Below are 56,886 nucleotides of genomic sequence, written 5' to 3'. Positions count from 1 at the left end.
CTCGCCGAAGACGTGCACCGGCTCACCGTCACCGGGTCGTGCGTCGTCGTCGTCGACGTGCCGGTGGCCCACTCCGGCATCCACGACGTGCTCAGCGTCGGCGGAGAGGGGGTGGGCGCGGACGGCACCTGGCTGTCGGGTCCGAGCGAGCGACGCCTGCTGCGGCTCGCCACCGAACCGATCGCCCGGCCGATGCCGTACCTGCCGGTCTCCCGTGTGCTGGCCGGGATGTCCGGGGTGCACGAGGCGCGCACGGCCGGGGACGGGGGCGAGTTCCTCGAGATCCGGCCGTTCGTCGCCGGCGACCGGCTCCGGCGCATCGACTGGAAGACGACCGCGCGCGTGGCGCGGCGGCCCGGCGAACTCTACGTGCGGCGGACGTTCGCGACCTCCGACGCGGACATCGCGATCGTGATCGACGACGGCGACGACCTCGCGGGCGTCACCGGCGACTGGTTCCACGCCGATCCGCGACTGGACGTCCCCCGGTCGCTCGACATCGCCCGAGAGGCGGCGTGGAGCCTGGCGAGCGCGTCGCTGGACGTCGGCGACCAGGTATCCCTGCACCTGCTCTCCCGGGCCGGGGGAGCGGTCCCGCGGGGCTCGGGCATCCGTCAGCGCGAGCGCCTGCGGGCGGCGATCGTCGCCGTCGAGGCCGGTCGGCGCCTCACCCGGGAGCGCGCACCCCGAGTGGTGCCGGGCGCGCTCGTCGCCGTGCTGTCCACCTTCCTGGACGACGACATGGTGCGCCTCGTGGAGTTCTGGCGGGCCGCCGGACACCGCGTGCTCGCGGTCGACACGCTGCCGCGCCTGCGCAGTGAACGGCTCACGCCGGAGACGGCGACCGCGGCGCGGATCATCCTCGCCGAGCGGGCGGACCGGCTTCGGGATGTCACCGCGGCCGGGGCGGACGTGCTGACCTGGGACGCGGATGCCGGCGTGCGCACGGCCGCCCTGCGCACGATCACCCGGGCGCGGAGGCGGCGATGAACGGTCCGCTGCGCGCGCGGGTCGCCGCCGGCCCGCTGGTGCCCGGCGTTCTCCCGGCGCTGCTGGTGGTCGCGGTGTCGTGCGCCGCCTTCGCGCTCATCCCGCTCGTGCCGGCGCTGATCGCGGTCGCGCTCGCCGTGGTGGGCGCCGTCATCCCGTCGAGCCTCGCCGCCTGGGGGGCGGCGCTGATGATCGGATTCGGACAGCTCGCCCATCCGCCCGCGGTCGACGACTGGCGCTCGTACGCCGCTCTGGCGGTCGTGCACCTGATCCACGTGCTCGGCGGACTCGCGATGGTCGTCGACCCGCGCGGCACGATGCAGGCGCGGGTGCTCCGGCGCCCGCTGCTGCGCTGGCTGTGGATCCAGCTGCCGGCCCAGGCGGTCCTGGCCGCCGTCCTCCTCCTGCCCCGCGTCCCCGTGAACGACGGCGGGGGGTTCGCCGTGGCCGCGGCGCTGTGCCTGTGCGCGGCGGCGGTCGTCGTGGTTCGGCTGGCGTCCCCGCGGCGCTGAGCGACCGGGCCGGCCTGAACGGTCCATCGGAGCCGATGTCGGAGGCCCCTCCTAGACTTGACGGGTGCCCATCGTCCCCGTCTCCTCCGCCTCGAATCCCAGTGGAAAGCTCAGCGTCCGCGGCGCGCGCGTCCACAATCTGAAGAACGTCGACCTCGACATCCCGCGCGACTCGCTGGTCGTCTTCACCGGGCTGTCCGGGTCCGGCAAGTCCAGCCTCGCGTTCGACACCATCTTCGCCGAGGGGCAGCGCCGGTACGTCGAGTCGCTCAGCGCCTACGCGCGGCAGTTCCTCGGCCAGGTCGACCGACCGGACGTCGATTTCATCGAGGGCCTCAGCCCCGCGGTCTCGATCGACCAGAAGTCGACCAACCGCAACCCGCGGTCGACGGTCGGCACGATCACCGAGATCCACGACTACATGCGTCTGCTGTGGGCGCGCATCGGCATCCCGCACTGTCCCGACTGCGGGGCCGTGATCCAGCGGCAGACGGTGCAGCAGATCGCCGACCAGCTCGTGGAGCTCCCCGAGCGCACGCGGTACCAGATCGTGGCACCCGTCGTCTCGCAGAAGAAGGGCGAGTTCGTCGACCTCTTCAAGGAGCTCAGCGCCAAGGGCTTCGCGCGCGCGGTCGTCGACGGCGATCTCATCCAGCTCTCCGAGCCTCCCACGCTGAAGAAGAGCTACAAGCACGACATCGCCGTGGTGGTCGACCGCCTGGTCGCGGCGCCGGGCATCCTCGACCGCATCACCGACTCGGTCGAGACGGCGCTGAGCCTCGCGGGCGGGGTCGTTCAGGTCAACTACGTCGACGTAGAGGGGGATGCCGCCTGGCAGTCCTTCTCCGAGAAGCTGGCGTGCCCGAACGGGCATCCGCTGCAGCTCACCGAGATCGAGCCCCGCACGTTCTCCTTCAACGCGCCCTTCGGCGCGTGCCCGGCGTGCTCCGGGCTCGGCACGCGGATGTCGGTCGACGTCGACCTGATGCTGGCCGACGAAGACCTCTCGATCAACGAGGGCGTCGTGATCCCGTGGACGACGCAGGGCAAGGGGCTCTTCCAGTACTACGAGCGCCTGCTGCAGGGCCTGGCGGACGACCTCGGCTTCTCGCTCGACACGCCGTGGCGAAAGCTGCCGGCCGCCGTCCGCGAGGCGGTGCTCCACGGGGAGAACTTCAAGGTGAACGTGCGGTGGAAGAACCGCTACGGGCGCGAGATGCGCTACACGTCGGGGTTCGAGGGCGTCGTGCCGTACATCGAGCGGCAGTACCTGCAGGCCGAGTCCGACACGCAGCGGCAGCGGTGGGCGGAGTACCTGCGCGAGGTGCCGTGCCCGGTGTGCGACGGCGCCCGCCTGAAGCCCGAGGTGCTCGCCGTGCAGGTGCACGGGCATTCCATCGCGGATGCCTCCCGCCTCAGCCTCGCCGACGCGCAGGCCTACTTCGCGCGCCTGGAACTCACCGAGCGCGAGGCCAAGATCGCGGCGCAGGTGCTGCGCGAGATCCGCCTGCGCCTCGACTTCCTCACCCAGGTCGGCCTGAGCTACCTGTCGCTCGGCCGCTCGGCCGGCTCGCTCTCGGGCGGCGAGGCGCAGCGCATCCGGCTGGCGACCCAGATCGGGTCGGGCCTGACCGGCGTGCTGTACGTCCTCGACGAACCGTCGATCGGGCTCCACCAGCGCGACAACCGCCGCCTCATCGAGACCCTCGTCGCGCTGCGCGACCTGGGCAACACCCTCATCGTCGTCGAGCACGACGAAGAGACCATCCACGCGGCCGACTGGATCGTCGACATCGGACCCCGAGCGGGCGTCGACGGGGGCAACGTGGTGCACTCCGGGCCGCTGCGCGAACTGCTCGAAGACCGCGGTTCGCTCACCGGTGACTACCTCTCCGGACGCCGGGCCATCGTGACGCCGTCCAAGCGCCGGCGCATCGACCGGAGCCGCAAGCTGACCGTGGTCGGCGCGCGTGAGAACAACCTCAAGAACGTCACGGTCGACTTCCCGCTCGGCGTGATGACCGCCGTCACCGGCGTCAGCGGCTCGGGCAAGTCGACCCTCGTGAACGACATCCTGTACCAGGTGCTCGCGTCCCGCCTGAACGGGGCGCGCACGGTGCCCGGCAAGCACACGAGGGTGACGGGCCTCGACAGCCTCGACAAGGTCGTGCACGTCGACCAGGCCCCCATCGGACGCACGCCGCGGTCGAACCCGGCCACGTACACGGGAGTGTTCGACCGCATCCGCACGCTGTTCAGCGAGACGCCCGAGGCGAAGGCGCGCGGCTACATGCCGGGGCGGTTCAGCTTCAACGTCAAGGGCGGTCGCTGCGAGGCGTGCTCGGGCGACGGCACCATCAAGATCGAGATGAACTTCCTGCCCGACGTCTACGTCGACTGCGAGGTCTGCCACGGCAAGCGCTACAACCGCGACACGCTCGCGGTGCACTACAAGGGCAAGAACATCGCCGAGGTGCTCGAGATGCCCATCGCCGAGGCGGCGGACTTCTTCGAGCCGATCCAGGCGATCCACCGGTACCTGCGCACGCTCGTCGACGTCGGACTCGGCTACGTCCGGCTCGGACAGTCGGCCACGACGCTCTCCGGCGGCGAGGCGCAGCGCGTCAAGCTCGCCACCGAGCTGCAGCGACGCTCCAACGGGCGGTCGGTGTACGTTCTGGACGAGCCCACCACGGGCCTCCACTTCGAGGACGTCGCGCGGCTGCTCGAAGTGCTGAACGGACTCGTCGACAAGGGCAACACGGTGATCGTCATCGAGCACAACCTCGACGTCATCAAATCCTCCGACTGGATCGTCGACCTCGGCCCCGAGGGCGGCGCCGGCGGAGGAACCGTGATCGCCACCGGAACCCCCGAGAAGGTCGCGCAGGTCGAGGCCTCGCACACGGGTGCGTTCCTGGCCGAGATGTTCGAGGCCTCCGAGCGCAAGGCCGGGTGAGGCCGGTGGCCGATCAACTGCCGTACAAGCCGCGGCAGGGTGAGATCCCCACGCAGCCCGGCGTGTACCGGTTCCGTGACGCGGCCGGGCGCATCCTCTACGTCGGCAAGGCGAAGAACCTGCGCCAGCGCCTGTCGAACTACTTCGCGCCGCTGTACACGCTGCACGAGCGGACCCGGCGCATGGTCACCACGGCGGCGTCCGTCGAGTGGACGGTGGTCGGCAGCGACGTCGAGGCCCTTCAGCTCGAGTACATGTGGATCCAGGAGTACTCGCCGCCGTTCAACGTTCGCTACAAGGACGACAAGTCCTACCCGTACCTCGCCGTGACTCTCGCCGACGAGGCGCCCCGGGTCATGGTGACGCGCAACCGCAAGATCCCGGGGGCGAAGTACTTCGGTCCGTACCCCAAGGTGTGGGCGGTGCACGACACGATCGACCTCATGATCAAGGTGTTCCCGATCCGCACCTGCAGCGACGCGTCGTACAAGAAGGCCATGGCGACCGGACGCCCGTGCTTCCCGGGCCAGATCGGGCGCTGCGGCGGGCCGTGCTCGATGAAGGTGACGATCGAGGAGCACCGGGCGATCGTCGACGACTTCGTCGCGTTCCTCGCGGGCGGCGACGAACGGTTCACCCGGGAGCTGACGCGCCGGATGCGGGAGGCGTCCGCGGCGATGGACTACGAGGCCGCGGCGGTCTACCGCGACAAGCTGCAGTCGATCGACGCCGTGCTCAGCCGCAGCGCCCTCGTGCTCGCGGAGGACACCGACGCCGACCTCTTCGGCATCGCCGAAGACGAGCTGGCCGCGACCGTTCAGCAGTTCGTGGTCCGCGGCGGCCGCGTGCGCGGTGTGCGGGCGACGACGATCGAGAAGGAGATCGACATCGTCGGACCCGACCTGGTCGACCAGGTGCTGCAGCGCACGTACGGTGACGCGGCCGCCGCCGACATCCCGCGCCAGGTGCTCGTGCCGGTGCTGCCGGACGACGCGGGGGAGCTCGAGGTGTGGCTGCGCGAACGGCGCGGCCGCAACGTCTCGATCCAGGTCGCGCAGCGCGGGCGCAAGGCGGAGCTGATGCGCACGGCCACCCTGAACGCCCAGCAGGCGCTGGTGCTGCACAAGACCCGGCGCTCGAGCGACTACGTCACCCGCACCCAGGCGCTCAACGACCTGCAGGACGCCCTCGGGCTGACCGAGGCCCCGCTGCGGATCGAGTGCTACGACGCCTCGCACCTGTCGGGCACGAACGTCGTCACCTCGATGGTGGTGTTCGAAGACGGCCTGCCGCGCAAAGACCAGTACCGCACGTTCAACGTCGCCGAGACGACGGATGACACCGACACCCTCTACCAGGTGCTCATGCGCCGCCTGGCCCACCTCGATCGTCCCGAGCGCGAAGAGGAGCCGGTGCCCGAGGCCACCGATGACGGCGAGGTCGTGACGACGCGCCGCAAGCCGCGCTTCGCCTACCCGCCGCAGCTGCTGATCGTCGACGGCGGGCAGCCCCAGGTGGCGGCGGCGGCCCGGGCGCTGCGCGACAGCGGGCACGAGGAGATCGCCCTGTGCGGCATCGCCAAGAGGCTGGAGGAGATCTGGCTGCCCGGCGACGACTTCCCGGTGATCCTGCCGCGCACCTCGGAGGCGCTGTACCTCGTGCAGCGGCTCCGCGACGAGGCGCACCGGTTCGCGATCACGCATCAGCGCCGGCGCCGGCGGCGCGACATCTCGACGGTGCTCGCCGAGGTCCCCGGTCTCGGCGAGGCGCGAATCAAGACGCTGCTGCGCCACTTCGGGTCGGTCGCGAAGCTGCGCGGCGCGGCCGAGAGCGAGATCGCCGAGCTGCCCGGCTTCGGTCCTAAGCTCGCGGCGTCCGTTCATGCCCACGTCTCCGATCACTAGGCTGAGAGCGACGACGTGTGGGGGGACGCATGACCGACGAAATGCCGAGCGAGACCGGCGAAGTGCTCATCGTGACGGGCATGTCCGGCGCCGGTCGCTCGACGGTCGCCGATGCGCTCGAAGACATGGGCTGGTACGTGGTCGACAACCTGCCCCCGCAGATGCTGCGGCCGCTGCTGGAGGTGTCCGGCCTCGCCGGAAGCGCGCTGCCGCGGGTGGCGGCCGTCGTCGACGTGCGCGGCCGCGACATGTTCACCCAGCTGCCGGATGTGACCCGCACGCTGCGGGATGCCCGGCCGCAGCTGCGCGTGGTGTTCCTCGACGCCTCCGACGACGTGCTCGTGCGCCGCTACGAGGCCGTGCGCCGGCCGCACCCGCTGCAGGAGGACGGCACGATCCTCGACGGCATCCGGCGGGAGCGCGAGCGCTCGCGGGCGATCCGCGAAGCGGCGGACGTCATCATCGACACGTCTGGCTTCAACATCCACCAGCTCGCCACCAAGGTCGTGGAGATGTTCTCCGCCGAGGGCTCGGCGCAGCACACCCTGACGATCATGAGCTTCGGGTTCAAGTACGGGCTCCCGCCGGATGCCGACGTGGTCGCCGACATGCGGTTCCTGCCGAATCCGTACTGGCAGGACGACCTGCGCGGACTCACCGGCAAGGACGAGGCGGTGCGCGATTTCGTGCTCGCCCAGCAGGGGGCCGTCGAGTTCCTGGACGCCTACGAGAACGCGATGATCCCGGTGATCGCCGGGTATCAGCGGGAGAACAAGCGCCACAGCGTCATCGCGATCGGCTGCACCGGCGGCAAGCACCGGTCGGTCGTGATGACGGAGGAACTGGCCGATCGGCTGGGGCGGCTGCCCGGCGTCGCGGTGCGCGTGAAGCACCGCGATCTCGGACGGGAGTGAGGTCCGGGTAAGCTGGACGATCGTCCCGCAATCCGATCCCACGAGGAGTCCCGTGTCGCTGACCGCCAATGTGAAGGCCGAGCTGATCGCTCTGCGCGACCCGCGTCCGACGGCGCGCGTCGCTGAACTGACGGCAATGCTCCGGTTCTCCGGTGGTCTGCATTCGATCGCGGGGCGCGTCGCGGTCGAGGCCGAGGTCGACTCCGACCGTCTGGCCCGGCGGATCGCCCGCGAGATCGTCGAACTCTACGGCGTGCGTCCCGAGCTGGTGCAGCTGCAGGCGGCATCCGTCCGCGGCGCCGGCCGGTACGCCGTCCGGGTGATCGAGAACGGCGAGACGCTCGCCCGTCAGACCGGCCTGCTCGACCAGCGCCGCCGGCCCGTGCGCGGTCTGCCGAACAAGCTCACCACGGGTTCGCGTCCCGACCTGGCCGCGACGTGGCGCGGGGCGTTCCTCGCCGCCGGCTCGCTGTCCGACCCGGGCCGCTCTGCAGCGCTGGAGATCTCCTGCCCGACCTCGGAGGCCGCCATGGCCCTCGTCGGCGCCGGCCACCGCGTCGGCATTCCGGCGAAGGCCCGCGAAGTGCGCGGCGTCCCGCGCGTGGTGGTGCGCGACGCCGAGGGCATCCGGGCCACTCTCGCGGTGATGGGCGCCGCCCGCGCCGCCGCCGACTGGGACGAAGTGCGTCAGCAGCGCGAGGTGCGCGCCGGCGTGAATCGCCTGGTGAACTTCGACGACGCCAACCTGCGCCGCTCGGCCCGCGCCGCCGTGGCCGCGTGCGCCCGCGTCGAGCGCGCCCTGGAGATCCTCGGCGACGACGTCCCCGACCACCTGCGGGAGGCGGGCGAGCTGCGCCTGGCGCACCGCGACGCGAGCCTGGACGAGCTCGGCCACCACGCCGACCCGCCCCTGACCAAGGATGCCGTCGCGGGCCGCATCCGGCGCCTGCTGGCGATGGCCGACAAGCAGGCCGAGGAGACGGGCGTCCCCGCGACCGAGGCCGCCGTGCCCGCCGCCGTCGAGGACTGAGCCGACCCCGACCTTCCCGTCACAGAGGGAATCATCCGGCCCGGCCGCTTCGTTGCCGTCAGTAGGATGAACTCGTCACCCTCGCTAGCTCGCGTGATCGTGCGCGCGCAGCGCCGACAGGAAGAAGAGAACATGGCGAAGTACACGCTGCCCGACCTGCCGTACGATTACGCGGCACTCGAACCGCACATCAGCGGCAAGATCATGCAGCTCCACCACGACAAGCACCACGCCGCCTACGTGGCCGGTGCGAACACCGCGCTCGAGCAGCTCGAAGAGGCCCGCGAGACCGGCAACTTCGCGAACGTGAACCGCCTGGAGAAGGACCTCGCGTTCCACCTCGGCGGTCACGTCAACCACTCGATCTTCTGGACCAACCTGTCGCCGAACGGCGGCGGTCAGCCCGAGGGCGAGCTGAAGGCGGCCATCGAGGAGTTCTTCGGGTCGTTCGAGAAGTTCCAGGCGCACTTCACCGCCGCCGCCATGGGCATCCAGGGCTCCGGCTGGGCGGTGCTGAGCTGGGACCCGATCGGGGCGCGCCTGATCATCCAGCAGCTGTTCGACCAGCAGGGCAACACCGCCCAGGGCACGATTCCGCTGTTCCAGCTGGACATGTGGGAGCACGCGTTCTACCTCGACTACCTCAACGTCAAGGCGGACTACGTCAAGGCGGCGTGGAACATCGCCAACTGGGAGAACGTCGCGTCACGCTTGGACGCAGCGCGAGAGAAGACCTCGGGCCTGCTGGTACTGTCATAGCCAGTGCGGTGTCCCGGTCGGTTCACCGCCCGGGACACCGGCGTCCTAGTCGTCTGAACCGCGCGCAAGCGCACGACACCCATTCAGGAGCATCTTCGTGACTGTGAAGATCGGAATCAACGGCTTCGGCCGAATCGGACGTAACTTCCTGCGTGCTGCGCTTGCGCAGAACGCGGACCTCGAGATCGTGGCGGTGAACGACCTCACCGACAACAAGACTCTCGCGCACCTGCTGAAGTACGACTCGGTCGGCGGCCGTCTCGACGCGGATGTCTCGTTCGACGAGGACTCGATCACCGTCAACGGCACCTCGATCAAGGTCTTCGAAGAGCGCGACCCCGCGAACCTCCCCTGGGGCGAGCTCGGCGTCGACATCGTCATCGAGTCGACCGGTCGCTTCACGAAGGCGTCCGACGCCGGCAAGCACATCCAGGGCGGCGCCAAGAAGGTCATCATCTCGGCCCCCGGCACCGACGTGGACGGCACGTTCGTCATGGGCGTGAACGAAGACACCTACGACGCGGCGACGATGAACATCATCTCGAACGCGTCGTGCACCACGAACTGCCTCGCGCCGCTGGCCAAGGTCTTCAACGACGCGTTCGGCATCGAGCGCGGCTTCATGATGACCGCGCACGCCTACACGGCCGACCAGAACCTCCAGGACGGCCCGCACAGCGACCTGCACCGCGCCCGCGCCGCGGCGATCAACATCGTCCCGGCCTCGACCGGTGCAGCCAAGGCCATCGGCCTCGTCCTGCCCGAGCTCAACGGCAAGCTGAGCGGCTCGTCGTACCGCGTTCCGGTTCCGACCGGCTCGATCGTCGACCTCACGATCGTCACGAACACCGAGGGCCTCACCAAGGAAGCCGTCAACGCGGCGTACGAGGCCGCAGCAGCGGACGGACGCCTGGTCGGGTACCTGAAGTACAACGCCGACGCGATCGTCTCGAGCGACATCCAGCTCGACCCGCACTCGTCGATCTTCGACGCCGGCCTCACCAACGTGAGCGGCAACCTGGTCAAGGTGTCGTCGTGGTACGACAACGAGTGGGGCTACTCGAACCGCCTCGTCGACCTGACCGAGTACGTCGCCGAGCGTCTCTGACGAATAAGGAATTCCGTGGCTCTTCGCACCCTTGACACCCTTGTTCAGAGTGCGGGGCCGCTCGCAGGAAAGCGCGTCGTCGTCCGTTGTGACCTCAATGTTCCTCTTCAGGACGGGGTCATCACGGACGACGGTCGCGTGCGGGCGTCCCTGCCGACGCTTCAGGCGCTGACCGGGCAGGGAGCCCGCGTCGTCGTCGTCTCGCACCTGGGGCGCCCTGCCGGCGCCCCGGACCCCAAGTACAGCCTCGCGCCGGTGGCACAGCGCCTGTCCGAGCTGCTCGGGCAGCCGGTCGCCTTCGCGTCCGACACCGTGGGCGAGTCCGCGCAGAAGACCGTCGCCGCACTGGAGGACGGCCAGGTCGCCGTCCTGGAGAACCTGCGGTTCAACGCGGGGGAGACCGCGAAGGACGACGCCGAGCGCGGCGCGTTCGCGGAGCAGCTCGCCGCTCTCGGGGACGCCCTGGTCTCCGACGGCTTCGGCGTGGTGCATCGCAAGCAGGCGTCGGTGTACGACCTCGCCCAGCTGCTGCCCTCCGCCGCAGGACTCCTGATCGCCGCCGAGCTGGACGTGCTCGACCGCCTCACCGAGAACCCCGAGCGCCCCTACACGGTGGTGCTCGGCGGGTCGAAGGTGAGCGACAAGCTCGGCGTCATCTCGCACCTGCTGCCGCGGGTCGATCGCCTGTGCATCGGCGGCGGGATGATGTTCACGTTCCTCGCCGCCCTCGGTCACCCGGTCGGCAAGAGCCTGCTCGAGCAGGACCAGCTCGACACGGTGCGCGGCTACATCGCCGAGGCGAAGGAGCGTGGCGTCGAGCTGCTGCTCCCCGTCGACGCGGTCGTGGCGGCATCCTTCTCGGCCGACGCCGACCACGTGGTCGCCGACGCTGAGAAACTCGAAGACACCCCGTTCGGCGCCGACGGCCTGGGCCTCGACATCGGCCCGCGCACGGCGGAGGCCTTCGCCGCCGCGGTGCGCTCGTCGACGACCGTGTTCTGGAACGGGCCCATGGGCGTGTTCGAGATGGCCGCGTTCGCGGCGGGCACCAAGGCCGTCGCCCAGGCCCTCACCGAGGTGCCCGGGCTCAGCGTCGTCGGCGGCGGCGACTCCGCGGCGGCCGTGCGCCAGCTGGGCTTCGCGGACGACGATTTCGGTCACATCTCGACCGGCGGGGGCGCGAGCCTCGAATTCCTTGAAGGCAAGACGCTTCCCGGCCTGGAGGTCCTCGGATGGCAGTGAATGAGACCGTGGCGCAGCGCAAGCCGCTGATCGCCGGCAACTGGAAGATGAACCTCGACCACCTGCAGACGGTGGCGTTCGTGCAGAAGCTGGACTGGACGCTGCGCGACGCCAAGCACGACGGTGCGGTGGAGATCGCGATCTTCCCGCCGTTCACCGACCTGCGCACCGCGCAGACCCTGATCGACGCCGACAAGATCCCGTTCGCCCTGGGCGCGCAGGACCTCTCGGCGCACGACTCCGGCGCGTACACGGGCGAAGTGTCCGGTGCCTTCCTCGCCAAGCTCGCCTGCCGCTACGTGATCATCGGGCACTCCGAGCGTCGCGAGTACCACGCCGAGTCCGACGAGGTCGTGGCCGGCAAGGTGCAGGCGGCGCTCAAGCACGGCCTCGTCCCGGTGATCTGCGTCGGCGAGACGGCGGAGGACCTGGAGAAGTTCGGTGCGAGCGCGGTGCCGGTCAGCCAGCTGCGCGCGGCGCTCGCGGACGTCAAGCCGGACGCCGACATCGTCGTGGCCTACGAGCCCGTGTGGGCGATCGGCTCCGGACAGGCGGCGACGCCCCAGCAGGCGCAGGACGTCTGCGCGGCGCTTCGTGCGGTGATCGCCGAGACGCTGGGGGATGCCGCGGCATCCCGCACGCGCATCCTGTACGGCGGCTCCGTGAAGTCGGGCAACATCGCCGGCTTCATGCGCGAGCCCGACGTCGACGGGGCGCTCGTGGGCGGTGCGTCGCTCGTGGTCGACGAATTCGCCGCGATCGCGCGCTACCAGAAGCACGTCGGCGTCTGATCGGGACACCTCCGTATACTTGAGGTTTGTGCGGCCCGCCGAGGCCGCCGCGAAAGGCTACTTCACGTGGAAATTCTCCAGTTCATTCTGCAGGTGATCCTCGGCATCACGAGTCTGCTGCTGACTCTGCTGATCCTCCTGCACAAGGGGCGCGGCGGCGGCCTGTCCGACATGTTCGGCGGCGGCATGTCGTCCGCGCTCGGTTCGTCCGGGCTGGCAGAGCGCAACCTCAACCGATTCACCGTCATCCTGGCCCTCGCGTGGTTCGTCTCGATCGTCGCGCTGGGTCTCATCACCAAGTTCCAGGGGATCTGACATGGCAGCAGGCGGCAACGCAATCCGGGGCACGCGCGTCGGCGCGGGCCCGATGGGCGAACAGGACCACGGGCACCACGCCGACCGCATCGCGGTCTCGTACTGGGACGCCCTCGGCAACGAGACCGTCCGCTATTTCGCGGCCGGTGTCGACGAGGCGGAGATCCCCGAGACCATCGACTCGCCGCACTCCGGTCTTCCGGCCGGGCGCGACAAGGAGAACCCGCCGGCCCTGGCCAAGACCGAGCCGTACAAGACGCACCTCGCGTACGTGAAGGAGCGTCGCACCGACGAGGAGGCCGACCAGCTCCTCGACGACGCGCTGCAGCAGCTGCGCGACCGGCGCGGGCAGGCCTGAGCCGCCGCCCCGCGAACGTGAGAAGACCCGATGGCCGAGGCCATCGGGTCTTCTTCGTGCAGCGGGGAGAGCTGCGCGTCAGTCGTCGTCGCCGTCGATGAGGTCCGGAGGAACCTGGGCGGCCGCTGCCGCATCCACGAAGAACGTGGTGCGCTTGGTGCCTTTGGCTCCGGCGGCCGGGACGCTGCGGTAGCTGGCACCGGCGAGGGCGAGGCCCAGCGCGGAGGCCTTCTCGGCTCCGGTCATGACCAGCCACACCCGCTTGGACGAGTTGATGACGGGGCGGGTCAGGGTGAGGCGCTCCGGCGGCGGCTTGGGGGAGTCGCGCACCGGCAGCACCACCTCGTCGGTGACGGTGATCTCCGGTCGGTCGGGGAACAGCGACGCGATGTGCCCGTCGGGCCCCACTCCGAGCAGGGAGATGTCGAACTCCGGCCACGTCGCGCCGTCGGTCGCGAAGCGCGCCAGCTCGGCGGCGTACGCCGCCGCAGCGGCATCCAGATCGAGCCCGCCGTCGGCGGCCGGCATCCGGTGGACGTTGGCCGCCGGGAGGTCGACGGCGTCCAGGAATGCCGCCGCGGGCACGTCGTTGCGCTCCTCGGAGGATGCCGCGACGAACCTCTCATCGCTCCACCAGACGTGCACGAGCGACCAGTCGACCGCGGAGCGCTGCGGGTGGCGCCCCGCGGCGCGCAGCACCTCGATTCCCATCGTGCCGCCGGTCAGGGAGACGTGCACCGTCTTGCCGTCCGCGGTGCGCTTGGCGATCCGGCCGAGGAGCCGGGCGGCGACCACCCCGGCGAGCTCACCGGGAGTCTGGCGGAGCACCACGCGCTTGGTCATGCGGTCGCCTCCGCCGGCTCGTCGGTCAGCTTCGCCCAGCCCTCGGAGATCACGCGGCCGTAGAGGAGGTCGGCGTCCAGGCTCCGCAGCTCCTCGGCGATGCACTCGCGCAGCGTGCGCCGCGCGAACGCGAGCTCGTGCGTGGGCTGCCCGGGCTGGCTGAGGATCGCGAACCCCTGCTCCGGCCGCTCCAGGAGGGTGTCGCCGGACGCGCGGACGAGGCGCACCGACTTGATGCCGTGCGACCACGCGGACGGGTCGGCGTAGGTCCACTCCACCGGCGCGTCGAGCGTCAGCCGAAGCCACGCCGCGAGCAGGGCCGTGGAGGGGGAGTCGCCGGCCCCGTGCACCTCGACGCGGTCCACCGGCTCGAACGGAGGCTGATCGAGCACGGCCGCGAGCTGCTCGCGCCACCGGGTGAGGCGCGTCCAGGCGAGGTCGGTGTCGCCGGGGGCGTAGTGCTTGCTGAGGTCGGCGACCCACTCGGCCGGGTTCGGCTGGGCGGCGGCATCGGTGATGCGGCGCTGTGCGATCCGGCCGATGGAGGAGCGCGAGGGGGCCAGGGGCGTCTCGTGCGGCCACCAGGCCACCACGGGGGCATCCGGCAGCAGCAGGCCCGTCACGAGGCTCTCGGAGTTGTTGCCGGCCGCTCCCACCGCGCGCAGCACGATCACCTCGCTGGCGCCGGCGTCGCCGCCGACGCGGATCTCGGCATCCAGCCGCGGCGTGGCGTGGGTGCTGTCCTTGGCGTCGTAGGTGAGCACGATGACACGCATGGGATGCTCGCGCGAGGCGTCGTTGGCGGCCTCGATGACCTCGTCCTCGGCACCGTGCTTGGTGACGATGATGAGGGTCAGGACGCGTCCGAGGGCGGTGACGCCGCCCTCTTCGCGGACCTCGATCAGGGCCTTCGCGATCTTGCTGACGGTGGTGTCGGGAAGTTCGATGATCACGGACGCCTCCAGGTGCGGCCATCGCGGGCGAGCAGGGCGTTGGCGGACGCGGGTCCCCATCCGCCGGGGGTGTACTGCTCGAGGGGGCCGCCCTGCTCGCGCCAGTACTCCTCGACCGGGTCGAGGATCTTCCAGCTCAGTTCGACCTCTTCGTGCCGCGGGAAGAGCGGCGGGTCGCCGAGCAGCACGTCGAGGATGAGGCGCTCGTACGCCTCCGGGCTGGCCTCGGTGAACGCGTGCCCGTATCCGAAGTCCATCGTGACGTCGCGCACCTGGGTGCCGGCGCCGGGGACCTTCGAGCCGAAGCGGATCGTGACGCCCTCGTCGGGCTGCACGCGGATGACGAGCGCGTTCTGTCCGAGGCCCGCGGTCTGGTTGCGCCGGAAGAGATGCTCCGGGGTGCGGTTGAAGACCACGGCGATCTCGGTCACGCGCCGACCGAGGCGCTTGCCGGTGCGGAGGTAGAACGGGACGCCCGCCCAGCGCCGGGTGTTGATCCCGAGCTTCAGCGCCGCATAGGTCTCGGTCGTGGACTGCGGGTCCATGCCGTCCTCTTCGAGGAACGCCCGCACCTGCTCGCCGCCCTGCCAGCCGCCGCCGTATTGCCCGCGCGCCGTGGCCAGGCGCAGGTCGCTCGGGAGCGACACCGCGGCGAGCACCTTCTCCTTCTCGCCGCGGAGGTCTGCGGCCCCCAGCGAGATCGGCTCCTCCATCGCGGTGAGGGCGAGCAGCTGCAGCAGGTGGTTCTGGATGACGTCGCGCGCCGCGCCGATGCCGTCGTAGTAGCCCGCCCGGCCTCCGACGCCGATGTCCTCGGCCATGGTGATCTGCACGTGGTCGACGTAGTTGCGGTTCCAGATCGGTTCGAACAGCTCGTTGGCGAAGCGCAGCGCCAGGATGTTCTGCACCGTCTCCTTGCCGAGGTAGTGGTCGATCCGGAAGATCGAGTCGGCGGGGAAGGTGGTGCGCAGCGCCGCGTTGAGCTCGTGCGCGGACTTCAGGTCGTGCCCGAACGGCTTCTCGATGACGACGCGTCGCCAGCCGTCCGGATTGTCGGCCGTGTCCTTGACGAGGCCCGAACTGCGCAGCTGCTCGGCCACGATCCCGAACTGGTTCGGCGGGATGGACAGGTAGTAGGCGTGGTTTCCCATCGTGCCGCGTTCGACGTCGAGCTTCTCGACGGTCTCGCGCAGGCGCCGGAACGAGGCCGCGTCGCTGAAGTCTCCGCTGACGAACCGGATGCCCTGCAGCAGCTGCTGCCAGGTGTCCTCACGGAACTCGGTGCGCGCGTGGGCGCGCACCGCGTCGTGGACGACCTGGGCGAAGTCCTGGTCGGCCCAGTCGCGCCGGGCGAAGCCGACCAGCGCGAAGCCCGGGGGCAGCAGCCCCCGGTTGGCGAGGTCGTACACGGCGGGCATGAGCTTCTTGCGCGACAGGTCGCCGGTGACGCCGAAGATGACGAGGGCGCTCGGCCCCGCGATCCGGTTCAGCCGGCGGTCGTCCGGGTCCCGGAGCGGGTTGAAGTCACGAGTGATGTCGACGGTCATGCTGGGGGCATCCTCCTATGCGGCGTCGAACAGCGCGAGCAGATCGGTCTGCGGATCGGTGAGGGTGAGGGTGACGACGGGCCTTCCGCGCGCCGCGAGCACGGCCGCGTCACCGGCGGCCTGCGCCGCGATGAGCTGCCCGAGCGTGTAGGGGCGTCCGGGGACGGCGAGGTCCTCCTCGCCGGCGACGGTGATCTGCAGGAACACGCCGTTGGCGGGCCCGCCCTTGTGGTACTGGCCGGTGGAGTGCAGGAAGCGCGGGCCCCAGCCGAACGTGGTGGGCCGGCCGGCATCCGCGGCGACGAGCTCGCGCAGGCCCTGCAGCTCGCTGAGAGCTGCGCGGTCCGCGTAGGCCTGCACCGCGACGTATCCGTCGGCGGGCGTGCGCGACCACAGCTCCGACAGGACGCCGGAGACGGTGCCCGGGGCGAGGAGGCCCGGGTCGCTCGCGCGGACCTCGATGCCGTCCTCGACGAAGGCGGGCGCCGCGGCCGTCGGCGGAGTGTCCAGCAGGGCGCGGGCGGCCTGCTTGGCGGCCTCCACGTCGGGCTGGTCGAACGGGTTGACGCCGAGCATCCGTCCTGCGATCGCGGTCGCGTACTCCCAGACGATGAAGTGCGCCGCCAGCGACGCGCTGACGAGCACCTCGCCGGGGTGGTGCTCGAACACGTGGAACCGCTCGGCCTCGTCGACGAAGCGCACGACCTGCAGGTCGTCCGGTCGCGCGTCCAGCTCGGGCGACACCGGAAGCATGACCACCGGCAGGATGCCGGAGCCGTCCTTGCCGGTGGACTCCGCGATCAGCTGCTCGACCCAGTCCGGGAGCCCGACGAGCTGCGTGTCGTCGGCGACGAGCGCGAGCTTGTCCCGCCGGGGCGTCCCGCCGGCGATCGCCGCGGCGAGCACGAGCGCGGGGTTGTGCGGGCTGTCGATCGCCACCTCGAGCAGCGTCGCCTCGGCCTCTTCGAGCAGTTCCTCGACGTCGGCGCCGGCGAGACCGGCCGGGACGATCCCGAAGGCGGTGAGGGCGGAGAAGCGTCCGCCGACCGTCGGGTCCCCGTGGAAGACGCGGTAGCCGGCCGCCTGCGCGGAAACGTCGAGCGGCGAGCCGGGATCGGTGACGACCACGATGCGCTCGGCGGGGTCGATGCCGGCATCCTGGAACGCCGCCTCGAACAGGCGCCGCGCAGCATCCGTCTCGACCGTCGATCCCGACTTCGACGACACGACGAGGACGGTCTCGGCGAGACCGCCCTCCTCGTCTCCGTCGATCGCGGCGCGCACCTGCCGGGGGTCGGTGGAATCCAGGATCACCAGCGGAGCGCCCGCGCTCTGCGCGATGACCTCCGGGGCGAGCGAGGACCCGCCCATGCCGGCGAGCACCACGCGATCGACCCCCTTCTCGAGCAGGTCGTCGCGCAGCAGGTAGATGTCCGGCAGCAGGTCGCGGGATGCCGTGACGCATTGCACCCAGCCCAGGCGCTGTGCGGCCTCGGCTTCAGCCTCCGGCCCCCACAGTGTCGGGTCGCACGCCGTGATGCCGGTGGCGACCAGGTCGGCGACGAGAACGGGAACGGTGTCGTCGACGACCTTCTTGACGTGGCCCGACAGGTGGATGTGGAAGCTCAACGGGCCGCCTTACTTCGCGTTGCTGAGGGCGTCGGCGACGGTCTTCTTGACGTCCTGCCACGAGGTGATGAACTTCTCCACGCCCTCGTCCTCGAGCTGCTGGGTGACGTCGGCGAAGTCGATGCCGACGTTCGCGAGACGCTCGAACACGCCGTGCGCGGCGGTGTAGGTGCCGCGCACCGTGTCGCCGGTGATGACGCCGTGGTCGAAGGTGGCCTGCAGCGTCTTCTCCGGCATGGTGTTGACCGTGTGCGGTGCGACGAGCTCCGTGACGTAGAGGGTGTCGGGCAGCGACGGGTCCTTCACGCCGGTGGAGGCCCACAGCGGACGCTGCACGTTCGCGCCGGCGGCCAGGAGCTTCTTGGCGCGGTCCTCGGCGAAGGTGGTCTCGAACAGCTCGTAGGCGAGGCGGGCGTTGGCGATGCCGGCCTTGGAGCGCAGCGCCTCCGCGTCGGGGTCGCTCATCGAGTCCAGGCGCTTGTCGACTTCGGTGTCCACGCGGGACACGAAGAACGACGCGACGGAGTGGATGGTGGACAGGTCGATGCCGGCGGCCTTGGCCTGCTCGAGCCCGGTCAGGTATGCGTCGATGACGGCCTCGTAACGGTCGAGGCTGAAGATCAGGGTGACGTTGACCGAGATGCCCGCTGCGATCGCGTGGGTGATCGCGGGCAGGCCGGCCTTGGTCGCGGGGATCTTGATGTAGGCGTTCGGGCGGCCGACGGTCTCCCACAGCTGCTTGGCCTGGGCGACCGTCGCGGTGGTGTTGTGCGCCAGGTCGGGGGACACCTCGATCGACACGCGTCCGTCGAACCCGTTCGTGGACTCGTAGACGGGGCGCAGCAGGTCGCACGCGTCGCGCACGTCGTCGGTGGTCGCCGCGAAGATCGCATCCTCGACGGTGGCTCCGGCGATCGCGAGCAGGTGCAGCTGCGACGCGTAGTCCTCGCCGCCGCTCTGGATCGCGCCCTGGAAGATGGTCGGGTTGGTGGTGACGCCGACGACGTTGCGGGTGTCGATCAGCTCCTGCAGGTTGCCGCTGGTCAGCCGGGCCCGGGACAGGTCGTCCAGCCAGATGCTGACGCCGGCGGCCGAGAGGTCTTCGGTGGGGGTGCTCATGCGTTGTCCTTCAGGGTCTCGTGGGCGGCCTGGACGACGTGCTCCGTCGTGATGCCGAACTTCTCGAACAGGGTCTTGTAGTCGGCCGAGGCGCCGAAGTGCTCGATGGACACCGAGCGGCCGCGGTCTCCGACGATGCCGCGCCAGGGCAGGGCGAGCCCGGCCTCGACCGACACGCGGGCGGTGACCGATGCCGGGAGGACTGACTCCCGGTAGGCGGCGTCCTGCTCGGCGAACCACTCCAGCGACGGCGCCGACACGACGCGGGCGCCGATGCCCTCGGCCGCCAGGCGCTCGCGGGCGGCGACGGCCAGCTGCACCTCGGAGCCGGTGGCGATGAGGATGACGTCGACGGTGCCGGTGGGGGAGTCGATGAGCACGTAGGCGCCCTTGGCGGTGTTCGCCGCCGAGGCGAACGCGTCGCCGGTCGCGTCGCCGGTGCCGCGTTCGAACACGGGGATGTTCTGACGGGTCAGCGCGAGACCGCCGGGGCCCTCCTGCCGGCGCAGCAGCTCGAGCCACGCGTGCGCGGTCTCGTTCGCGTCGGCGGGGCGCACGATCGTGAGGTTCGGGATCGCGCGCAGCGCGGCGAGCTGCTCGATGGGCTGGTGGGTGGGGCCGTCTTCGCCGAGCGCGACGGAGTCGTGGGTCCAGACGAACAGCGAGGGGATGTTCATGAGGGCGGCCAGACGCACCGGGGGGCGCATGTAGTCGCTGAAGATCAGGAACGTGCCGCCGAACGCGCGGGTCGGGCCGTGCAGCACGATGCCGTTGACGATCGCGCCCATCGCGTGCTCGCGGATGCCGAAGTGCAGCACCCGGCCGTACGGGTTGCCCGACCACTCGTGGGTGGACCACTCCTCCGGGATGAACGAGGGGGCGTCCTTGATGGTGGTCAGGTTCGACTCGGCAAGATCCGCCGACCCGCCCCACAGCTCCGGCAGCTGGGCGGCGAGGGCGTTGATGACCTGGCCGGACGCGGCACGCGTGGAGACGTCCTTGCCTGCCGGGAAGACCGGCAGGGCGTCCGCGATGTCCGCGGGCAGGGTTCCTGCCTCGAGGCGGTCCAGCAGCGCCTTGCGCGCAGGATTCGCCGCGGCCCACGCGTCGAACGCGGTCTGCCACTCGGCGTGCGCGGCCGCGCCCCGGTCGACGAGCTGACGGGTGTGCGCGATCACGTCGTCGGCGACGGCGAAGTGCTGCTCGGGGTCGAAGCCGAGGGCGCGCTTGGTCGCGGCCAGCTCGTCGGCGCCGAGGGCGGAGCCGTGCACCTTGCCGGTGTTCTGCTTGCCCGGCGACGGCCAGCCGATGATGGTGCGCAGGATGATCAGCGACGGCTTGGCGGTCTCGCCCTGCGCCGCCTCGATGGCGCGGTGCAGCTCGGCGACGTCCTCGACGTACTGGCCGGTCTTCTTCCAGTCCACGACCTGCACGTGCCAGCCGTACGCCTCGTAGCGCTTGTGGACGTCCTCGGTGAACGCGACGTTGGTGTCGTCCTCGATCGAGATCTGGTTCGAGTCGTAGATCGCGATCAGGTTGCCCAGCTGCTGGTGACCGGCCAGCGACGACGCCTCGGAGGTGACGCCCTCCTGCAGGTCGCCGTCACCGGCGATCACGTAGATGAAGTGGTCGAACGGGCTCTGCCCAGCGGGGGCCTCGGGGTCGAACAGGCCGCGCTCGTAGCGGGCCGCGTACGCGAAGCCGACCGCGGACGACAGACCCTGACCGAGCGGGCCGGTGGTGATCTCCACGCCCTTGGTGTGCCCGTACTCGGGGTGGCCCGGGGTCAGCGACCCCCACGTGCGCAGCGACTCCAGGTCGGAAAGCTCCAGGCCGAATCCGCCGTAGTACAGCTGGATGTACTGCGTGAGGGACGAGTGGCCCGCGGACAGGATGAACCGGTCCCGGCCCAGCCAGTGGGTGTCGGACGGATCGTGCCGCATCACCCGCTGATACAGCAGGTACGCCGCCGGAGCCAGGCTCATCGCGGTGCCGGGGTGGCCGTTGCCGACCTTCTCCACAGCATCCGCCGCGAGCACGCGAGCCGTGTCCACGGCGCGCCCATCGATCTCATCCCATTGCAGTTCCGCCACCGGACCGCCCTTTCGAGTGCGGGGAGGCGCCCGCCGTAACGCGGTCGCCGCGGGGGCGACCCGGCAAGGGGCGCGCGTATGCAGTCAGCATAGCGAAGCGGGGGAGGGGGCCAGGCCGCGGGGACATGGGAGGACATCGGTCGGGATGCCGTAGAATCTCAGTGACTTCTTGACTGAGCGATAAGCGGAGGCGATCGACATTTCCACGACGTCGCATCCGGTGACCGAGGCGGTCCGGCACAGTTTCGGCACCAAGGTCCGCGGTTACGTCGCGCTGACCAAGCCGCGCGTGCTCGAACTGCTGCTGGTCACCACCATCCCGGTGATGTTCCTCGCCGCCGGCGGACTCCCGAACATGCTGCTGGTGGTGGCGACCGTCATCGGCGGCTCCCTCTCGGCGGGCTCGGCGGCCGCGTTCAACATGTACATCGACCGCGACATCGACGCGCACATGAAGCGCACCGAGAACCGGCCGATCGTGACCGGCGAGGTGTCGGCCCGCGGCGCGCTGGTGTTCGCGTGGACGCTCGCCGTGCTGTCGACGGTGTGGCTCTGGCTCACGACCAACTGGCTCGCCGCCGTGCTGTCGGCGGTCGCGATCTTCTTCTACGTCGTGATCTACACGATCATCCTCAAGCGCCGCACCGAGCAGAACATCGTGTGGGGCGGGATCGCGGGATGCTTCCCGGTGCTGATCGGGTGGAGCGCGGTGACCGGGTCGCTGTCGCTGACGCCGTTCATCCTGTTCCTGCTCGTGTTCCTGTGGACGCCGCCGCACTACTGGCCGCTGTCGATGAAGTACCGCGACGACTACGACGACGTCGACGTGCCCATGCTCGGCGCCACGCGCAGCAGCTCGCAGGTCGGTCTGCAGGTGATCCTGTACGCCTGGGCGACGGTGGCGTGCTCGCTGCTGCTCATCCCGGTCGCCGGCATGGGTCTGGTCTACACGGTGTCGGCCCTGGTCTTCGGCGGCTGGTTCATCTATGAGTCGCACGTGCTGTACAGCCGCGCGGTGCGGGGGACCACCCCCAAGCCCATGCGCGTGTTCCACGCCTCGATCACGTACCTGACGCTGCTGTTCGTCGCCATCGCGATCGATCCGCTGCTCCCGTTCTGATCGCCCCCTCCGCTTCGGCCCCGTCCTCGCAGACGGGGCCGTCCTCGTTTCCGCGGTCATATACTTAGTACTCGTCAAGTAAGTAGACGACGGCCAGAGGAGCGACGTGACACAGACCAGGGAAGCGGCATCCGGCTCGAGGTTCTCGAAGGACCACCCGCACTACAAGTGGGTGGCGCTGTCCAACACCACGCTGGGCATGCTGATGGCGACGATCAACGCGTCGATCGTGATGATCTCGCTGCCGGCGATCTTCCAGGGGATCCGGCTCGACCCGCTCGAAGCCGGCAACGTGGGCTACCTGCTCTGGATCATGATGGGCTACATGCTCGTCACGGCCGTGCTGGTCGTGACGTTCGGGCGCCTGGGCGACATGTTCGGTCGCGTGCGCATCTACAACCTCGGGTTCGTCGTGTTCACCGTGGGCTCGGTCGCCCTCGCGTTCGACCCCGCGCTCGGAGGAGCCGGCGCCCTGTGGCTGATCGCGTGGCGGCTCGTGCAGGGCGTGGGCGGGGCGATGCTGTTCGCGAACTCCACCGCGATCCTCACCGACGCCTTCCCGGCCGACCGGCGCGGCATGGCGCTGGGCATCAACCAGGTGGCGGCCATCGCCGGGAGCTTCATCGGCCTCATCGTCGGCGGCATCCTCGCGGTCATCGACTGGCGCGCGGTGTTCTTCGTGAGCGTCCCGATCGGGATCATCGGCACGGTCTGGTCGTACATCTCCCTGAAGGAGGTGGGCACCCGCACCCCCGGCAAGCTCGACTGGCCGGGCAACATCACCTTCGCGGTGGGCCTCACCGCCCTCCTCACCGCGATCACCTACGGCATCCAGCCCTACGGCGGCCGCCCGACGGGGTGGACCAATCCGTGGGTGCTCGGCGGCATCATCGGCGGCATCCTGCTGCTGGTCGTCTTCGTCGTGATCGAGCGGCGCGTCCGGCAGCCCATGTTCAACATGCGCCTGTTCAAGATCCGCGCCTTCGCGATGGCGAACCTCGCGGGGCTCCTGGCCTCCATCGGCCGCGGCGGCCTGCAGTTCATGCTGATCATCTGGCTGCAGGGGATCTGGCTCCCGCTGCACGGCTTCGATTACGTGGACACCCCGCTGTGGGCCGGGATCTACATGCTCCCGATCACCGTCGGGTTCCTCATCGCCGGGCCGATCTCGGGCACGCTGTCCGACCGGTACGGCGCACGGCTGTTCGCCACCACCGGACTGGTGATCGTCGCCCTCGCATTCGTCGGCCTGATGCTCATCCCCGTCGACTTCCAGTACTGGCAGTTCGCGATCCTCACCGGCCTCTCCGGCATCGGGTCGGGCATGTTCGGCGCCCCGAACCGCACGGCGATCATGAACAGCGTCCCGGCGCACGAACGCGGATCCGCGTCGGGGATGGCCGGCACCGTGCAGAACGCCGGCACGTCTCTGTCGATCGGCCTGTTCTTCTCGCTGCTCATCGCGGGCCTGGCCGCATCCCTGCCCAAGGACCTGTACGCCGGGCTGGTCGCGCACGGCGTCCCGGACGCGGCCGCGCAGAAGATCGCCGATCTGCCCCCGGTGGGAAGCGTGTTCGCCTCGTTCCTCGGCTACAACCCGATCCAGAGCCTGCTCGGGCAGGCCGGGATCCTCGCGAAGCTTCCGGCGGCGGATGCCGCGGAGCTGACGGGCAAGAGCTTCTTCCCCCAGCTCATCCAGAACGCGTTCCACGACGGACTCGTCGTCGTGTTCACCGCGGCGGCGATCATGACGCTCGTGGCGGCGGTCGCCTCCTTCGTGCGGGGGAGCAGGTTCGTGCACGCCGAGGCGCACCACACCGGCGGGCACCGGCCGCGCACCGGCGCGATCCCGGTGCGATCGACCGCCGCCGTGCCGGTGACGACGGCGGGTGTACGAGTTCCGGCCCGGACCGACGACAATTGAGGGATGCCGGACACCTCTGACCCCGACTCGCCCCTCGGCGACCCCGCGGTGCGGCTCGCCGTCGCGGTGGGCCGCATCAACCGGCGCATCCGCCCCACGGGGGACGGACTCTCGCACGGCCTGATGTCGGCGCTGTCGACGATCGTGCGGCAGGGACCGATCCGGCCGTCCGAGCTGGCGCGGATCGAAGCCGTGGCCGCCCCGACCGCGACCCGGGCGGTCGCCGACCTCGAGGCCCGCGGGCTCATCGAGCGGACACCGGACCCGGAGGACGGACGCTCCTCCCTGCTGACGGCGACCCAGGACGGCGTGACCGCCGTCATGCATGCGCGCATGGAGCGCGCCGAGCGCGTGGCACGGCTCCTGGAGTCCCTCACCGATGACCAGCGCTCCCGCGTGTGGGATGCGCTGGACGCCCTGGAGGCGGCGGCCGGCATCCGGCACTGAATCGGCGTCCCCCTCGCCGATACTGGAGGGATGACGACACATCTGCTCACAGGGGCCACCTCGGGAATCGGAGCGGCTCTCGCGGCCGCCCTGCACGCACGCGGAGACGACCTGGTGCTGATCGCCCGCAGCGACGCCACGGCGCGCCGGCTCGGGCGGGCCTTCCCGGACGCCACGGTGCTCGTCGCCGACCTGGAACGGCCCGAGTCGCTCGAGGCATCCCTCGCCGGGCGGATGCCGCCGGCCCTGGACAGCGTTCTGCACGTCGCCGGGGTGTGCGACCTCGGCCCCGTCGCGCAGCTGGGAGCGGGGGAGTGGCAGCGCACCCTCGCGGTGAATCTCGCCGCGCCGGCCGAGCTCACCCGGCTCGCGCTTCCGGCCCTGCGGGCCGCGGCGGGGCGCGTCGTGTTCGTCAACTCCGGTGCGGGACTTGCGGCATCGCCGGACTGGAGCGCCTACGCGGCGAGCAAGTTCGGGCTGCGCGCGCTGGCCGATGCGCTGCGCGCGGAGGAGCGCGCGAACGGGGTGCGGGTGACCTCCGTGTACCCCGGGCGCACCGCCACGCCGATGCAGCAGCGGGTCCATGAGCAGGAGGGCGCCGACTACGATGCGGATGCCTGGATCCAGCCCGGATCCGTGGTCACGGCGATCCTCACCGCGCTCGATCTGCCCCGCGACGCCGACCTGACCGATCTGCGCGTGCGGCCTGGTCTCTGACGCCTCCTCGGACGCATTAGCATCAGGGGTGCTGAACCCCGCTGATGCGGCACGAAGGAGTGTCATGACATCCATCCGAAGGCCCCTGGTGGCCGTCGTCGCCCTGCTGGTGCTGGTCGTGATCGAAATGATCGTCGACCCCACCGGCCTGCTCGCCCTCGTCGGGTGGCCGGGCGGCCACCTGCAGGTGCAGCTGTGGTGGCCGCTGGCGCCGTACGTGGTGTTCACTCCCGTGGTGGTTCTGGTCACCTGGTGGGCGGCGGTGCGCGCGGGCGGGCGCTTCTGGACGATGACGGCCGGGGTGGTGCTGGCCGTGCTGCTGGCCCAGGCGGTCACCCTGGGCGCGATGGGTGCGAATCTGCCGACGGCCGCCTGGGGCGCGGGATACGTCACCGCGAAGGCGGTGCCGGCGGCGCTCCTCGTCGCCGCCGCGACCCGCCTGTTCGCGCGGCGACCGAAGGCGGAGCTGCGGCTGTGGACCGGATCGGTGTGGCCCGCGGCGATCCTCGTCGGAGGCGTCGCGCCGCTGGTGTGCGGCCTCTGGTGGACGGGCGCCGCCACCGCGCCGGGGCTTCCCGTGCCGCGTCTCGACCAGGGCTGGTGGCCGATGGTCGGGGGCGCCGTGCTGCTGATGCTCAGCACCTGGCTCGGGCTGCGCTTCTTCCGCCGCCGCGTGCCCGGCATCCTCGGGGGCTGGCTGGGCGCCGTCGTGGGCGGAGGCCTCTTCGGGCTCGTCCTGGCCGTCATCGGACTGTTCGTCGACGACGGCTTCGCCGGCGATCTGTGGCCGCTCATGGCCGCCTACGTGCACGTCGCCGACGGCCTGTCGTTCGGGGCGGTCCTCGGCTGGGCGCCGGCTGTCGTCTGCGTGCTCGTGGACCGGCTGGCGGTGCGCCGGGAGGCGGCGCCGGCCTGGGTGATGCCGTCGGCGGCCGGCGTCGCGGTCCTCGCCCTCGTCGTGTCGGGCCTGGTCGCCCTGTACCTGCCGACCGGCGCCGCCGCGGCGGCCGCGCCGCCGGGCATCCTGCGGGCCGACGGCGGCCGCATCGCCGACGGGAACGGCAACACCGTGCTGCTGCGCGGCGTCAACGTCAACCAGCTCGTCGACTTCTATCAGCCGCGCCCCGGCGTCCCGGCGACCGAGCCCCTCACCGAGGAGGACTTCGCGCAGATCGCGTCGTACGGCTTCGACGTGGTGCGGCTCGGGATCTCGTGGTCGGCCCTCGAGCCGCAGCGCGGCGTGCTCGACCCGGCCTACCTGCAGCGGATCGACGAGGCCGTGCGGTGGGCCGGCGCTCACCGCATCTACGTCGTGCTGGACATGCACCAGGACGCGTGGTCGAAGGAGCCGACGCCCCCGGGCACGAACTGCCGGCCCGGCACCGACCCGATGTGGGGCTACGACGGCGCGCCGGCCTGGGCGACCATCGCCGACGGGACGCCGCGCTGCCAGTTCACCGGCCGGGACATCTCTCCGGCCGGCGACCGTGCCTTCCAGCACTTCTTCCAGAACACCGACGGGGTGCGCGACGCGCTCGTGCGCACGTGGGGCGAGCTGGCGGGGCACTTCGCGGGCGACCCGGTGATCGCCGGGTACGACCTGCTCAACGAGCCGGGGTTCGGCGAGCAGGCACCCCTCACCACCTCGCAGCGCCTCGGCGAGTATCAGGCGCACGCGATCCGGGCGATCCGCGACGCGGGTGCGCAGCAGATCGTGTTCGTCGAGCCGAGCATCCTGTGGTCGGGACTGGGCTTCGACACCGGGCCGTACCCCGGATTCACCGACGACCTCAACATCGTGTTCTCCCCGCACCTGTACGCCGAATCGATCACGATGGACGCGTCTCTGGGCCTGCCCACGATCGTGAGCACCGAGCGCCAGTTCGTCCTCGCGCAGCGGATCGCGGCCGCGTACCGGGCGCCGCTCTGGTCGGGGGAGTACGGCTACTGGGGTTCGCCCGAGCAGATCCAGCATCACATCGAGCGGTACGCCGCCGCCGAGGACGCGCACGCGCTGGGCAGCGCGTACTGGGTGTGGAAGCAGGCGTGCGGCGACCCCCAGAACGGGATCTCCGACGTCTCGTACGCCCTGGTGCCGCAGGACTGCGCGACCGGCGGGGAGGCGCCGCGCAACACCGCCCTGCTCGACGTGCTCAGCCGCGCCTACCCGCGTTCGGCTCCCGGGCGGATCGAACACCTGCAGGCGACGGGCGCGACGATGTCGCTGACGGCATCGGGCACCGGATGCGGCCTGGACGTGTGGGTGCCGGGCGACGCCCGGCCCTCGATCACCGGCCACGGCATCCGGCAGCTCGACACCGTCAAGGTCGCGGGCGGCTGGCGGATCGTCGGGTGCACCACGGGGGAGTACAGCCTGCGCACCTCGTGACCGGCGATCCCGGCGGTCGAACGGCGAAGAGGCGGGCCCCCGATCGGGGACCCGCCTCTTCGGCGCGATGCGGCTCAGACCGAGGGGGTCTGCGGCGGGGTCTGCGCGGTGGCCGACTCGTCGGCGGGGGCGAAGGGGAGCTCCGCGGCGGGCTCGGGGGCGGCCGCCGGCTCGTCCTCGGCCACGACGGGCACGAACGAGCGCAGGGTCGCGACGGCCAGTGCGATGAACAGGCCGATGAGTCCGGCGGTGGCCAGCGCCGCGCCGAACACGATCCACGATCCGCCCGCGTACACGTCGAGGGCTCCGGTGGCCTTCTGCGTCGTGGCGGTGAGGGTCGCCGTCATCGTGGACAGCTTGCTCAGCGCGATCCACGCGCCGAGGGCCGTGGAGGCGACGGACGCGATCAGCAGGATGATGAACGGGGTGCTGCGAGCCAGGCTCGGGCGCGAGGTCATGGGGTGGGTCTCCTTGGGGTTCCGCGGCGGGTGCCGCTCGGTCAGCCTGCGGGCGGGACCGATGCAGACTATCGGCGCAGGTTATGCGTTCTGTGTGACGGCGGGTGCCGCCGCCGCGGCCTCTTCGGTCTTCAGCCGGGTCACGACGGCCACCATCGTAGCGACCAGCAGCGCCGCGATCACCATGTGCACGCCGACGGACAGCGGAGGCAGGTCGGTGCGGGACTGGTACAGGCCGATGGCGATCTGCACCAGTTCGATGCCGAGGAGGGTCATCAGCCAGCGGCGGATCGGCAGGTGCTGCACCATGCTGACGATCGTCAGGAGCAGGGTGAGGGCGAACAGCACGTAGGCGGGCGTGGCGTGCAGGTGCTCGAGGATCGTCACGTCGAACCCCTGGCGGACGACGTTCGGGTCACCCGAGTGCGGGCCGTTGGCGGTCGTCGTGACCCCGAGGATCAGCACGACGACCAGCACGAGCGAGGTCACGTGGGTGGTGATCGCGAACCAGCGCGGCACGGCGAGGGCGCGCGGGGCGCCGGTGAAATCCATGCGCGCCAGGAACGCGGCCGCGACCGCGACGAGCGTGATCGACGCGAGGTAGTGGAACGCGACGAGGCCCCCGTTCAGCTCGAGGCGCACCGAGAGACCGCCGACGATCGCCTGGGCGAGGACGCCGAGCACGACGATGAACGCCAGCCACCAGAGGTCTCGGCGCGTCTTGCGCATCCGCCACACCAGGATCAGCAGGACGAGGGCCAGGATGCCGACGACACCGCTCATCATGCGGTTGCCGAACTCGATGAACGAGTGGATGCCCATCGCCGGCGTGGGGGCGAGGGAGTCGGGGGTGCACAGCGGCCAGCCGCAGCCGAGGCCCGAGTCCGTGAGGCGCACGGCGCCGCCGGTGCCGACGATCATCACCTCGGCGATGAACGACAGCCAGGCGAACACGCGCACGGCGGTCGTGACCCGATCGGGGAGGATCCGGCGCTTCTCGGGCGTCGTGGCGGGAGCTTCGGCAGACATGGGTCGCGCCTCCAGGGCTGTGTCGGCAGGGCCGACCAAGGTCACACAGGCCCGGATGCCGGAGGTGACCCTGTAGAATCGAGGGGTTCGGGATGCAGTGCAGAAACTGCTTCCCGCATCAATGACAGTGTAGGCGCGCGTTCCTGTGCGCCGAGATCGGGCCCCAGAAGCGGCATCCCCCCTCGGAACTCCTCCGTCGGAATCTCGCATGCCGGAACGGATGAACCGTGGGGCCCAGAGGAGAGTGTGGCGTCATGTCCGATGTGCTCATCGACCGTCCCGAGCTTGAAGGGCTGGGGGTGTACGAGTTCGGCTGGCACGATGCGGATGCTGCCGGTGCCAGCGCCAAGCGGGGCCTCAACGATGCCGTCGTCAAGGACATCTCGGCTCTGAAGGCCGAGCCCGAGTGGATGCTGAAGAACCGTCTCAAGGGTCTCCAGCTGTTCCAGCGCAAGCCGATGCCGACGTGGGGCGCCGACCTCTCGGAGATCGACTTCGACAACATCAAGTACTTCGTCCGCTCCACCGAGAAGCAGGCGCAGAGCTGGGAAGACCTCCCCGAAGACATCCGCAACACGTACGAGCGCCTGGGCATCCCCGAGGCCGAGCGTCAGCGCCTGGTCGCCGGCGTCGCCGCGCAGTACGAGTCCGAGGTCGTGTACCACCAGATCCGCGAGGACCTCGAGGCGCAGGGTGTCATCTTCATGGACACCGACACGGCGCTGCGCGAGCACCCCGAGTTCTTCGAGGAGTACTTCGGCACCGTGATCCCGGCCGGCGACAACAAGTTCGCCGCGCTCAACACCGCCGTGTGGTCGGGCGGCTCGTTCGTGTACGTGCCCAAGGGCGTGCACGTCGAGATCCCGCTGCAGGCCTACTTCCGGATCAACACCGAGAACATGGGCCAGTTCGAGCGCACGCTCATCATCGCCGACGAAGACAGCTACGTGCACTACATCGAGGGCTGCACCGCGCCGATCTACAAGTCGGACTCGCTGCACTCCGCAGTGGTCGAGATCATCGTGAAGAAGAACGCCCGCGTGCGCTACACGACGATCCAGAACTGGTCGAACAACGTCTACAACCTGGTCACCAAGCGTGCGATCGCGCACGAGGGCGCCACCATGGAGTGGATCGACGGCAACATCGGATCCAAGGTCACGATGAAGTACCCGTCCATCTACCTCATGGGCGAGCACGCCAAGGGCGAGACGCTCTCGGTCGCCTTCGCGGGCCCCGGGCAGCACCAGGACGCCGGCGCCAAGATGATCCACATGGCCCCGTACACGCAGTCCTCGATCGTCTCGAAGTCGATCGCCCGCGGCGGCGGCCGCGCCGGCTACCGCGGCGAGGTGCGGGTGGACGCGAACGCGCACCACGCGGCCAACACCGTGCGCTGCGACGCGCTGCTGGTGGACACCCAGTCGCGGTCCGACACCTACCCGGCCATCGACATCCGCGTCGACGACGTGCAGCTCGGCCACGAGGCCACGGTCTCGAAGGTGAGCGAGGAGCAGCTGTTCTACCTCATGAGCCGCGGCCTGCCCGAAGACGAGGCGATGGCGATGATCGTGCGCGGCTTCATCGAGCCGATCGCCCGAGAACTGCCCATGGAGTACGCCCTCGAGCTGAACAAGCTCATCGAGATGGGCATGGAAGGATCCGTCGGCTGAGATGACGACCACCTACGTAGAGACCGAGCCGACCTTCGTTCCGGTCCAGACCCGGTCCGAGCGCAAGACTTCGTACGACCCCGCTGACTTCGCCGCGCCCACCGGGCGCGAGGTCAACTGGCGGCACACGCCCCTCGCCCGCATCGCGGCCCTCCTCGACGGGAACGCCGGCGACGCATCCGCCTTCGGCGTGTCGGTGAGCGGGGCCGAGGCGGCATCCCTCGCCGTCGGCGAGTCGCCGCGCGGCGAGGTCTTCACCCCCGAGGACCGCCCGGCGGCGATCGCCTGGACCAAGACCGCGGCGGCGCGCCACATCGTGGTCGACGGCGAGCCCGAGGCTCCCGTCGTCATCGACGTGACCGGCCAGGGCGGCACCGGCCACGACCACATCGTGATCGAGGCGCTTCCCAACGCCCACGGCACCGTGCTGCTGCGGCACACCGGCACCGTGCAGCTCGCGCAGAACGTCGAGATCATCGTGCGCGACGGCGCCCACCTCGAGGTGGTCACCGTCCAGCAGTGGGCCGACGACGCCGTGCACGCGGCGGCCCACCAGGCCGTCGTCGGCCGCGACGCCACCCTGCGCCACATCGTGGCCAGCTTCGGGGGCGGGGTCGTGCGCGTCAACCCGAGCGTGCGCCTTGCCGGTCGGGGCTCGCGCGCGGAGCTGTACGGCATCGCGTACAGCGACGCCGGCCAGCACCTCGAGAGCCAGGTGTACCTGTTCCACGAGGGTCCGGACACCACCGGCGACGTGCTCTACAAGGGCGCCCTGCAGGGTGCGTCCGCGCACACCGTGTGGATCGGCGACGTGCTCATCGGCCCGGACGCCGTCGGAACCGACTCGTACGAGGCGAACCGCAACCTGGTGCTCACCGAGGGTGCGCGCGCCGAGTCGATCCCGAACCTCGAGATCGAGACGGGCGACATCCGCGGCGCCGGCCACGCCAGCGCCACGGGCCGCTTCGACGACGAGCAGCTGTTCTACCTGCAGGCCCGCGGCATCCCCGAGCCCGAGGCGCGACGCCTGGTCGTGCTCGGCTTCCTCAGCGAGATCGTGCAGCGCATCGGCCTGCCCGAGCTCGAGGCTGAGCTGATCGAGACCATCGAGGTCGAGCTGGCCCGGGGAGCGGCGGCATGACCGCGTCCCGTGTCTGCGCCCTGAGCGAGCTCGAGCAGGACGCCGCGCTGCGCGTCGAGGTGGATGGCGTGGCCATCTGCGTCGTGCGCGACTCGAACGACGAGGTGCACGCCATCGGCGATGTGTGCACGCACGGCGACATCTCGCTCGCCGAAGGCTTCGTCGAAGGGGAGACGATCGAATGCTGGGCGCACGGCTCGGCGTTCTCGCTCACCACCGGCAAGCCCCTCAACCTCCCCGCGTATGAGCCCGTCCCGGTCTTCGCCGTCACGATCGACGGCGACGACGTGCTCATCGATCCTGCTGTGAAGAAAGAAATCTGAATGTCTGTTCTCGAGATCCGCGACCTGCACGTCACCGTTGAGACGGATGCGGGCACCACCCCGATCCTCAACGGGCTGAGCCTGGTGATCCGCACCGGCGAGACCCACGCCATCATGGGCCCCAACGGCTCGGGCAAGTCGACGCTGGCCTACACGATCGCCGGACACCCCAAGTACACGGTGCAGAGCGGCAGCATCACCCTCGACGGCGAAGACGTGCTCGCGATGACCGTCGACGAGCGCGCCCGGGCCGGTCTGTTCCTGGCGATGCAGTACCCGGTGGAGATCCCCGGCGTCACCGTCACCAACTTCCTGCGCACCGCCAAGACCGCCGTGGACGGCGAGGCGCCGGCGATCCGCACGTGGTCCAAGGACGTCAAGCAGGCGATGAAGAACCTGCGCATGGACCCGAAGTTCGCTCAGCGCAACGTCAACGAGGGCTTCTCCGGCGGCGAGAAGAAGCGCCACGAGATCCTCCAGCTGGAGCTGCTGCAGCCGAAGATCGCGGTGCTCGACGAGACCGACTCCGGCCTCGACGTCGACGCGCTGAAGATCGTGTCCGAGGGCGTCAACCGCGCCAAGGAGGCGTCCGACCTCGGCGTGCTGCTGATCACGCACTACACGCGCATCCTGCGGTACATCAAGCCGGACTACGTGCACGTGCTCGTCAAGGGCCGTGTCGCCGAGGAGGGCGGCCCGGAGCTGGCCGACCGTCTCGAGGAGGAGGGCTACGACCGCTACCTCGAAGGCGAGTCGGAGTCGGCCGCCGACGCCGAGGGCGACCCCGCGTTCGCCGAGCCGGCGTAGGCTGATCGCATGACCGCGACGCTCACCCCGGAGAAGTTCGACGAGGTCACCGAGGCGCTCAAGGACGTCATGGACCCCGAGCTGGGGATCAACGTCGTCGACCTGGGTCTCATCTACGACCTGGCCTGGGACGACGAGACCGATGCGCTCGTCATCCACATGACGCTCACGTCGGCCGGATGCCCGCTCACCGACGTGCTCGAAGAGCAGACCGCCCAGGCCCTGGACGGCGTCGTGGAGCAGTTCCGCATCAACTGGGTGTGGATGCCGCCGTGGGGTCCGGAGCGGATCACCGACGACGGTCGCGACATGATGCGCGCGCTCGGCTTCGCCATCTGACACACGTGTGAACGCGCCCGCAGGCTTCGGCCCGCGGGCGCGTTTTCGCGTGCCGCGCGGTGCGGATGGCCGGCGGATTCACGGATGGCGGGCTGGATGGCGCCGGATCGGCCGCCGTCCGTGCGATCCACCTCCATCCGTGCGGCCTGGTCGCTGGGCACGGAGGCGCCGATAGGCTCGATGGGTGACCGTCATCCCCCTGGAAGCTCTGCCCATCGATCAGCTCCGACAGCGATCGAGCACGAAGTGGCGGCGCTATCCGGAGGACGTCCTGCCCCTGTTCGTCGCCGAGACGGACTTCCCGCTGGCTCCGGCCATCACGGCTGCGCTGATGCGCGCCGTGGAGCTCGGAGACACCGGCTACACGCCGCCGGACCCTGGGATCGCGCCGGTTTTCGTCGAGTTCGCCCGGCGCCGGTTCGGCTGGGAGGTCGACCCCGCGCGCATCCGCTGGACCTGCGACGTGGTCATGGGCCTCGTCGAGGTCATGCGGGCGATCCTGCGCCCCGGTGACCGCGTGATCATGACGACGCCGGTCTACCCGCCGTTCTTCGACGCGATCCCGGAGGCGCAGGCCGAGGCGGTCGACGTGCCGCTGCGGGACAACGGCATCGGCTGGGAGCTCGATCTGGACGCGATCGAGCGCGCCTTCGCCGACGGGGCGCGGGCGATCCTGCTGTGCAACCCGCACAACCCCACCGGCACCGTGCACTCCCGCGCGAGCCTGGCCGGCCTCGCCGAGATCGCGAAGCGCCACGGGGGGTTCGTGGTCAGCGATGAGATCCACGCCCCCCTCGTGCAGCCGGGCGTGGAGTTCACCCCGTTCCTGGCGGCATCCGACGCGGCCGCCGAGGTGGGGTTCGTCGTGACCTCCGGCAGCAAGGCCTACAACTTCGCGGGCCTGAAGTGCGCCCTGATGATCACCGGGTCGGAGGCCAACGCGAAGATCGTGCGGGCGATGCCCGAGGAGGTCGAGTGGCGCACGGGCCTGTTCGGCGCCATCGCCACGGTGGCGGCGTTCAGCCCGGAGTCGGATGCCTGGCTCGACAGCCTGCTGGCGCGCCTCGACGAGAACCGCCGTCTGCTCGCCGACCTCCTGGCCGAGCACGTGCCGGGTGCGCGCTATCGCCTGCCGGATGCCGGATACCTCGCCTGGATCGACCTCACCGAGCTCGGGTGGGGAGACAACCCGGCGTACAAGATCTTCACCGAGGCGAAGGTCGCCCTCAACTTCGGGCCGATGTTCGGGGAGCAGGGCGCAGGACACGTCCGCATCAACATGGGGTGCTCGCCGGAGATGCTGACCGAGGCCGTCCGGCGCATCGGCGCCCTGATCGGCCGATGACCGCGCCGGAGGCGACCGGAGAGCACAGCGCATCGATCTGGAGTCCTCGATTCCTGTGGGTGACGCTGGGCTCGACGGCGCTGGTGTTCCTGGCCGCGATCGAGTCGCTCGCGGTCACCACGGTCATGCCCGTGATCAGCACCGAGCTGAACGGCGCGGCGCTGTACGCGGCGGCGTTCTCCGGCACGCTCGCCACGAGCGTGATCGGGATGGTGGCCGCCGGGGTGCTCAGCGACCGGATGAACCCGCTCGTTCCGCTGACGGCATCGGTGGTGCTGTTCGTCGCGGGCCTGCTGGTGGCCGGATTCGCCCCCTCGATGCTCGTGCTCGTGATCGGCCGGCTGCTGCAGGGCTTCGGCGTCGGCGGGCAGGTCGTGACCCTCTACGTCGTCGTGGCGCGCGTGTACCCGTCGTTGCTCCACGGACGCCTGTTCGCGGTGTTCGCCGCGGCGTGGATCGTTCCGTCGTTCGTCGGGCCGTTCGCGGCGGGCCTGGTCGCCCAGTCCGTCGGCTGGCGGTGGGTGTTCCTGGGCGTCGCGGGGCTGACCGCGGCCGCGTACGTCGCCGTCGTGATCCCGCTGCGCGGTCTCGACCTGCACCCGAGCGCGGAGGATGCCGCGGCGGCTCGCGCGGCATCGGCGGGAGGACGCCTGTGGTGCGCCGTCGGTGTCGCGGCCGGGGCACTCGGGCTCACCCTCGCGGGCGAGACCCGCGACGTGGCGCCCTGGCTGCCGGCCGTGGTCGCGGCGGTCGCGCTGGCCGTGGTGCTGCTGACCGCACTCCCGCTCCTTCCGCGCGGGACGCTGCGGGCGCGCCGCGGCTTGCCGAGCGTCGTGCTCATGCGCGCGGTGATCGCCGGCGCCCTGTTCGGATCCGAGGTGTACATCCCGTACCTGCTCGTGGACGTCTACGGCTTCGACCCGGCATGGGCGGGCCTGGCACTGACCGCCTCCGCGATCACCTGGTGGGCGGCTTCCGAGGTGCAGGGGCGGGTCGGCGAGCGGCTCGGGTCCACGCGCATCGCCGTGTACGGCTCGACGGGCCTGGCCGTCGCGACGGCGGCGGCGACCGCGACCGCGCTGTGGCACCTGCCGCCTGCGGTCCTGATCACCGGTTGGGCGTTCGCCGGCGCCGGCATGGGGCTCATGTATCCCCGGCTCAGTGTGCTGACGCTGCGGTACTCGACGCCGCAGAACCAGGGCTTCAACTCCTCGGCGCTGTCGATCTTCGACGCCGTCGGGTCGTCGTCGGCGACGGCGATCATGGGCATCCTCTTCACGGCGCTGCCGGCGGTCGTCGGGTTCCCGGCGGTTTTCGCGCTGGCGCTCGCTCTCGCGTTGTTCGCGTTCGTCCCGGGTCTGCGGCTGGTCACCGAGGGGGCCGTCGCGGACCGGTAGCGCAACGGTGCGGATCGTTCGCCGGTGCACCCGTTTTGAGGATCGAGTGAGGTAAGGCTAACCTAAAGGGGTGACCCTCGCTTCGACCTCCGTGCGCCCCGGCTATCGTCCGTACTGCGTCACCGTCGCCGACGTCACCCGTCTCACGCCGCACTTCGTGCGCGTCGCTTTCGAAGGCCCCGACCTCACCGACTTCGGCACTGCCGGCGTCGATCAGCGCGTCAAGGTGCTGCTCCCGCACGCCGACGGCACCGTCACCGACATCGGGCAGGATGCCGGCGCGGGGGACTGGTACGCGCGCTGGCGCGCCCTCCCCGACGAGCGGCGCAACCCGTTCCGCACCTACACGGTCCGCGGGATCGACCCCGTCGCGCGGCGCCTCACCGTCGACTTCGTGCTGCACGACCCGGCCGGTCCCGCCGGACGCTGGGCGTGGGCCGCGTCCGTGGGGCAGAACCTCGTGATCGTCGGCCCGGACGAGCGCAGCCCCGACCGGGCGATCGGGCTGGATTGGCGACCCGGCCCGGCCCGCCGGGTGCTGCTGGCCGGCGACGAGACCGCGGCACCCGCCATCTGCTCCATCCTGGAGTCGCTCGCGGAGGACCTCGACTCGACCGTCTCCGCCGGAGACGCCTTCATCGAGGTGCCGTCGGCCGCCGACATCCTCCCGGTGCGCGTGCCGGCCGGTGTGCGGCTGACGTGGCTCGCCCGCGACCGGCATCCGCACGCCACCGTCTCGCGCGGTCCGGCCGCGCACGGCGCCCCGCTCACCGCCGCCGTCACCGCGTGGGAGGCGCGCGGCGCGGTCGACCTCGACGACGCGCGCACCGCCGAGGCGCAGGACGTGCCCGACATCGACGTCGACACCGAGACGCTGTGGGACAGCCCGGACGCGGCCGACGGCGACTTCTACGCCTGGATCGCCGGGGAGGCGGCGACCGTCAAGCGGATCCGCCGCATGCTCGTGCAGGAGTGCGGCATCGACCGTCGCCGCGTCGCCTTCATGGGGTACTGGCGGCTCGGGCAGGCTGAACGCCAGTGACCTCCCGCACCGTGCGGCCCGCCCTCGTGCTGGCCGCGTCGATCCTGCTCGCGCTCGGGGCGATCGGGCTGAGCCTCGCCGTCGGGGCGCGCGCCGTTCCGCTCGCGGACGTCTGGCACGCGCTCGCGCACCCGGACCTCTCCGCGCCGGACGACATCGTCGTGCTCACCCAGCGGCTGCCGCGCACGGTGATCGGCCTGCTGGCCGGCGCCGCTCTCGGCGTCGCGGGAGCGGTGATGCAGGGGCTTACCCGCAATCCGCTGGCCGACCCCGGCCTCCTCGGGGTGAACTCGGGCGCGTCGGTCGCGGTGCTCGCCGCGATCAGCGTGTGGGGGATCACGTCGCCCGCGGGCTTCATCTGGTTCGCCTTCGGCGGTGCCGCGGCGGCGGCCGCCGTGGTGTTCTGGATCGGATCGGCCGGCACCCAGGGCGCGTCGCCCGCGCGCCTCGCCCTGACGGGAGCGGCGGTGACCGCGGGGCTGACCAGTGTGTCGATGCTGATCCTCACCACCCAGCAGGCCGCGTTCAACGCCTACCGGTTCTGGTCGGTCGGCTCGCTCACCGGGCGCGACCTGTCCACGGCGCTGCCGCTGGCGCCGGTCATCGCCGTCGGCATCGTCATCGCCCTCGCCTTCGCCGGCGGACTGAACCTGCTCGCGATGGGGGACCAGACGGCACGCGGTCTCGGACACAACGTGCAGCGCACGCGCGTGGTGGCGGTGATCGCCATCGTGATCCTGTGCGGGTCGGCGACGGCGATCGCCGGTCCGCTCGTGTTCGTGGGGCTCGTCGTGCCGCACGTGGCGCGCGCGCTCGCCGGCACGGACTACCGCTGGATCGTCGCGGTGTCGGCTCCGCTGGGCGCGGCTCTGCTGCTGACGGCCGACACGCTCGGGCGGATCATCGCGCCGCCCGGCGAGGTCGAGGCCGGCCTCGTGGTCGCGTTCATCGGCGCGCCGATGCTGATCGCGCTCGTGCTGCGCCGCAGGGCGGTGGCCCTGTGACCGCCGTCACCGCCACGGGCGCCTACGCGCGGGTGCGTGCCGCGGGCCGTTGCCGGACCCTTGCCGTGGCGGCCGTCGTCGTCGCGGGGCTCGTCGTCGCCGCCGCCCTGGAGCTGATGCTCGGCGGCTTCCCGATGACCCTCGGCGAGGTCTTCCAGGCGCTCACCGGGCAGGCCACGCGCGTGCAGGAGTACATCGTGCTGCAGGTGCGGATGCCCCACCTGCTCGTGACGCTCGGCTGCGGCGCGGCGTTCGCGCTGTCCGGGGCGCTCCTGCAGACCCTGCTGCGCAACCCGCTGGCGAGCCCCGACCTGCTCGGCATCTCCGGGGGCGCGAGCGTGGGCGCCGTCTGGGCGACCCTCGTGGTCGGCGCCGGCGGCGCGGCGGTGAGCGCATCGGCCTTCGCCGGCGGACTCGTCGTCGCGGGCGTGCTGCTGCTGCTCGGCCGGCGTCTGTCGGACGGCGGATACCGGCTCGTGCTCGCCGGGGTGGGCATCGCGTTCCTGTGCTCGGCCGTCATCGGGTACCTGCTCAAGCGCGCGCAGGTGCAGCAGGCGCAGGACGCCCTGCAGTGGATCATCGGTTCGATCGGCGCCGTGGACTGGACGGATGCCGCCACGGTCGCCGGGATGCTGCTGCTCGCCGTGATCGCCGTCGCGGTCTTCGCACGCACCCTGCCGGCCCTGGAGCTCGGCGACGCGACCGCGGCCGGGCTCGGCGTACGGGTCTCCGGCGCCCGCGTCGCCATCGTCCTCGTGGCGGTCCTGCCCGCCGCCGCGGCGGCGTCGGTCATCGGGCCGGTCGGCTTCATCGCACTGTGCGCGCCCGCCATCGCCCGCGCGGTGATCGGGCGCGGGCACGCGTCACTGGGCACCAGCATGGCCCTGGGCGCGCTGCTGCTGTGCGCCGCCGACCTCGTCGCCCAGTTCGCGATCCCGGGGACCCCGGTCGCCGTCGGCGTCGTGACGGGTGCGATCGGCGCACCGTACCTCCTGTGGACCCTCGCGAAAGGACGCCGCACATGACCGCTTCCGCCTCCGCTGCCGACGCGCCGCGCCTCGTCGCCCGGGGCCTCGCCGCCGGATATCACGACCGTCGCGTCATCGCCGATCTGGACCTCGACGTCGCGCCCGGCAAGATCACCGCTCTCGTCGGCGCGAACGCGTGCGGGAAGTCGACGCTGCTGTCGACGCTGGCGCGCATCATCCCGGCGCAAGGCGGGACGATCACCCTCGACGGCGTCGACGTGCGCGGCATCCCGCGCCGTCGGCTGGCCCGCTCGCTCGGGATGCTGCCGCAGCAGCCCACGGCCCCGGAGGGGCTCGCCGTGGCGGAACTCGTCGCGCGCGGCCGCTACCCGCACCGCGGCGCGCTGGCGCGATGGACCGACGAGGATGCCGCCGCCGTCGACGAGGCCCTCGAGGCCACGGCGATGACCGAGTTCGCCGACCGCCCGATCGGGGAGCTGTCCGGAGGCCAGCGCCAGCGCGCCTGGATCGCGATGGCCCTCGCCCAGCGGCCGCGCATCATGCTGCTGGACGAGCCCACCACCTTCCTCGACCTCACGCATCAGCTCGACGTCCTGGACCTGCTGCGCCGCATGAACCGCGAGCGCGGCACGACGGTGGTCGTCGTCCTGCACGAACTGAACCTCGCCGCCCGCTACGCGGACGAACTCGTCGTCATGAGCGCCGGCCGCATCGTCGCGCAGGGCAGCCCGGACGACGTCATCACCCCCAAGGTCCTCGCCGACGCCTTCGCTCTGGATGCGCGCGTGATCCCGGACCCGCTCACCTCCACTCCGCTCGTCATTCCCGTCCCGAAAGGAACCTCATGAGACGCAACCGACTGATGCTCGCCGCCGCCGCGGTGGTGGCGGCGACCCTGGCCCTGGCCGGCTGCGCGGGCTCCGCCAGCCCGTCGTCGTCGTCCTCGTCCTCTTCGGAGGCGGCTGCCGGCTTCCCGGTGAAGATCGAGGACGCCTTCGGCACGACCACCATCGACAAGGCGCCCGAGCGCGTCGTCGCCTGGGGCTACGGCTCCGCGGACGCGCTGCTGGCGCTGGGAACAGTGCCGGTCGCGATCCCGAAGCAGACGTACGGAGGGGACAAGGACGGCGTGCTGCCGTGGATCAAGCTCAAGCTGAAGGAGCTGGGAGCAGCGACCCCCGCCGTGCTGCCCAATGACGGGACCACCATGCCGGTGCAGCAGATCATCGCGCAGAACCCGGACCTCGTGCTGGCGCCGTACTCGGGCATCACGAAGAAGGAGCGCGACCAGCTGACCGCGGTCGGCATCCCCGTGGTCGCCTACCCGGACAAGCCGTGGTCGACGCCGTGGCAGGACGTCATCACCATCACCGGCAAGGCCCTCGGCAAGCCCGCGGCCGCCGCGGCCGTGCTGGCGAAGATCGACGCGCAGATCGCCGCTGCGGCGGCCGCGCACCCGGAGTTCCGAGGCAAGACGGTCGCCCAGGTGTGGGACACCGCCGGCACCTTCTACGTCTACCTGCCCGCGGATGCCCGCGTGCAGTTCACCGAGCAGCTGGGCTTCACGACCGACCCGGCGGTGAAGACCCTCGACAGCGGGGAGTCGACCTTCTACACGACCGTCAGCCCGGAGAAGATCGACGCGCTGGCGAAGGCGGACATCATCGTGACCTACGCCGACGACGAAGCCCAGCTGAAGGCGTTCACGGGCTCCTCGGACGCGAAGCTGCTGCCGCAGGTGTCCACCGGCGCGCTGGCGGCCGTGGTCGGCCAGGCGCGCGTCACCGCCGTCTCGCCGCCCACCGCGCTGTCGCTCACGTGGGGGCTGAACGACTACGTGAAGCAGCTCGCCGCCGCCGTGGCGGCCGCCGGCAAGTGATCCGCGCCCGCCGCTGAGAACGAGGATGCCCCGGTGCGCTGCGCCGGGGCATCCTCGTTCTCAGCGCACGCCGCGGGCGCTCAGCGCGTCGCCGAGCTCGAAGGCGTGCTTGGATGCCAGCACGAGGAACGGCACCGCGAAGGCGCGCAGGCTCCCGCGCGACCCCCGCGCGCGCTGGGCGTCGCGCACCTGCGCGGCCAGCCGCGCCAGCACGGGGACGGTGGTCAGCGTCACGGTGAGCACGAGCGCGACCCGCTGCGGATCGATGCGGACGCGCTCGAGCGGGCGCAGGCCCCGCTCGACGGCATCCAGCAGCGCGGTGACCGGCGTCGTGAGAACGAGGAGCGCCGCGAGCACGACCGCCGCCGCGACGCGGGTGCCGTTGGCGACGGCGGGCTCCGGGCCGAGGAAGATCAGCTGACTGACGATCGTCAGCGCGAGCACCCACTTCAGCGCGGCGATCTGCCGGCCGAGTTCGCGCATGCCCAGCATCCCGTCGCGGAGCCCCGCCAGCGCGTAGACGGCGACGGTCACCGTCGCGGCGACCGCGGCCGCCCACCACGACGACGGCAGCAGCGAGACGGCGAGGACCAGGGCCAGGACGAGCACCGTCTTGGGCCCGGCGGGCATCCGGTGCAGGATCCCGTCCCCGGGGCGGTAGAGGCTCAGCATCGCAGCATCGCCTCGTAGTCGGCGACGACGGCGGAGGGCGTCCCGGTCGCCGCGACCCGCCCGTGTGCGAAGAGCACGGCGGTGTCGCAGCGGCGGGCGAGCTCGAGGTCGTGCGTGACGAGGACGAGCCGGTGCCCGTCCGGCGCGAAGAGATGGTCGGCGACGCGACGTGCGTTGCGGGCGTCGAGGTACGCGGTCGGCTCGTCGGCGATGACCAGGTCGGGGCGACGGATGAACGCGCCGCACAGGGCGAGGAGCTGCTTCTGCCCGCCGGACAGGTCGTGCGAGGCGTGGTCGTGGAGCTCGGTCAGCCCGAACCGGTCCAGGGCGGCCGCGACGCGCTCGCGGAGTTCCGTGCGGGGCAGCCGGTCGGCGCGCAGCGAGAACGCGACGTCCTCGGCCACCGTGGGCATGAGGATCTGCGTGTCCGGATTGCTGAACACGATGGCGGTGCGGCGGCGCAGCTCGCGGGCCTGCGCCGTGGAGTCCAGGCCGAGGATCCGCATCGTGCCGCGGGTCGGTCCGATGAGGCCCCCCAGCAACCGTGCGAACGACGACTTGCCCGATCCGTTCTCGCCGATCACCGCGATCGTGCGCGCATCGAGGTCGAGCGAGACGTCGCGCAGCACCTCCGACTCGCCGAAACGCACCGAGACGGAGTCCAGCCGGATGCCGCTCATCGCACCACCTCCAGCACGGCGGCGACGCCGAGTCCTCCGCCGACCGAGGCGGCGGCGACGCCGAGGGTGCCGGCGGGCGCGCCGCCGCGCACCAGACGGCTGAACAGCCGCACCACGGCGACCGCTCCGCTGGCGCCCCAGGGATGCCCGAGCGCGAGCGCGCCGCCGTCGGCGCACACCCGGTCGTCGTCCTCGGCGATCCCGAGCCGATCGAGCACCGCCAGGCTCTGCGCGGCGAAGGCCTCGACGATCTCGAAGGCGGCGACATCGGCGACGCCGGCCCCGGCCCGGTCGAGCGCGGCTGCGACCGCGGGGGCGGCGCCGATCCCGGGAAGGGCGGGGTCGCAGCCCACGATCCCCGTCTCCCGCACCGCCAGCCCGGGGGCGGTTCCGGCGGGGGAGACGAGGACGGCCGCCGCTCCGTCGCCGATGCGGGTCGTGGTGCCGGCGGTGAGCGTCCCCCCGGGGAACAGCGCAGGGAGGCGGGGCAGCAGGCGCCCGGCCGCGCCGACGGCGTCGTCGTGCGGGAGCCCGGCGAGCGGCACGAGCTCGGGGGCGAACCGGCCGGCCGACAGCGCGGCGAGCGCCCGCGCATGGCTGCGGGCCGCGTGCGCGTCCTGGCGGCCACGCGGGATGCCGTCGTGTGCGGCGAGGTCTTCGGCGGCGCGCACCATGTCGGGGTCCGGGAACCCCGCGGGCGCGAACGGCGCCCGGTCGTAGGGACGGCCGTCGATGCTGCGCACCGGGGCGGTGGAGGCGCTCTCCACCCCGCCGGCGATGCGGGGGCGCTCGTCGCCCGCGCGGATCGCGGCGGCGGCATCCAGGATCGCGGCCAGGCCGCTGCCGCACTGCCGATCCACGGTGCCGCCGGGGACCCCGGTCCCGAGACCGGCGGCGAGGGCCGCGATGCGGCCGGGATTGCCTCCGGGGCCCATGCAGTTGCCCAGCAGCACGTCGGCGACCTCCGGGGCGGCCCCCGTCGCCTGCATTGCGTCGGCCAGCACGGCGCGGATGACGGGCGCGGCGAGGTCGCCGACGGTGAGACGGGCCAGGGCCCGGCCGCGGGTGCCGATCGGGGTGCGTCGCGCGGCGACGATCACGGGGGAGCGGTCAGACGTCAAGTCGCGGCACCTCTCCGCTCCGGGCGCGCCGGGCCGCTTCGGCCCGCGCCGGCTTGCCGGACGGGGTCCGCGGGAGTTCGCCGGCGTACCAGAGGCGCGGCCGGTGCGCGGGCGCGAGCATCCGGGCGCACGCCGCCCGCAGATCGGCGGGCGGCGGCCCGTCGAGTTCGAGGTATGCGGCCACGAGCGCGCCCACGCGGGCCTGCGGCATCCCGAACACCACCGCGTCGCGGATGCCGGGGACCGACCGCAGTGCCTCTTCGACCTCTTCGGGCACGATGGTCGCCGAGGCGCTGAGGATGGCCTCGTCGCGGCGGCCGAGGAGGCGCAGGCGTCCGTCCACGAGCTCGGCGCGGTCGCCGACGGTGGCCCACTCCCCGTCGCGGCGCAGGGGGCCGGGAGCGCCCGCGTAGCCGAGGGCGGCGAACGGCGAGCGCACCCACAGCTCGTCGCCGTCGCGGACGTCCACCTCGACGCCGGGAAAGGGGCGCAGGCCGTCGCCGTCGTCGACGGCCACGAACGAGAGCTCCGCGGCGCCGTAGTAGCCGTGGACCCGGATGCCGGCGGCCTCGGCCCGCTCGCGCAGGGCCGGGTCGAGGTGCGACCCGCCGATGAGGGCCGTGCGCAGCCGGGGCGGGGGACCGGCATCCAGCACCGCCTGCAGCGCCTGGGGCGTTCCGTGCAGGCACGTCGCGGCCGGATCGGTCGGTCCGAAGGCGGGTCGGGGTCCGCCGCCCAGAGCGTGGGCGAGGGAGAACAGCGTCAGTGACGACGCGGGCGGTGCCGGCAGCAGCACCGCATCCTCGGGCCCGGCCTCGAGCAGCCGCTCGACGGCGCGGAAGGACTCCGCCCAGGACGCTGCGGTGCGAAGGACGATGCGCGGGGCGCCGCTGCTGCCGCTCGTCAGCGTCGCCCAGGCCGCCTCGGCGGGCGGCCTGGTGCGGGCGGTCACCGCCTGCACGGCGTCCCACTGCTCCTGCGGCCACCGCTCGTCGCCGACGAGCGGCACCTGCCCGAGCCCGCGCAGCCGGCGCAGGTGGTCGAGCAGTTCCGGCTCGTCGCCGCGGACGGGGACGATCACGGCACGCGTGCCGGTTCCGGGGCGGCGGGCGTCTGGTTCGTCGTCCAGTCGCGGCGGAACGCGCGCGGGTAGGCGCGGACGAGGGTCTGGATGACGGCGGTGGCGATGACGGCCTTCACGAGGTCGCCGGGGAGGAAGATCAGGCTGGTCAGTGCCGTCTCGGCGAGGGGCAGGCGGGTCACGGCGGCCTGGATCGGGATGCCGATGGCGTAGACGACGAGGATGCCGCCGACGACGCAGCCGAGGAAGGTGCGCCACAGGACGGGCTTGCGGCCGCCGGCGTGCACGATGAGACCGACGACGAACGCGCCGGCGATGAAGCCGATCGCGTAGCCCGCGGAGGGGCCGAGGAACACGCCGATGCCGCCGCGGCCGCCGGCCATCAGCGGGAGGCCGATCGCGACGAGCGCGAGGAAGACGGTCATCGAGAGGGCGCCGAGCCAGGGTCCGAGGATGGCTCCGGCGAGCATCACGCCGAGGGTCTGGGCGGTGATCGGCACGGCTCCGAAGACGGTGAAGCTGCCGGGAAGTCCGAGGACGGCGAGGATCGCCGCGAACACGGCCACGCGGGCGAGGTCTGTCGCATCGAGCTTCCGGGTGCGGGTGGGCCCTGTCATGGTCGTGTCTCCTTCATGAAACCTGAACGCTGTTCACCTGAACGCCGTTCACCTGAACAGTGTTCACTATAGTGGGACCATGGCGGGGACAGAAAGCGGACGACGTCACACGCGAGACGATGTGGCCCGGGCGGCACTGCGCATCCTGGATGACGACGGCCTGCCCGACCTCACGATGAGGCGGCTGGCGGCATCCCTCGACGTGCAGCCGAGTGCGCTGTACTGGCACTTCCCGAACAAGCAGACCCTGCTCGCCGAGCTCGCCGACCGCATCGTCGCGCAGGCGGCGCCGCGCCGCGCAGGGGCGGATGCCGGATCCCACACGCGTGCCGCCGCGTTCGCGCTGCGGGATGCCCTGCTCGCCTATCGGGACGGCGCCGAGGTGGTCTCCAGCACGCTCGCCCTGGGGCTCGGTGCGGCGTCGGCGCGGGAGGGCCTCGCGGACGCCATCGCGGCCGACGGCTTCGCGCGCACCGACGCCGACCGGGCGGCGACCGCGCTGCTGCACTTCGTCATGGGCCACGTCTCGCACGAGCAGCAGCGCCTGCAGTACGACAGCCTGGGCGTCGTGGCCCCCGAGGCCGGCGGCGCCGGGCTCGGGGCATCCGGCTCGGCGGACGACTTCGCGTTCGGCGTCGACCTGCTGATCGGCGGGCTCCAGGCGGCCCGAGCCCGCGTCAGCGAAGGGTGACGAAGCCGAGCACGGCGCTCGCGATCGACAGGACGAGCATCACGAGGGCCGGCGCGAATCCCTCCCGCCGGCGCACGTGCACGCTGATCGCGCCGCTCGTCTGAACAGCCAGGCCCACCGCCGCGATCGGCGCGAGGACCGGGGCGATGCCGGTCGCGAGCGGGAGGATGAGGCCGGCGGCGCCGAGCAGTTCGGTGACGCCGAGCAGCCGGACCACGCTCACCGGGAAGTCGTCGGTCCAGTCGAGCCGCCACGCGCGCAGGCGCGCCATCGGCACGAAGGCCTTGAGGCATCCGGTCCCGACGAAACCGACGGCGGCCACGACGTTGACGGCCCAGAGGGCGGTGTTCATGCGGGCCTCCCGGGCGCTGCCTTCTCTTTGTCACATGATGCTCTGTCACATGATGCTCTGCGGCGCCGCGGTCGCGGGGATCGCAGGCAGGGACGCGCCGGTGACCGGTCGTGCGCTCAGACGCAGGGCCCCGAGCAGGCCGGCCGCGGCGATCGCCGCCGTGCCCGGGCCGGTGGCGGCCACGAGAAGCAGGGCGACAGCCGAGACCCCGACCACCACCGACGTCCCCACGCGTGCGATGCCGCGGTCCGGGGCGGGCGCGGTCCGCATCTCGAAGCGGGCCAGCGACATCGTCACCACCAGCGTGCCGGCGAACGCGACCGCGAGCCAAAGCGGGCGCGACGCCCACCAGCCTCCCGAGCCGGGCGTGGGGAGCGGGATGCCGCACAGCATCGCGACGAGGGCCGTGATGCCCGCCATCGCCAGCAGGACGGGCATGTGCCACAGGTAGACCGTCATGGCACGGCCGGACAGGAACCGCGTGAAGGCGGCGGGTGCGGGCCGCGCGGCGAACCGGTCGAGCATGCCGCGGCCCAGGGAGAACAGGGCCGTGTGCGCGATGCCGACCAGCAGCAGCGCGGTCGTGGGCGGGTTGATCGCGGCGACGAGGTCGGGCGGGTAGACGCCGGCGACGATGGCCGCGGCGAGCAGCGAGACGGCGCCCGCCGCCGCGAGAACCCGCGTGCGCACGGCGAGCCGGTCGATCGAGCCGTCGGCGAGGAAGAGCCCGACCTGCTGCAGGGCGAGCCAGACGAAGGCGAGGTTCACGAAGCCGATGACCTCGATCCCACTGACCTGACGCATGACGTCCACGGCCACCGCCGCCGCCGCGAGCGCACCGAGCGTGCGGAGCGGAGCGCGGTCGTGGCAGCGGAGCAGCGCGGGAAGGAGCGCTTGGCAGGCCAGGAACACGCCCAGGAACCACAGCGGCTGCCCGTACCGGAAGCCTGCGAGGCGCACGAGGTCGGGGGAGATGCCGAGGGTGGTGAGGACGGCCAGAACCGCCCCGGCGGATCCGATCGTCACGGCCGCCGGGAGCAGGAGGCGCCGCACCCTTCCGGCGACGAAGGCGGTGGCATCCTGGCCGCGTCCGCGCATCCGGCGCAGCGCGGTCGCCCCGGAGAACCCGCCGATCACGAAGAACAGCGGCATCACCTGGAGCAGCCAGCTCACCGGGACGATCCAGGAGGCGTCGTCTGCGGCGTTGACGAACGACGGGCCGGCGCTGGACACGGTGACCCCGACCATGAGCGCGTGCAGGGTGACGACGCACACCACGCAGGCCGCGCGGACGAGGTCCACCGCGCGGTCCCGGGCAGGTGCAGGCGGGTGGGCGGCGGTGGTGGCGGCTGTGACGGCGGTCATGGTTCCTCCTCGGGGACGGTGTCCCGGGAAGGCTATGGACGCGGTGGCGGGCGGCGGATCGCTCCGCGGCGGGGTCTTCGCTCACCCCGTGGGGGGAGTCAGGATGCCGGTTCGACCAGACCCGCGTCGTAGGCGAAGATCACGGCCTGGACGCGGTCCCGGGCGCCGAGCTTCGCGAGCACCTTGCCGACATGGGTCTTCACGGTCTGCTCCGAGATGAACAGGTCGGCCGCGATCTCGGAGTTCGATCGCCCGCGGCCGATGAGGGTGAGCACCTCCCGCTCCCGATCGGTGAGGTCGCGTAGACGCGGCTCCGCCGTCGCCGTGCGGGGCCGGCGAGCGGCGAAGTGCTCGATCATGCGCCGCGTGACGCTCGGAGCCAGCAGCGCGTCGCCCCCGGCGACGACCCGCACGGCGTGCACGAGGTCCTCGGGGAGGGCGTCCTTGAGCAGGAACCCGCTGGCGCCGGCTTCGAGGGCGTCGTAGACGTAGTCGTCGATGTCGAAGGTGGTCAGCATCAGGATGCGCGGCACGCGTGCCGCGGGAAAGTCCGGACCGAGGATGCGGCGGGTCGCCGCGATGCCGTCGACCTCGGGCATGCGCACGTCCATGAGGACGACGTCCGGGGTGAGCCGGGCCGCGAGCGACACCGCCTCGGCCCCGTTCGCGGCCTGCCCGACGACGTGCACGCCCTCCTGGGCGTCCAGGAGGGCCGCGAAGCCCGCGCGCACCATGCCCTGGTCGTCGGCGATGAGCACGCTGATGGTCATTGTTCCTCCGGGTCGGTGACGGGCAGGTCGGCGGTCACGGTCCAGCCGCCGACCGGGTCGGCGCCGGCGCGCAGGGTCCCGCCGACCAGCGTCGCACGTTCGCGCATGCCGAGCAGGCCGTGGCCCCGGCCGCTCGTGGTCTTCGGCTCCGTCGCGGCGGCGCGGGTGTTGTGCACCCGGATCCGCACCGCGGTGGCATCCACCGCGACCACCACGTCGACGGCGGCGCCCGGCGCGTGCCGCATGGCGTTGCTCAGAGCCTCCTGCACGATTCGGAAGGCGGCGATCCCGACCGCGGCGGGGACGGACGGCGGGGCGACCGGCGGCTCGAACGAGACGTCGGTGCCGGCGCGGCGCACGCTCTCCACGAGCGCGGGGATGTCGGCGAGCCCCTGCTGGGGGACGAGCTCGGCCTCCTGCCCCTCGGTGCGGAGCACGCCGAGCAGGCGCCGCATCTCCGCGAGCGCGTCGCGCGCCGTGCGGGCGATGTCGTCGAACTCGGTCGAGGCCTCGGCCGACAGCTCCGGCACGCGGTAGCGCGCGGTGGAGGCCTGCACCTGGATGAGCGACATCCCGTGCGCGACGACGTCGTGCAATTCGCGCGCGATCCGGCTGCGCTCCTCGATCAGCACCCGGCGCTCGTGCTCGGCGGCGCTCACTTCGCGCTCCCGGCTGAGCTCCGCACCGATCCGCCGCCGGCTGGCGGCCAGGACGGCGACGATCAGCGCCGTGCCCGAGACGGACGTCACGACCACGAGGTTCGTGATCGCGGCCTGCACGGGCACCGCCCCGGATGCCGCGACCACCACGAGCAGGGTCCCGCCGATGGAGAGGAGCCAGGCCAGGAGCGCGCTGCGCCATCCGCGGAGCACAGCCAGGGCGGCGACGAAGACGACGAGCACGAGCAGGGCCGGCACCGACCAGGGCCAGGGCGAGGTCAGGTCGCCCTGCGCGATGAGCGGGACGGGGAGGACGACGGCCGATACGCAGAACATCGCGATCGACCAGCGCGTGTAGCGGAGCGCGACGAGCGGCGCCGCGCACAGCAGTGCTCCGAAGAGGAACGCGTAGACGGCGGGTTCGCCCTGCTGCATGAGGATGGGCACGAGCACCGAGAACAGGGTGACCACCGCCAGCACGAGCGTGCCGAGGCCCAGCACCCGCGGGGTCATCCAGCGCCGTGTCGCCATGAAAGCCATCCTGTCAGGCGCCGTCCTGCCATGCCGCGGCGCTCGCCGACCGCCGGCGGGCGGCGAGCACCCGGTCCACGACGAGCCCGAGGCCGACGGCCAGCACGATGCCGACCAGGGCGCTGAGCAGGGGCTGGTCCTTCAGCCAGGCTCCGGCGAGGAGTCCGAGCGCGACGCTGTAGACGGTCCAGCTGGCCCCGCCGAGAACGCTCAGCACCGCGAACCGGCGCCACGGGTACCCGAGGGCACCCGCCGAGACGTTGACGGCGACGCGCCCGACCGGGATGAAGCGGGCGCCGAGGACGAGTCCGGCGCCGCGCGTCTCCAGTGCGGACCCCGCGCGCTCGAACGTGTGCGCGACGCGGGGTCGGCGCATCCATCCGAAGCGCTGCACCCCGACGCTGCGGCCGATGGCGAACGCGATGTTGTCTCCGATCGCCGCGCCCACGGCGGCGGCCGCGCCGAGGATCAGGAGGTTCGGACGCCCGGTGGATGCCGCCACGGCGGCGGCCGCGACGAGTACGGTCTCGCTCGGAACCGGCGGGAAGAAGCCGTCCACGAGCGCGACGACGAGCATCGCGAGGAAGATCCAGGGCGACGAGATGAGCTGGAGGATGAGGTCGTTGATGGCGTCCACCCCGGAACGGTATGCGCGGAGCGGTGCGTGCGGCATCCCTCTGCGGTATCGACCGCATCCCCCTGCAGGGGGATTCCGGATGCCGCGGGGAGGACGCGGCGATCGGTCAGCCGGTCCCGGTAGACTGGGCGGCTGGCCAGTCGGCCGTCACCACCCAGACCCCCCGGAAGGGACGATCATCGTGCTCGCCGTCCATGACCTCGAGATCCGCGTCGGCGCGCGCACCCTGATGGCGGACGTGTCGTTCCGCGTGGCGGCGGGGGACAAGATCGGACTCGTCGGACGCAACGGCGCCGGCAAGACGACCCTCACCAAGGTGCTCGCCGGCGACCTCCTGCCGGCCGAGGGCAAGGTGGAGCGCTCCGGCGAACTCGGCTATCTGCCGCAGGACCCGCGCTCGGGCGACCCGGACATGCTGGCGCGCACGCGCATCCTCGACGCCCGCGGTCTCGGCTCGCTCGCGATCGGGATGCACGAGGCATCCCTGCTGATGGGCGACGACGACAAGGCCGTCGCCGACAAGGCCATGCGCCGGTACGCGAACCTCACCGAGCGCTTCGAAGCGCTCGGCGGCTACGCGGCCGAGTCGGAGGCCGCCTCCATCGCGCACAACCTGTCGCTTCCGGACCGCATCCTCGACCAGCCGCTGCGCACCCTCTCGGGCGGTCAGCGCCGGCGCATCGAGCTCGCGCGCATCCTGTTCTCGGATGCCGACTCGATGATCCTCGACGAGCCCACCAACCACCTCGACGCCGACTCGGTGGTGTGGCTGCGCGAGTTCCTCAAGGGCTACAAGGGCGGCCTCATCGTCATCAGCCACGACGTCGAGCTCGTCGGCGAGACCGTCAACCGGGTGTTCTACCTCGACGCGAACCGCCAGGTCATCGACATCTACAACATGAACTGGAAGAACTACCTGCGTCAGCGGGTGGCCGACGAGGAGCGCCGCAAGAAGGAGCGCATCAACGTCGAGAAGAAGGCCACGCAGCTGCAGCTGCAGGCGGCGCGCTTCGGCGCCAAGGCCTCCAAGGCCGCGGCCGCGCACCAGATGGTCGCCCGCGCCGAGAAGATGCTGTCCGGGCTCGACGAGGTCCGCCAGGAGGAGCGGGTCGCCAAGCTCCGCTTCCCGAAGCCCGCCCCGTGCGGCAAGACGCCGCTGATGGCGTCCGGGCTGTCGAAGTCGTACGGGTCGCTGGAGATCTTCACGGATGTCGATCTCGCGATCGACCGCGGCTCGAAGGTGGTCGTGCTCGGCCTCAACGGCGCCGGCAAGACGACGCTGCTGCGCATCCTCGCCGGAGTCGACAAGCCCGACACGGGTCAGCTCGAGCCGGGTCACGGCCTGAAGATCGGGTACTACGCGCAGGAGCACGAGAACCTCGACGTGAACCGGTCGGTGCTCGAGAACATGATGTCGGCCGCTCCCGACATCAACGCGACCGAGGCGCGCAAGGTGCTCGGCTCGTTCCTTTTCACCGGCGACGACGTGCTCAAGCCCGCCGGCGTGCTCTCCGGCGGCGAGAAGACCCGGCTGTCGCTGGCGACGCTGGTGGTCTCGAGCGCGAACATGCTGCTGCTGGACGAGCCCACCAACAACCTCGACCCGGCGTCGCGCGACGAGATCCTCGGCGCTCTCGCCCACTACGAGGGGGCGGTCGTCCTGGTCTCGCACGACGAGGGCGCGGTGCAGGCGCTGAACCCGGAGCGGGTGCTCATCCTCCCCGACGGCGTCGAGGACATCTGGGGCCGCGACTACATCGACCTGATCACGCTCGCCTGACCCGTCAGCGCTTGCGGGTGAGGTCGTCGAGGAGGTCGTCCTCTTCGGACATGTCCCGGTCGGTCTTCTTCGGGAACAGGACGCGCTTCGAACGGCGATCGGATGCCTCCGCGGCCAGCTCCGCGGCGGCGTCGGCGTCGGTCTCGGCCAGCGCGGCGACCGCGGCGGCATCCTCCGCCTCCTCGCGGCGCACCCGGCGCTCGAAGCGGATCACGTACCAGAGGAACGCGAACGCCATGATCGCGAAGAGGATCCACTGCACGCCGTAGGAGAGGTACGGGCCCGGGTCGTCCGAGGGCGACTCCATCGCCTGCGGGGCGGTGGCGGGGGCGGGATGCTCGGACACCATCGTCGCGTAGGCGCCGGTGTCGAGGTCGGTCTGCCCCGTCTTCTGGGCGACCAGCGGCAGGTTGATGGACGGCACCTGGCCGTTGGGCGCATCCGGGCCGTTGGGCGGGACGGCTTCGGACGGCTGCAGCCGGGCGACGACCGTCACGGTGCCGGCCGGGGGAGCGGGGATGCGGTCGGGCAGCGACTGGGTGTTGCCCGGCGGCTCCCATCCGCGGTCGATGAGGAAGACGCGGCCGTCGGCGAGCTGGAAGGGCACCAGGATCTCGTACGCGGCCGTGCCGCTGTGCACGCGGTTGCGTGCGAGGATCCGGGAGTCGGCCAGGTAGTGGCCGGTCATCGACACGGGGCGCCACTGGTCGGTGGGCTTCAGCGTCTGCCCGGCCGGCAGCAGCTGCTCGAGCGCGACGGGTGTCGCGTCGTAGTTGTGCGAGATGATCGCGAGCTGCTCGCTGCGGTCGGCGTTCTTGGCCAGCTGCCAGTGCGAGAGGAAGGCGCAGGCGATCGCGAAGACGATCGCGATGCCCACATAGGCGGTCCAGCGCACCACGGCGGGCGCGGTTCGGCGGCGTTCGGCGAGAGTGGGCATCAGGTCGATTCTGCCGTGGGTGCCTCGGTGGATGCCGGGAACGGCTCCGTGTGGACGGGGAAGTCGCGTGCGGCGAGGTAGTCGTGCAGGTACGCCGCGTGCTCGTCGCACGCGAGCCAGATCTTGCGGCGGTCGGGGGTGTGGATGCGGGGATTGCGCCACACGATCTGGGTCGTGGCCGGGGCGTGGCATCCCGCGCGGGAGCACACGGACGCGCCGGCGTCCGCAGCGGGCAGGGTCATCCGGCGCTGCCCGGCTCGTGCCGGTCGGCGTCGGCGCCGCCCCCGAGGTGCTTGGCCTCGTTGATGCGGATCACCGTCGGACCGTGCTCGGGCGGCGCCGCGGGCGGCGCGGGAAGCGCCATCTCGGGGTCGACGGCGGCGGGCGTCTTCGACTCCTGCCCGACGTTGGCGAGCACGACGGCGATGTACGGGAGGAACACCGCGGCGATGCAGAACACCCACGTGTACCAGCCGTAGGGATGCACGAGCACCATCAGCGCGAAGCACACCACGCGGATGCCCATCATGATCAGGTATCGCGTCGAACGCCGGTCGACCTCTCGCTCGGGCGCGGCCGGGAGGGAGGTGGCGGACTGGGGGATCTCGTGCTTCACGGTGCATCTAGCCTACGCTCGCGGCGGAGGGCTGGAACCGTTTTCAGCGCCCTGCGGGTCAGGAGTTCAGGCTGCCGTGGGAGGCCGCGATACCGAACGCTCCGAGCACCAGCACGACGACGAGCACGGTCGCCAGGATGCTGAGGCCGATGTTCACCCAGCCGAGGATGACGCCGGCCAGAGCCATGCCGCGTCCGCTCTCGCCCGACTGCTTGATCCGGCCGAGCGACATGTGCCCGGTGATGACGGCGACGACCGCGGCGACGAACGGCAGCACGACCCAGGACGCGATGCCGGCGATCAGCGAGACCACCGCGAGCGTGTTGGTCGGCGGGGCGACGTAGGCCGGCGCGCCGTACGCCGGGGCGGCGGGCGGGCCCGCGTACGGGGACTGGGGCTGCTGCGGCTGCGGGTTGTACGGGTCGGTCATGCTCCCAGGTTCCCAGCGCACTCCCAGACTGTCAAACCGCGCCGGTAGGCTGGGCTGATCCGATCCCCGGCCTCCAGGAGTGCTCATGTCCACTGATCGCGTCGTCCTCGTCACCGGCGGCAACCGCGGCATCGGCCGTGCCATCGCCGAGCGCTTCGTCGCCGCCGGCTACAGCAAGGTCGCGGTCACCGCCCGCTCCGGCGAGGGCCCCGCGGGCACGCTCACGGTGCGCGCCGACGTCACGGACGCCGCGAGCGTCGATGCCGCGTTCACCGAGGTCGAGAAGGAGTTCGGCCCGGTCGAGGTGCTCGTCGCCAACGCGGGGATCACCAAGGACACGCTGCTGCTTCGAATGAGCGAGGACGACTTCGACAGCGTCGTCTCCACGAATCTCGGCGGCTCGTTCCGCGTCGTCAAGCGCGCCTCGAAGGGGATGCTGCGGGCCCGCTGGGGCCGGGTCATCCTGATCTCCAGCGTCGTGGGCCTGTACGGCTCGGCCGGCCAGATCAACTACTCGAGCTCGAAGAGCGGCATGGTCGGGTTCGCGCGGTCGCTCACCCGCGAGCTGGGCGCCCGCGGCATCACCGCGAACGTCGTCGCTCCGGGATTCATCGAGACGGACATGACCGCCGAGCTGCCCGCAGAGACCCAGGCCGAGTACAAGAAGAGCATCCCCGCCGGCCGGTTCGCGCAGCCCGACGAGGTCGCGGGCGTGGTCGCCTGGCTGGCATCCGACGACGCCGCCTACATCTCCGGGGCGGTCATCCCTGTGGACGGCGGCCTCGGCATGGGGCACTGACCCCGAGAGGATCGGTCCTCAGCCCGCGCGGGCGAGGCGTCGCTCGATGATCCGGGCGGATGCCGCCGCGCCGTCCTCGTCGGCGTAGGCCGCGCGTACGCGCGCGGCCGCGGCGGCGATCTCCGGGTCGGACAGCAGTCGCCGCACGGCCTCCGCGAGGGCGGGAGTGCCGGCCTGTTTCGGCGACAGCGCGAGCGCGTTGCCCTGCGTCACGCACTGGTCGACGTTCCACACCTGCTCGGGCTGGAGGCCCATCCCCACGAACGGGATGCCGGCGGCGCACGACGTCTGCACGGTGCCCTGCCCGCCGTGGAGCACCGCGGCATCCGCCAGCCCGCCGAGCCGGTGGGCGGGCAGCAGGTCGGTCACATGGATGTTGGCGGGTAGCGCGTCGTCGGCGCGGAGGTAGTGGCGCACCGGGGCGATGACGTTCACCGGCATCGTGCCGAGCTGCGCGGCGGCGGCGAGCACGAGGTCGCGGCTCGCCGACGACCCGAGCCCGAGGTAGACGAGCGGCAGGGGAGCGGCGGCGAGCTCCGTGACGACCGGGGGCAGGGGCGCGTCGAGGTGCGCGAAGATCGGTCCGACGCGCTCGTACGAGGCGGGCAGCGTGTACCCGTCGAGCTCCCACGGCATCACGGTCAGCAGGTTGTGGTCGGCCTCGAGCAGTGAGACCACCGTCTTCAGCGGCGGCACGCCGTTGGCCGACGCGACGCGGGCGAAGGCGCGCGGGGCGAGCGGTGCCCGGTTGTACGCCCACCGCAGCAGGCTCGTCGCGACGCGGTCGAGGGCGTGCCGGAGCCGTCCGTCGCCGCGGACGAGTCCGAGTCGCGCCGTCTGCGCGACCTGTGGGCGGGTGAGGGCGAACGGCACCGCATAGAACAGGGGGACGCGCTCGGCGCGCGCGGAGATCATCGAGGTGGCGTTGGTGCCGATCACGACCGCCGCCGCCCCGGTTTCGCGGATCAGCGCCCGCTCGGCGTCGACGCGGGCTCCGACCAGCGCGTCGGTGAACGGACTGCGCAGGGTCTTGCCCTGGTCGAACTTCAGGGCCTGCTCCCGCTCGGCAGGACTCATGGCCGGTTCGCACGGCCGGTAGTCGAATCCGGCGTCGACGATGAGGTCGGCGAAGTCCGGCTCGTAGCCGAGGAAGACCGCGCGGTGACCGCTCGGCTGGAGGGCGCGGGCGATCTCGATCATGCGGGTCACCTCGGCGAGGTTGAAGGTCGCCGGGCAGAACAGGACGGTGGCGGCGGTCATCTCGTCGTCGCTCACGGCAGGAGCGGGATGACCTGCGCGAGGTCGATCTCGCCGATGACGAGGTCGGCCTTCGCACGCACCGCGGGCTTGGCGTTGAACGCCAGCCCGAGGCCGGCTGCGTCCATCATCTTCAGGTCGTTCGCCCCGTCGCCGATGGCGACCGTGGACGATGCCGCGAGCCCGAGCTCGGCGGCCCACTCCTGCAGGGATTCCGCCTTGGTCGTGGCATCCACGATCGCGCCGTCCACCTCGCCGGTGAGCACGCCGTCGGCGACGACGAGCCGGTTCGCGCGCCAGCGATCGACGCCGAGGCCGGGCGCGATGTGGTCGAGGACTTCGTGGAATCCGCCCGACACGACGCCGACGGTTCCGCCCCGGGCGTGTACGGCGGCGATCAGCTCGCGCACCCCGGGGGTCGGCTCGACGCGGGCGATGACGCGTTCGAACGCCTCCACGGGCACCCCCGCGAGGGCTTCCACGCGGGTGCGCAGGCTCGTCGCGAAGTCGACCTCGCCCCGCATCGCGGCCTCGGTCGCCGCGGCCACCTCGGCCCCTCGCCCGACCTCGTCGGCGATCAGTTCGATGACCTCGTTGCGGATCAGGGTGGAATCGGCATCCAGCACGACAAGAAGGGGCATCCTCCCACGCTAGGGCACGCGGGAGGATGCCCCTGACGCGGTCTGATCGTCGCTCGGGGGTGTGCCCTTCGACAGGCTCAGGGCGTTGAGCTGGATTGCCCGTTGACGCGCGTCTGATCGTCGTCGGGGGGTGTGTGCCCTTCGACAGGCTCAGGGCGCTG

The 56,886-nt window shown here is 71.5% G+C and carries 56 protein-coding genes (1 of these 56 only partly in view); 32 read left to right on the top strand and 24 right to left on the bottom strand.

Annotated elements, in window-relative coordinates:
• The 12 genes from LK09_RS13625 to LK09_RS13570 all read left to right on the top strand — a co-directional run.
• Window positions 1-990: the 3' portion of a DUF58 domain-containing protein gene (locus tag LK09_RS13625; RefSeq protein WP_039400463.1), read on the top strand. 285 nt of this gene lie to the left of the window's left edge; the window shows 990 of its 1,275 coding nt (coding positions 286-1,275); its start codon lies off the left edge, out of view; the stop codon is at window positions 988-990.
• Window positions 987-1,502 carry a hypothetical protein gene (locus tag LK09_RS13620; protein WP_039400460.1) on the top strand — a complete coding sequence of 172 codons (516 nt, stop codon included), beginning with the start codon at window positions 987-989 and terminating at the stop codon, window positions 1,500-1,502. The genes LK09_RS13625 and LK09_RS13620 overlap by 4 nt, the downstream gene beginning before the upstream one ends.
• A 64-nt stretch (window positions 1,503-1,566) precedes the next feature.
• Window positions 1,567-4,461, top strand: coding sequence for an excinuclease ABC subunit UvrA (gene uvrA, locus LK09_RS13615; protein ID WP_039400457.1), 2,895 nt, complete (start codon window positions 1,567-1,569; stop codon window positions 4,459-4,461).
• A 5-nt stretch (window positions 4,462-4,466) separates the two neighbouring features.
• Window positions 4,467-6,365, top strand: a complete 1,899-nt coding sequence (gene uvrC / locus LK09_RS13610; protein ID WP_039400454.1) for an excinuclease ABC subunit UvrC — start codon at window positions 4,467-4,469, stop codon at window positions 6,363-6,365.
• A gap of 29 nt (window positions 6,366-6,394) precedes the next feature.
• The gene (gene rapZ, locus LK09_RS13605) at window positions 6,395-7,279 is read left to right on the top strand and encodes an RNase adapter RapZ (protein ID WP_039400451.1); all 885 of its coding nucleotides are present in this window, start codon (window positions 6,395-6,397) and stop codon (window positions 7,277-7,279) included.
• A 52-nt stretch (window positions 7,280-7,331) separates the two neighbouring features.
• On the top strand, window positions 7,332-8,309 hold the full coding sequence (whiA, locus tag LK09_RS13600; protein WP_039400448.1) for a DNA-binding protein WhiA: 978 nt from the start codon (window positions 7,332-7,334) through the stop codon (window positions 8,307-8,309).
• A 132-nt stretch (window positions 8,310-8,441) separates the two neighbouring features.
• On the top strand, window positions 8,442-9,068 hold the full coding sequence (locus LK09_RS13595) for a superoxide dismutase (RefSeq protein ID WP_039400648.1): 627 nt from the start codon (window positions 8,442-8,444) through the stop codon (window positions 9,066-9,068).
• A 97-nt stretch (window positions 9,069-9,165) separates the two neighbouring features.
• Complete coding sequence (gene gap, locus LK09_RS13590) at window positions 9,166-10,176, top strand: type I glyceraldehyde-3-phosphate dehydrogenase (RefSeq protein ID WP_039400447.1); 1,011 nt, start codon at window positions 9,166-9,168, stop codon at window positions 10,174-10,176.
• A gap of 15 nt (window positions 10,177-10,191) precedes the next feature.
• Window positions 10,192-11,418: a phosphoglycerate kinase gene (locus LK09_RS13585; protein ID WP_039400444.1), complete on the top strand. Its 1,227-nt coding sequence runs from the start codon at window positions 10,192-10,194 to the stop codon at window positions 11,416-11,418.
• Window positions 11,409-12,209, top strand: a complete 801-nt coding sequence (tpiA, locus tag LK09_RS13580) for a triose-phosphate isomerase (protein WP_039400441.1) — start codon at window positions 11,409-11,411, stop codon at window positions 12,207-12,209. Before LK09_RS13585 ends, tpiA begins: the two co-directional genes overlap by 10 nt.
• Window positions 12,210-12,275: 66 nt before the next feature.
• Window positions 12,276-12,524, top strand: coding sequence for a preprotein translocase subunit SecG (gene secG, locus LK09_RS13575; protein WP_039400439.1), 249 nt, complete (start codon window positions 12,276-12,278; stop codon window positions 12,522-12,524).
• A 1-nt stretch (window position 12,525) separates the two neighbouring features.
• On the top strand, window positions 12,526-12,882 hold the full coding sequence (locus tag LK09_RS13570) for an RNA polymerase-binding protein RbpA (RefSeq protein ID WP_039400436.1): 357 nt from the start codon (window positions 12,526-12,528) through the stop codon (window positions 12,880-12,882).
• Between the two features lie 78 nt (window positions 12,883-12,960).
• Here the strand turns inward: LK09_RS13570 and pgl are convergent, their stop codons facing one another.
• From pgl to tkt, 6 genes are read right to left on the bottom strand one after another with little or no spacing between them, the layout of a single operon-like run.
• Window positions 12,961-13,725: a 6-phosphogluconolactonase gene (gene pgl / locus LK09_RS13565; RefSeq protein WP_039400432.1), complete on the bottom strand. Its 765-nt coding sequence runs from the start codon at window positions 13,723-13,725 to the stop codon at window positions 12,961-12,963.
• On the bottom strand, window positions 13,722-14,678 hold the full coding sequence (locus LK09_RS13560; protein ID WP_039400429.1) for a glucose-6-phosphate dehydrogenase assembly protein OpcA: 957 nt from the start codon (window positions 14,676-14,678) through the stop codon (window positions 13,722-13,724). Before LK09_RS13560 ends, pgl begins: the two co-directional genes overlap by 4 nt.
• Window positions 14,675-16,225, bottom strand: a complete 1,551-nt coding sequence (gene zwf, locus LK09_RS13555) for a glucose-6-phosphate dehydrogenase (protein WP_039400426.1) — start codon at window positions 16,223-16,225, stop codon at window positions 14,675-14,677. The genes LK09_RS13560 and zwf overlap by 4 nt, the downstream gene beginning before the upstream one ends.
• A gap of 15 nt (window positions 16,226-16,240) precedes the next feature.
• Entirely contained in the window at window positions 16,241-17,854 is a 1,614-nt protein-coding gene (locus tag LK09_RS13550; RefSeq protein WP_039400423.1) for a glucose-6-phosphate isomerase, read from the bottom strand.
• Between the two features lie 9 nt (window positions 17,855-17,863).
• The gene (gene tal, locus LK09_RS13545) at window positions 17,864-18,973 is read right to left on the bottom strand and encodes a transaldolase (RefSeq protein WP_039400421.1); all 1,110 of its coding nucleotides are present in this window, start codon (window positions 18,971-18,973) and stop codon (window positions 17,864-17,866) included.
• The gene (gene tkt / locus LK09_RS13540; protein ID WP_039400419.1) at window positions 18,970-21,066 is read right to left on the bottom strand and encodes a transketolase; all 2,097 of its coding nucleotides are present in this window, start codon (window positions 21,064-21,066) and stop codon (window positions 18,970-18,972) included. The genes tal and tkt overlap by 4 nt, the downstream gene beginning before the upstream one ends.
• A gap of 220 nt (window positions 21,067-21,286) precedes the next feature.
• Between tkt and LK09_RS13535 the strand changes: the two genes are divergently transcribed.
• The 5 genes from LK09_RS13535 (at window position 21,287) to LK09_RS20830 (ending at window position 27,663) form a co-directional block, all read left to right on the top strand.
• Window positions 21,287-22,186, top strand: a complete 900-nt coding sequence (locus tag LK09_RS13535; protein ID WP_039400415.1) for a heme o synthase — start codon at window positions 21,287-21,289, stop codon at window positions 22,184-22,186.
• Between the two features lie 106 nt (window positions 22,187-22,292).
• On the top strand, window positions 22,293-24,110 hold the full coding sequence (locus LK09_RS13530; protein WP_231563043.1) for an MFS transporter: 1,818 nt from the start codon (window positions 22,293-22,295) through the stop codon (window positions 24,108-24,110).
• 3 nt (window positions 24,111-24,113) lie between these two features.
• Window positions 24,114-24,557, top strand: a complete 444-nt coding sequence (locus tag LK09_RS13525) for a MarR family winged helix-turn-helix transcriptional regulator (protein ID WP_052226773.1) — start codon at window positions 24,114-24,116, stop codon at window positions 24,555-24,557.
• Between the two features lie 30 nt (window positions 24,558-24,587).
• Window positions 24,588-25,274, top strand: coding sequence for an SDR family oxidoreductase (locus LK09_RS13520; RefSeq protein ID WP_039400413.1), 687 nt, complete (start codon window positions 24,588-24,590; stop codon window positions 25,272-25,274).
• A 64-nt stretch (window positions 25,275-25,338) separates the two neighbouring features.
• Window positions 25,339-27,663, top strand: a complete 2,325-nt coding sequence (locus tag LK09_RS20830) for a cellulase family glycosylhydrolase (protein ID WP_156138821.1) — start codon at window positions 25,339-25,341, stop codon at window positions 27,661-27,663.
• 74 nt (window positions 27,664-27,737) lie between these two features.
• Here LK09_RS20830 and LK09_RS13510 read toward each other — a convergent pair whose 3' ends face one another.
• Together LK09_RS13510 and LK09_RS13505 are read right to left on the bottom strand one after the other, a co-directional pair.
• Entirely contained in the window at window positions 27,738-28,121 is a 384-nt protein-coding gene (locus tag LK09_RS13510) for a hypothetical protein (protein WP_039400409.1), read from the bottom strand.
• Window positions 28,122-28,202: 81 nt separating this feature from the next.
• Window positions 28,203-29,150: a COX15/CtaA family protein gene (locus LK09_RS13505; protein WP_039400406.1), complete on the bottom strand. Its 948-nt coding sequence runs from the start codon at window positions 29,148-29,150 to the stop codon at window positions 28,203-28,205.
• Between the two features lie 254 nt (window positions 29,151-29,404).
• On the opposite strand from LK09_RS13505, the gene sufB reads away from it, so the two are divergent.
• The 12 genes from sufB (at window position 29,405) to LK09_RS13445 (ending at window position 41,089) form a co-directional block, all read left to right on the top strand.
• Window positions 29,405-30,823, top strand: a complete 1,419-nt coding sequence (gene sufB, locus LK09_RS13500; protein WP_039400403.1) for a Fe-S cluster assembly protein SufB — start codon at window positions 29,405-29,407, stop codon at window positions 30,821-30,823.
• Window position 30,824: 1 nt separating this feature from the next.
• Window positions 30,825-31,964, top strand: a complete 1,140-nt coding sequence (sufD, locus tag LK09_RS13495; RefSeq protein ID WP_039400400.1) for a Fe-S cluster assembly protein SufD — start codon at window positions 30,825-30,827, stop codon at window positions 31,962-31,964.
• A complete protein-coding gene (locus tag LK09_RS13490) occupies window positions 31,961-32,287 on the top strand; it encodes a non-heme iron oxygenase ferredoxin subunit (protein WP_039400398.1) in 327 nt (108 codons plus the stop codon). Before sufD ends, LK09_RS13490 begins: the two co-directional genes overlap by 4 nt.
• Complete coding sequence (gene sufC / locus LK09_RS13485) at window positions 32,288-33,094, top strand: Fe-S cluster assembly ATPase SufC (protein ID WP_039400395.1); 807 nt, start codon at window positions 32,288-32,290, stop codon at window positions 33,092-33,094.
• A gap of 9 nt (window positions 33,095-33,103) precedes the next feature.
• Entirely contained in the window at window positions 33,104-33,433 is a 330-nt protein-coding gene (locus LK09_RS13480) for a metal-sulfur cluster assembly factor (protein ID WP_039400392.1), read from the top strand.
• A gap of 184 nt (window positions 33,434-33,617) precedes the next feature.
• The gene (locus LK09_RS13475) at window positions 33,618-34,778 is read left to right on the top strand and encodes a MalY/PatB family protein (RefSeq protein WP_156138819.1); all 1,161 of its coding nucleotides are present in this window, start codon (window positions 33,618-33,620) and stop codon (window positions 34,776-34,778) included.
• Window positions 34,775-36,175: an MFS transporter gene (locus LK09_RS13470; RefSeq protein WP_039400389.1), complete on the top strand. Its 1,401-nt coding sequence runs from the start codon at window positions 34,775-34,777 to the stop codon at window positions 36,173-36,175. Before LK09_RS13475 ends, LK09_RS13470 begins: the two co-directional genes overlap by 4 nt.
• 70 nt (window positions 36,176-36,245) lie before the next feature.
• Window positions 36,246-37,217, top strand: a complete 972-nt coding sequence (locus LK09_RS13465; RefSeq protein WP_039400386.1) for a siderophore-interacting protein — start codon at window positions 36,246-36,248, stop codon at window positions 37,215-37,217.
• Window positions 37,214-38,221, top strand: coding sequence for a FecCD family ABC transporter permease (locus LK09_RS13460; protein ID WP_231563042.1), 1,008 nt, complete (start codon window positions 37,214-37,216; stop codon window positions 38,219-38,221). Before LK09_RS13465 ends, LK09_RS13460 begins: the two co-directional genes overlap by 4 nt.
• A complete protein-coding gene (locus LK09_RS13455; protein ID WP_052226771.1) occupies window positions 38,218-39,246 on the top strand; it encodes a FecCD family ABC transporter permease in 1,029 nt (342 codons plus the stop codon). The genes LK09_RS13460 and LK09_RS13455 overlap by 4 nt, the downstream gene beginning before the upstream one ends.
• Entirely contained in the window at window positions 39,243-40,058 is an 816-nt protein-coding gene (locus LK09_RS13450; RefSeq protein ID WP_039400383.1) for an ABC transporter ATP-binding protein, read from the top strand. The genes LK09_RS13455 and LK09_RS13450 overlap by 4 nt, the downstream gene beginning before the upstream one ends.
• Entirely contained in the window at window positions 40,055-41,089 is a 1,035-nt protein-coding gene (locus tag LK09_RS13445; RefSeq protein ID WP_039400382.1) for an ABC transporter substrate-binding protein, read from the top strand. Before LK09_RS13450 ends, LK09_RS13445 begins: the two co-directional genes overlap by 4 nt.
• 60 nt (window positions 41,090-41,149) lie before the next feature.
• On the opposite strand, the gene LK09_RS13440 is transcribed toward LK09_RS13445, so the two are convergent.
• The 5 genes from LK09_RS13440 to LK09_RS13420 are packed head-to-tail and all read right to left on the bottom strand — an operon-like array spanning window position 41,150 to window position 45,260.
• A complete protein-coding gene (locus tag LK09_RS13440) occupies window positions 41,150-41,761 on the bottom strand; it encodes a CbiQ family ECF transporter T component (protein WP_039400379.1) in 612 nt (203 codons plus the stop codon).
• Window positions 41,755-42,441: an energy-coupling factor ABC transporter ATP-binding protein gene (locus LK09_RS13435; RefSeq protein ID WP_039400376.1), complete on the bottom strand. Its 687-nt coding sequence runs from the start codon at window positions 42,439-42,441 to the stop codon at window positions 41,755-41,757. Before LK09_RS13435 ends, LK09_RS13440 begins: the two co-directional genes overlap by 7 nt.
• Window positions 42,438-43,562 (bottom strand): thiolase family protein, encoded by a 1,125-nt coding sequence (locus LK09_RS22005; RefSeq protein ID WP_039400373.1) that lies wholly within the window; start codon window positions 43,560-43,562, stop codon window positions 42,438-42,440. Before LK09_RS22005 ends, LK09_RS13435 begins: the two co-directional genes overlap by 4 nt.
• Entirely contained in the window at window positions 43,552-44,643 is a 1,092-nt protein-coding gene (locus LK09_RS22000; RefSeq protein ID WP_039400369.1) for an AMP-binding protein, read from the bottom strand. Before LK09_RS22000 ends, LK09_RS22005 begins: the two co-directional genes overlap by 11 nt.
• On the bottom strand, window positions 44,640-45,260 hold the full coding sequence (locus tag LK09_RS13420) for a biotin transporter BioY (protein WP_039400366.1): 621 nt from the start codon (window positions 45,258-45,260) through the stop codon (window positions 44,640-44,642). The genes LK09_RS22000 and LK09_RS13420 overlap by 4 nt, the downstream gene beginning before the upstream one ends.
• A 79-nt stretch (window positions 45,261-45,339) precedes the next feature.
• Here LK09_RS13420 and LK09_RS13415 point away from each other — a divergent pair, with 79 nt between their 5' ends.
• Window positions 45,340-45,951 (top strand): TetR family transcriptional regulator, encoded by a 612-nt coding sequence (locus LK09_RS13415; protein ID WP_052226770.1) that lies wholly within the window; start codon window positions 45,340-45,342, stop codon window positions 45,949-45,951.
• On the opposite strand, the gene LK09_RS13410 is transcribed toward LK09_RS13415, so the two are convergent.
• From LK09_RS13410 to LK09_RS13390, 5 genes are all read right to left on the bottom strand, one after another.
• Window positions 45,938-46,303: a DoxX family protein gene (locus LK09_RS13410; RefSeq protein ID WP_039400362.1), complete on the bottom strand. Its 366-nt coding sequence runs from the start codon at window positions 46,301-46,303 to the stop codon at window positions 45,938-45,940. The two genes, LK09_RS13415 and LK09_RS13410, sit on opposite strands and share 14 nt — an antisense overlap.
• A gap of 45 nt (window positions 46,304-46,348) precedes the next feature.
• Window positions 46,349-47,668 carry an acyltransferase family protein gene (locus LK09_RS13405; protein ID WP_052226769.1) on the bottom strand — a complete coding sequence of 440 codons (1,320 nt, stop codon included), beginning with the start codon at window positions 47,666-47,668 and terminating at the stop codon, window positions 46,349-46,351.
• A gap of 98 nt (window positions 47,669-47,766) precedes the next feature.
• Window positions 47,767-48,438, bottom strand: a complete 672-nt coding sequence (locus tag LK09_RS13400; protein ID WP_039400359.1) for a response regulator — start codon at window positions 48,436-48,438, stop codon at window positions 47,767-47,769.
• On the bottom strand, window positions 48,435-49,628 hold the full coding sequence (locus tag LK09_RS13395) for a sensor histidine kinase (RefSeq protein ID WP_052226768.1): 1,194 nt from the start codon (window positions 49,626-49,628) through the stop codon (window positions 48,435-48,437). The genes LK09_RS13400 and LK09_RS13395 overlap by 4 nt, the downstream gene beginning before the upstream one ends.
• A 13-nt stretch (window positions 49,629-49,641) precedes the next feature.
• Complete coding sequence (locus LK09_RS13390; RefSeq protein ID WP_039400625.1) at window positions 49,642-50,265, bottom strand: DedA family protein; 624 nt, start codon at window positions 50,263-50,265, stop codon at window positions 49,642-49,644.
• A gap of 181 nt (window positions 50,266-50,446) precedes the next feature.
• Between LK09_RS13390 and LK09_RS13385 the strand changes: the two genes are divergently transcribed.
• Window positions 50,447-52,045: an ABC-F family ATP-binding cassette domain-containing protein gene (locus tag LK09_RS13385; protein ID WP_039400355.1), complete on the top strand. Its 1,599-nt coding sequence runs from the start codon at window positions 50,447-50,449 to the stop codon at window positions 52,043-52,045.
• Between the two features lie 4 nt (window positions 52,046-52,049).
• Here LK09_RS13385 and LK09_RS13380 read toward each other — a convergent pair whose 3' ends face one another.
• From LK09_RS13380 to LK09_RS13365, 4 genes are read right to left on the bottom strand one after another with little or no spacing between them, the layout of a single operon-like run.
• Window positions 52,050-52,982 carry an SURF1 family cytochrome oxidase biogenesis protein gene (locus LK09_RS13380; protein WP_039400352.1) on the bottom strand — a complete coding sequence of 311 codons (933 nt, stop codon included), beginning with the start codon at window positions 52,980-52,982 and terminating at the stop codon, window positions 52,050-52,052.
• Window positions 52,982-53,224, bottom strand: a complete 243-nt coding sequence (locus LK09_RS13375; protein WP_039400348.1) for a hypothetical protein — start codon at window positions 53,222-53,224, stop codon at window positions 52,982-52,984. The genes LK09_RS13380 and LK09_RS13375 overlap by 1 nt, the downstream gene beginning before the upstream one ends.
• On the bottom strand, window positions 53,221-53,598 hold the full coding sequence (locus LK09_RS13370; protein WP_082008252.1) for a DUF3099 domain-containing protein: 378 nt from the start codon (window positions 53,596-53,598) through the stop codon (window positions 53,221-53,223). The genes LK09_RS13375 and LK09_RS13370 overlap by 4 nt, the downstream gene beginning before the upstream one ends.
• A gap of 58 nt (window positions 53,599-53,656) precedes the next feature.
• A complete protein-coding gene (locus LK09_RS13365; RefSeq protein ID WP_039400345.1) occupies window positions 53,657-54,028 on the bottom strand; it encodes a DUF4190 domain-containing protein in 372 nt (123 codons plus the stop codon).
• A gap of 85 nt (window positions 54,029-54,113) precedes the next feature.
• Between LK09_RS13365 and LK09_RS13360 the strand changes: the two genes are divergently transcribed.
• On the top strand, window positions 54,114-54,827 hold the full coding sequence (locus LK09_RS13360) for a beta-ketoacyl-ACP reductase (RefSeq protein WP_039400342.1): 714 nt from the start codon (window positions 54,114-54,116) through the stop codon (window positions 54,825-54,827).
• Window positions 54,828-54,845: 18 nt separating this feature from the next.
• Here LK09_RS13360 and LK09_RS13355 read toward each other — a convergent pair whose 3' ends face one another.
• A complete protein-coding gene (locus LK09_RS13355) occupies window positions 54,846-56,102 on the bottom strand; it encodes a glycosyltransferase (RefSeq protein ID WP_052226767.1) in 1,257 nt (418 codons plus the stop codon).
• Complete coding sequence (serB, locus tag LK09_RS13350) at window positions 56,099-56,725, bottom strand: phosphoserine phosphatase SerB (protein WP_039400339.1); 627 nt, start codon at window positions 56,723-56,725, stop codon at window positions 56,099-56,101. The genes LK09_RS13355 and serB overlap by 4 nt, the downstream gene beginning before the upstream one ends.
• Window positions 56,726-56,886: the final 161 nt, after the last annotated feature.

The organism is Microbacterium mangrovi (assembly GCF_000802305.1).
Classification (GTDB): Bacteria; Actinomycetota; Actinomycetes; order Actinomycetales; family Microbacteriaceae; genus Microbacterium; species Microbacterium mangrovi.
This window is presented reverse-complemented; position numbering and strand designations above follow the sequence as displayed.

Bases quoted from the DNA above. Each gene is read 5' to 3' on its own strand.
- LK09_RS13595 (WP_039400648.1), top strand. From the start codon at position 8,442: ATGGCGAAGTACACGCTGCCCGACCTGCCGTACGATTACGCGGCACTC.
- tal (WP_039400421.1), bottom strand. From the start codon at position 18,973: ATGAGCACCCCCACCGAAGACCTCTCGGCCGCCGGCGTCAGCATCTGG.
- LK09_RS13490 (WP_039400398.1), top strand. From the start codon at position 31,961: ATGACCGCGTCCCGTGTCTGCGCCCTGAGCGAGCTCGAGCAGGACGCC.
- sufC (WP_039400395.1), top strand. From the start codon at position 32,288: ATGTCTGTTCTCGAGATCCGCGACCTGCACGTCACCGTTGAGACGGAT.
- LK09_RS13450 (WP_039400383.1), top strand. From the start codon at position 39,243: ATGACCGCTTCCGCCTCCGCTGCCGACGCGCCGCGCCTCGTCGCCCGG.
- LK09_RS13570 (WP_039400436.1), top strand. From the start codon at position 12,526: ATGGCAGCAGGCGGCAACGCAATCCGGGGCACGCGCGTCGGCGCGGGC.
- LK09_RS13360 (WP_039400342.1), top strand. From the start codon at position 54,114: ATGTCCACTGATCGCGTCGTCCTCGTCACCGGCGGCAACCGCGGCATC.
- LK09_RS13480 (WP_039400392.1), top strand. From the start codon at position 33,104: ATGACCGCGACGCTCACCCCGGAGAAGTTCGACGAGGTCACCGAGGCG.
- LK09_RS13520 (WP_039400413.1), top strand. From the start codon at position 24,588: ATGACGACACATCTGCTCACAGGGGCCACCTCGGGAATCGGAGCGGCT.
- zwf (WP_039400426.1), bottom strand. From the start codon at position 16,225: ATGACCGTCGACATCACTCGTGACTTCAACCCGCTCCGGGACCCGGAC.
- LK09_RS13400 (WP_039400359.1), bottom strand. From the start codon at position 48,438: ATGACCATCAGCGTGCTCATCGCCGACGACCAGGGCATGGTGCGCGCG.
- LK09_RS13510 (WP_039400409.1), bottom strand. From the start codon at position 28,121: ATGACCTCGCGCCCGAGCCTGGCTCGCAGCACCCCGTTCATCATCCTG.
- LK09_RS13445 (WP_039400382.1), top strand. From the start codon at position 40,055: ATGAGACGCAACCGACTGATGCTCGCCGCCGCCGCGGTGGTGGCGGCG.
- LK09_RS13505 (WP_039400406.1), bottom strand. From the start codon at position 29,150: ATGTCTGCCGAAGCTCCCGCCACGACGCCCGAGAAGCGCCGGATCCTC.
- LK09_RS13435 (WP_039400376.1), bottom strand. From the start codon at position 42,441: ATGAGCGGCATCCGGCTGGACTCCGTCTCGGTGCGTTTCGGCGAGTCG.
- pgl (WP_039400432.1), bottom strand. From the start codon at position 13,725: ATGACCAAGCGCGTGGTGCTCCGCCAGACTCCCGGTGAGCTCGCCGGG.
- LK09_RS13420 (WP_039400366.1), bottom strand. From the start codon at position 45,260: ATGACAGGGCCCACCCGCACCCGGAAGCTCGATGCGACAGACCTCGCC.
- LK09_RS13620 (WP_039400460.1), top strand. From the start codon at position 987: ATGAACGGTCCGCTGCGCGCGCGGGTCGCCGCCGGCCCGCTGGTGCCC.
- LK09_RS13470 (WP_039400389.1), top strand. From the start codon at position 34,775: ATGACCGCGCCGGAGGCGACCGGAGAGCACAGCGCATCGATCTGGAGT.
- LK09_RS13375 (WP_039400348.1), bottom strand. From the start codon at position 53,224: ATGACCCTGCCCGCTGCGGACGCCGGCGCGTCCGTGTGCTCCCGCGCG.
- LK09_RS13415 (WP_052226770.1), top strand. From the start codon at position 45,340: ATGGCGGGGACAGAAAGCGGACGACGTCACACGCGAGACGATGTGGCC.
- sufD (WP_039400400.1), top strand. From the start codon at position 30,825: ATGACGACCACCTACGTAGAGACCGAGCCGACCTTCGTTCCGGTCCAG.
- LK09_RS13380 (WP_039400352.1), bottom strand. From the start codon at position 52,982: ATGCCCACTCTCGCCGAACGCCGCCGAACCGCGCCCGCCGTGGTGCGC.
- sufB (WP_039400403.1), top strand. From the start codon at position 29,405: ATGTCCGATGTGCTCATCGACCGTCCCGAGCTTGAAGGGCTGGGGGTG.
- LK09_RS13440 (WP_039400379.1), bottom strand. From the start codon at position 41,761: ATGCTGAGCCTCTACCGCCCCGGGGACGGGATCCTGCACCGGATGCCC.
- LK09_RS13365 (WP_039400345.1), bottom strand. From the start codon at position 54,028: ATGACCGACCCGTACAACCCGCAGCCGCAGCAGCCCCAGTCCCCGTAC.
- LK09_RS13395 (WP_052226768.1), bottom strand. From the start codon at position 49,628: ATGGCGACACGGCGCTGGATGACCCCGCGGGTGCTGGGCCTCGGCACG.
- LK09_RS13410 (WP_039400362.1), bottom strand. From the start codon at position 46,303: ATGAACACCGCCCTCTGGGCCGTCAACGTCGTGGCCGCCGTCGGTTTC.
- serB (WP_039400339.1), bottom strand. From the start codon at position 56,725: ATGCCCCTTCTTGTCGTGCTGGATGCCGATTCCACCCTGATCCGCAAC.
- LK09_RS13405 (WP_052226769.1), bottom strand. From the start codon at position 47,668: ATGACCGCCGTCACAGCCGCCACCACCGCCGCCCACCCGCCTGCACCT.
- rapZ (WP_039400451.1), top strand. From the start codon at position 6,395: ATGACCGACGAAATGCCGAGCGAGACCGGCGAAGTGCTCATCGTGACG.
- tpiA (WP_039400441.1), top strand. From the start codon at position 11,409: ATGGCAGTGAATGAGACCGTGGCGCAGCGCAAGCCGCTGATCGCCGGC.
- LK09_RS20830 (WP_156138821.1), top strand. From the start codon at position 25,339: ATGACATCCATCCGAAGGCCCCTGGTGGCCGTCGTCGCCCTGCTGGTG.
- LK09_RS13525 (WP_052226773.1), top strand. From the start codon at position 24,114: ATGCCGGACACCTCTGACCCCGACTCGCCCCTCGGCGACCCCGCGGTG.